The organism is Rothia mucilaginosa, assembly GCF_901875305.1.
Lineage (GTDB): Bacteria > Actinomycetota > Actinomycetes > Actinomycetales > Micrococcaceae > Rothia.
Map to the genome: position 1 here is coordinate 1 of NZ_CABFLY010000005.1, position 57671 is coordinate 57671.

The 57671-nt window shown below is 63.1% G+C and carries 36 protein-coding genes and 1 tRNA gene (1 of these 37 running past the window's edge); 20 read left to right on the forward strand and 17 right to left on the reverse strand.

Translation table 11 applies throughout. The annotated features are described in order from the left end of the window. Nucleotides 1–208 precede the first annotated feature (208 nt). Entirely contained in the window at nucleotides 209–586 is a 378-nt protein-coding gene (locus JX292_RS06640; protein WP_204862809.1) for a twin-arginine translocase TatA/TatE family subunit, read from the forward strand. A 74-nt stretch (nucleotides 587–660) separates the two neighbouring features. On the opposite strand, the gene JX292_RS06645 is transcribed toward JX292_RS06640, so the two are convergent. Genes JX292_RS06645 through JX292_RS06655 form a run of 3 tightly spaced genes read right to left on the reverse strand, consistent with a single transcriptional unit; the run spans nucleotide 661 to nucleotide 3998 of the window. After that, the gene (locus JX292_RS06645) at nucleotides 661–1863 is read right to left on the reverse strand and encodes a P-loop NTPase (RefSeq protein WP_204862810.1); all 1203 of its coding nucleotides are present in this window, start codon (nucleotides 1861–1863) and stop codon (nucleotides 661–663) included. Then, nucleotides 1850–2677, reverse strand: a complete 828-nt coding sequence (locus JX292_RS06650) for a DUF1003 domain-containing protein (RefSeq protein WP_204862811.1) — start codon at nucleotides 2675–2677, stop codon at nucleotides 1850–1852. Before JX292_RS06650 ends, JX292_RS06645 begins: the two co-directional genes overlap by 14 nt. Beyond that, nucleotides 2670–3998 carry a magnesium transporter MgtE N-terminal domain-containing protein gene (locus tag JX292_RS06655; RefSeq protein WP_204862812.1) on the reverse strand — a complete coding sequence of 443 codons (1329 nt, stop codon included), beginning with the start codon at nucleotides 3996–3998 and terminating at the stop codon, nucleotides 2670–2672. The genes JX292_RS06650 and JX292_RS06655 overlap by 8 nt, the downstream gene beginning before the upstream one ends. Nucleotides 3999–4111: 113 nt before the next feature. Between JX292_RS06655 and JX292_RS06660 the strand changes: the two genes are divergently transcribed. Then, the gene (locus JX292_RS06660; RefSeq protein ID WP_204862814.1) at nucleotides 4112–5122 is read left to right on the forward strand and encodes a hypothetical protein; all 1011 of its coding nucleotides are present in this window, start codon (nucleotides 4112–4114) and stop codon (nucleotides 5120–5122) included. A gap of 160 nt (nucleotides 5123–5282) precedes the next feature. Here the strand turns inward: JX292_RS06660 and JX292_RS06665 are convergent, their stop codons facing one another. After that, nucleotides 5283–6818, reverse strand: coding sequence for an aminopeptidase P family protein (locus JX292_RS06665; RefSeq protein ID WP_204862816.1), 1536 nt, complete (start codon nucleotides 6816–6818; stop codon nucleotides 5283–5285). A gap of 170 nt (nucleotides 6819–6988) precedes the next feature. Here JX292_RS06665 and JX292_RS06670 point away from each other — a divergent pair, with 170 nt between their 5' ends. Continuing rightward, on the forward strand, nucleotides 6989–7957 hold the full coding sequence (locus JX292_RS06670) for a PHP domain-containing protein (protein WP_204862818.1): 969 nt from the start codon (nucleotides 6989–6991) through the stop codon (nucleotides 7955–7957). A 192-nt stretch (nucleotides 7958–8149) separates the two neighbouring features. Here the strand turns inward: JX292_RS06670 and JX292_RS06675 are convergent, their stop codons facing one another. From JX292_RS06675 to JX292_RS06690, 4 genes are all read right to left on the reverse strand, one after another. Continuing rightward, nucleotides 8150–9409, reverse strand: a complete 1260-nt coding sequence (locus JX292_RS06675) for a DNA-methyltransferase (RefSeq protein ID WP_204862820.1) — start codon at nucleotides 9407–9409, stop codon at nucleotides 8150–8152. A 2-nt stretch (nucleotides 9410–9411) separates the two neighbouring features. After that, nucleotides 9412–11070 (reverse strand): DEAD/DEAH box helicase, encoded by a 1659-nt coding sequence (locus JX292_RS06680; RefSeq protein ID WP_204862822.1) that lies wholly within the window; start codon nucleotides 11068–11070, stop codon nucleotides 9412–9414. Between the two features lie 562 nt (nucleotides 11071–11632). Next, nucleotides 11633–11860, reverse strand: coding sequence for a DUF3107 domain-containing protein (locus JX292_RS06685; RefSeq protein WP_204862824.1), 228 nt, complete (start codon nucleotides 11858–11860; stop codon nucleotides 11633–11635). A 325-nt stretch (nucleotides 11861–12185) separates the two neighbouring features. After that, on the reverse strand, nucleotides 12186–13448 hold the full coding sequence (locus JX292_RS06690) for a glutamyl-tRNA reductase (protein ID WP_204862826.1): 1263 nt from the start codon (nucleotides 13446–13448) through the stop codon (nucleotides 12186–12188). 416 nt (nucleotides 13449–13864) lie between these two features. Between JX292_RS06690 and hemE the strand changes: the two genes are divergently transcribed. From hemE to hemB, 7 genes are all read left to right on the forward strand, one after another. Continuing rightward, nucleotides 13865–15040 (forward strand): uroporphyrinogen decarboxylase, encoded by a 1176-nt coding sequence (gene hemE, locus JX292_RS06695; RefSeq protein ID WP_204862828.1) that lies wholly within the window; start codon nucleotides 13865–13867, stop codon nucleotides 15038–15040. Nucleotides 15041–15133: 93 nt separating this feature from the next. Further along, the gene (gene hemG / locus JX292_RS06700) at nucleotides 15134–16723 is read left to right on the forward strand and encodes a protoporphyrinogen oxidase (protein ID WP_204862830.1); all 1590 of its coding nucleotides are present in this window, start codon (nucleotides 15134–15136) and stop codon (nucleotides 16721–16723) included. A 151-nt stretch (nucleotides 16724–16874) separates the two neighbouring features. Beyond that, complete coding sequence (hemQ, locus tag JX292_RS06705; RefSeq protein ID WP_204862833.1) at nucleotides 16875–17681, forward strand: hydrogen peroxide-dependent heme synthase; 807 nt, start codon at nucleotides 16875–16877, stop codon at nucleotides 17679–17681. Between the two features lie 209 nt (nucleotides 17682–17890). After that, nucleotides 17891–19219 carry a ferrochelatase gene (locus JX292_RS06710; protein ID WP_430538714.1) on the forward strand — a complete coding sequence of 443 codons (1329 nt, stop codon included), beginning with the start codon at nucleotides 17891–17893 and terminating at the stop codon, nucleotides 19217–19219. Between the two features lie 12 nt (nucleotides 19220–19231). Continuing rightward, nucleotides 19232–20365, forward strand: a complete 1134-nt coding sequence (locus tag JX292_RS06715; protein WP_204862842.1) for a hydroxymethylbilane synthase — start codon at nucleotides 19232–19234, stop codon at nucleotides 20363–20365. A gap of 2 nt (nucleotides 20366–20367) precedes the next feature. Then, nucleotides 20368–21252: a uroporphyrinogen-III synthase gene (locus tag JX292_RS06720; protein WP_204862845.1), complete on the forward strand. Its 885-nt coding sequence runs from the start codon at nucleotides 20368–20370 to the stop codon at nucleotides 21250–21252. Nucleotides 21253–21301: 49 nt separating this feature from the next. Continuing rightward, complete coding sequence (hemB, locus tag JX292_RS06725) at nucleotides 21302–22303, forward strand: porphobilinogen synthase (protein ID WP_204862847.1); 1002 nt, start codon at nucleotides 21302–21304, stop codon at nucleotides 22301–22303. 169 nt (nucleotides 22304–22472) lie between these two features. Here the strand turns inward: hemB and JX292_RS06730 are convergent, their stop codons facing one another. The 6 genes from JX292_RS06730 to JX292_RS06755 form a co-directional block, all read right to left on the reverse strand. Then, entirely contained in the window at nucleotides 22473–23720 is a 1248-nt protein-coding gene (locus JX292_RS06730) for a DUF4238 domain-containing protein (RefSeq protein ID WP_204862848.1), read from the reverse strand. A gap of 148 nt (nucleotides 23721–23868) precedes the next feature. Continuing rightward, nucleotides 23869–24519 carry a hypothetical protein gene (locus JX292_RS06735; RefSeq protein WP_239653679.1) on the reverse strand — a complete coding sequence of 217 codons (651 nt, stop codon included), beginning with the start codon at nucleotides 24517–24519 and terminating at the stop codon, nucleotides 23869–23871. A 154-nt stretch (nucleotides 24520–24673) separates the two neighbouring features. Beyond that, entirely contained in the window at nucleotides 24674–25852 is a 1179-nt protein-coding gene (locus JX292_RS06740) for a sugar dehydrogenase (protein ID WP_204862853.1), read from the reverse strand. A gap of 29 nt (nucleotides 25853–25881) precedes the next feature. Further along, nucleotides 25882–27222: a glutamate-1-semialdehyde 2,1-aminomutase gene (hemL, locus tag JX292_RS06745; RefSeq protein WP_204862859.1), complete on the reverse strand. Its 1341-nt coding sequence runs from the start codon at nucleotides 27220–27222 to the stop codon at nucleotides 25882–25884. Nucleotides 27223–27449: 227 nt separating this feature from the next. Then, on the reverse strand, nucleotides 27450–28829 hold the full coding sequence (locus JX292_RS06750; protein ID WP_204862861.1) for a threonine/serine ThrE exporter family protein: 1380 nt from the start codon (nucleotides 28827–28829) through the stop codon (nucleotides 27450–27452). Between the two features lie 101 nt (nucleotides 28830–28930). Then, nucleotides 28931–29626: a 3'-5' exonuclease gene (locus JX292_RS06755; RefSeq protein ID WP_204862863.1), complete on the reverse strand. Its 696-nt coding sequence runs from the start codon at nucleotides 29624–29626 to the stop codon at nucleotides 28931–28933. A 206-nt stretch (nucleotides 29627–29832) separates the two neighbouring features. On the opposite strand from JX292_RS06755, the gene JX292_RS06760 reads away from it, so the two are divergent. Beyond that, complete coding sequence (locus JX292_RS06760; RefSeq protein ID WP_204862865.1) at nucleotides 29833–33642, forward strand: ATP-dependent DNA helicase; 3810 nt, start codon at nucleotides 29833–29835, stop codon at nucleotides 33640–33642. A 102-nt stretch (nucleotides 33643–33744) separates the two neighbouring features. Continuing rightward, complete coding sequence (locus tag JX292_RS06765; RefSeq protein WP_204862867.1) at nucleotides 33745–38328, forward strand: ATP-dependent helicase; 4584 nt, start codon at nucleotides 33745–33747, stop codon at nucleotides 38326–38328. Between the two features lie 989 nt (nucleotides 38329–39317). Here the strand turns inward: JX292_RS06765 and JX292_RS06770 are convergent. Continuing rightward, a complete protein-coding gene (locus JX292_RS06770; RefSeq protein WP_204862870.1) occupies nucleotides 39318–40331 on the reverse strand; it encodes a phosphotransferase in 1014 nt (337 codons plus the stop codon). 420 nt (nucleotides 40332–40751) lie between these two features. Between JX292_RS06770 and JX292_RS06775 the strand changes: the two genes are divergently transcribed. Together JX292_RS06775 and JX292_RS06780 are read left to right on the forward strand one after the other, a co-directional pair. After that, nucleotides 40752–42701, forward strand: coding sequence for an ATP-dependent helicase (locus JX292_RS06775; protein WP_239653680.1), 1950 nt, complete (start codon nucleotides 40752–40754; stop codon nucleotides 42699–42701). Next, nucleotides 42685–43317 carry a M48 metallopeptidase family protein gene (locus JX292_RS06780; protein ID WP_204862871.1) on the forward strand — a complete coding sequence of 211 codons (633 nt, stop codon included), beginning with the start codon at nucleotides 42685–42687 and terminating at the stop codon, nucleotides 43315–43317. The genes JX292_RS06775 and JX292_RS06780 overlap by 17 nt, the downstream gene beginning before the upstream one ends. 145 nt (nucleotides 43318–43462) lie before the next feature. Here the strand turns inward: JX292_RS06780 and JX292_RS06785 are convergent, their stop codons facing one another. Further along, nucleotides 43463–44926, reverse strand: coding sequence for a zinc-dependent metalloprotease (locus tag JX292_RS06785; RefSeq protein WP_204862875.1), 1464 nt, complete (start codon nucleotides 44924–44926; stop codon nucleotides 43463–43465). A 212-nt stretch (nucleotides 44927–45138) separates the two neighbouring features. Between JX292_RS06785 and JX292_RS06790 the strand changes: the two genes are divergently transcribed. The 5 genes from JX292_RS06790 to JX292_RS06810 all read left to right on the forward strand — a co-directional run bounded on the left by JX292_RS06790 (nucleotide 45139) and on the right by JX292_RS06810 (nucleotide 52659). Then, nucleotides 45139–46362, forward strand: coding sequence for a YlbL family protein (locus tag JX292_RS06790; protein WP_204862877.1), 1224 nt, complete (start codon nucleotides 45139–45141; stop codon nucleotides 46360–46362). Nucleotides 46363–46592: 230 nt separating this feature from the next. Beyond that, the gene (locus JX292_RS06795; RefSeq protein WP_204862885.1) at nucleotides 46593–49715 is read left to right on the forward strand and encodes a UPF0182 family protein; all 3123 of its coding nucleotides are present in this window, start codon (nucleotides 46593–46595) and stop codon (nucleotides 49713–49715) included. 296 nt (nucleotides 49716–50011) lie between these two features. Continuing rightward, nucleotides 50012–50088: transfer RNA gene (locus JX292_RS06800), tRNA-Met, on the forward strand. A gap of 643 nt (nucleotides 50089–50731) precedes the next feature. Next, entirely contained in the window at nucleotides 50732–51967 is a 1236-nt protein-coding gene (locus JX292_RS06805) for an IS256 family transposase (protein WP_204862887.1), read from the forward strand. A gap of 98 nt (nucleotides 51968–52065) precedes the next feature. After that, nucleotides 52066–52659: a protoglobin domain-containing protein gene (locus JX292_RS06810; protein WP_005505324.1), complete on the forward strand. Its 594-nt coding sequence runs from the start codon at nucleotides 52066–52068 to the stop codon at nucleotides 52657–52659. A gap of 575 nt (nucleotides 52660–53234) precedes the next feature. Here the strand turns inward: JX292_RS06810 and JX292_RS06815 are convergent. After that, a complete protein-coding gene (locus JX292_RS06815) occupies nucleotides 53235–53858 on the reverse strand; it encodes a cytochrome C oxidase subunit IV (protein WP_204862889.1) in 624 nt (207 codons plus the stop codon). A 1862-nt stretch (nucleotides 53859–55720) separates the two neighbouring features. On the opposite strand from JX292_RS06815, the gene JX292_RS06820 reads away from it, so the two are divergent. Continuing rightward, on the forward strand, nucleotides 55721–57671 hold the 5' portion of the coding sequence (locus JX292_RS06820) for an S-layer homology domain-containing protein (protein ID WP_204862890.1). It continues 452 nt past the right edge of the window; the window shows 1951 of its 2403 coding nt (coding positions 1–1951); it begins with the start codon at nucleotides 55721–55723; its stop codon lies off the right edge, out of view.

The window sequence follows — 57671 nt, forward strand, 5'->3', positions numbered from 1 at the left end:
CCGGCGGTGGGGATTATCCGCCGTAAACCGAATACTGTTTTGTGAGACCGCCGGGGTGCTGCCGGCGGTCTTTTGCGCTCTTAGCCGAGGGCGCAATGCTTTCGGCGGGGCATTACCTCGCGCATCCCGCAAGTCCAGAGCTTAAAGACACGTTCGGATGGGCCCTTTTGGTCGGCGGCACCGGCCCGGAGCTGATAATCTATATTCTGTGTTTGGTATTAGTGGCACCGAGTTTATTATTCTGGCCATCATCACGTTTGTGGTGATTGGCCCCGAACGCATGCCCGAATACGCCCGTCAGATTCGTGAATTCGTCAAGACTGTACGCCGTATGGCCTTTGACGCTAAGGACGACTTTAAGGAAGCCCTGGGCGAGACGGGTCTGGAAGATATTAACTGGCGCCAGTACGACCCCCGCCAGTACGATCCGCGCGTGATTGTGAAGCAGGCATTCGCGGAGGATGACGCCGAGCGTGAGCGTGAGGCGAAGGCCCGCGAAGAGGCGCTGCTGAAGGAAAAGGAGAAGGCTGAGAGCCGTGCTCTTCCGCGAGGCGCATACGCCCCCTTCGACGTGGACGCCACCTAAGATTTTGAAACGAAAGAACCCCGCACCGGTGATGGCGCGGGGTTCTTTCTGTATCAGCTTTTAGAAGCTTGATCCTAGACGAAGAGCGGCAGGCTCTGCCCGGCCCTCGACTCGCCAGAATGCAGAAGCTGCGAGGCGATGGACTGGATCTCCTTAGCCGTCGCTGAGTCGGGACGACCCCACACGACGGGCATGCCCTCGTCGCCGCCGGTGCGCAGGCTCACGTCCAGGGGAACCGAGCCAAGTAGCGGGACGGGGTAGGAGAGCGCCTCGGTGAGACGGTCCGCGAGCACCTGCCCGCCTCCGGAACCGAACATGTCGAGCACGGTGCCGTCGGGCAGGGTCATGGCGGCCATGTTCTCGACCACGCCCACGACCTTCTGGCCGGTCTGCAGGCTCAGGGTTCCGGCGCGTTCGGCCACATCTACGGCGGCGTGCTGCGGGGTGGAGATGAGCACGAGCTCCGCATTGGGTAGCAGCTGCGCCATGGAGATGGCGATGTCGCCGGTGCCGGGCGGCAGATCCAGCAGCAGCACGTCCAGGGCGCCGAAGTGCACGTCCATGATGAACTGCTCCAGCGCGCGGTGCAACATGGGGCCGCGCCACGCCACCGGCTCGTTACCCTTGAGGAACATGCCGATAGAAATCACGCGAATAAAACCGCCACCGACCTGCGCATCGCCCCAGCGGCGGGCGGGGGCGGGAACATCCACGGTCGGCGGAAGAATCAGGTCATCCAGGCGCGTGGGGGCGTCAGTGATGCCGAGCAGGCCCGGAATCGAGAAGCCGTGCACGTCCGCGTCGATAATGCCCACCGAAAGCCCGCGCGAGGCGAAAGCCGCCGCGAGGTTGACCGTCATGGAGGACTTGCCCACGCCGCCCTTACCGGACACCACACCGAACACGCGGGTCAGCGAGCCGGGTGCGGTGAACGGGTTGGTGCGCTCGGGCTTGAGCATCGAACGCAGGGCAGAGCGCTGCTGCGGGTTCATCGCGCCCACCTGCAGTTGTACGCGCTCGATGCCCTCCACGGTAGTGGCGGCCTCGCGCACCTGCTGCTCGATGGTGTTCTTCAGCGGGCAACCCTCGATGGTGAGCAACACCTTCACTTCGGCCCAGTGGCGGCTGGGAATCGGCTCGCCCCGCTCATCCAGTTCGGGATGCACGAGTGCGGTTTCGACCATGCCAAGCTCCGTAATGGGGCGGCGCAGCTCGGGATCCTCCACTCGGGCAAGGGCCGCGTAGAGTGCATCCTGCAGCGGGTTATCGGCGCTCACGGGCGCCTCCCTCCGGGGTAGCGTCCGAGATCTTGGCCGGGCTTTCCGCCTTCCGTTCGCCCGAGTTCTCAGCGTGCGCGGAGTCCTCGTTCTCGGCTTCCGCGCCCTCAACGCCGTCGGAGGCATCGATATCGTCGATGGCCTCCTCCAGGTCCTCAATGTCCTCGCTGATGTCCTGCAGCTGTTCGGCGTGGCGCTCCTGCTCCTGCGCAATGTTCTGCAGTTCCTCAAGAATGTCGCGCAACTCGCTACGGACGAAGTCACGGGTCGCAACCTCACGCAGAGCAATACGTAGCGAAGCGATCTCGCGGGTCAGGTACTGGGTCTCCTCCAGGTTCTGCTGATCGCGCTTGCGGTCCTCGGAAGCCATCACACGGTCGCGGTCATCCTGACGGTTCTGCGCGAGTAGCAGCAGGGGAGCGGCGTATGAAGCCTGCAGGGACAGCATCAGGGTCAGCAGGGTGAAGTTCAGGCTACGCGGGTCGAACTGCATCTCCTCCGGCGCGAGGGAGTTCCAGGCCAGCCACACGCCACAGAAGATGGTCATCCACATCAAAAATTGCGGGGTACCCATGTAGCGTGCGAACGCCTCGGTCATGCGGCCGAAAGAGTCCGGGTTGGGGCTGGAAAATAGCCTCGGCTTGCGGGTGCCGGGGGTGCTCAGCTGGGAGTCGCTACGCTGCGGGCGGGCATCGCTGCGCTCGCGGTTGCGTTCAGCGTATTTTTTCTCCAGACGGTCTTTGAGAATGCGCGCCTTATCGATGCGGGGGTTCTCTTCGGTACGGTTTGCGTCGCGGCGGTTAGCATCACCCAAAGCGTCGTCCTACCTTTCGTACGGGAGTTCCATCATCGTTAGTTCGCCAGTCTTCGGGCAGGAGAGCATCGAGCACGTCGTCGATGGTCACTGCGCCTACTAGGCGGTGCGAATCGTTCACAATGGGAACGATGGTCAGGTCGTAGGTTGCGAGCACGCGAGCTAGCTGTTCGAGGCTGGCCTGGTCAGAGACCGGCTCGGTGTCAGTATCAAGGATGTGACCGATAGGCTCGCTCGGCGGCACACGCAACAGCTTCTGCATGTGCACCAGGCCCAGGTATTTACCCGTCGGTGTTTCCAGGGGCGGGCGGGTCACCATGACGGCAGCCGCCATCGCCGGAGGAATCTCCTCAGCGCGGATGTTAGCGAGCGCCTCGGCGACGGTCGCCTCGGGGGATAGGATAATCGGCACGGGGTTCATGAGCGAACCGGCGGTACCCTCGTCGTATTCAAGCAGTCGACGCACGTCGTCCGCCTCGTCGGGCTCCATGAGCTCCAGTAGCTTCTCACGCTGGGCGTCGTCGAGTTCGATAAGCAGGTCGGCCGCGTCGTCCGGTTCCATCTCTTCGAGCACCTGCGCTGCACGCTCGTCGTCCAGGTGTGAAAGAATCTGCACCTGGTCCTCGGCGGGCAACTCCTGCAGAACGTCTGCGAGGCGCTCGTCCTGCAACTCGGCGGCGATTTCGACCATGCGTTTATCGCTCATCTCGTGGATGGCGTCCGCAAGGTCGGCGGGCTTGGAGTTTTCGTGGTTGGCCACGAACGCGGTGGCCGCCTGCGGCTCCACGTCGGTCGAGAGCAGAGCCTCGTCCCAGTCGACGATGAGAGTTTCTTTGGACCGGCGGCGCCAGGTGCTGGAGCCGGAGTTGACGCGGGAGACAAACAGTTCAGTGACCCCCCAGTCGCCATTGCGGCGCTGTTCAATGGCGACGTCCTCAATGACGGCGTCACCGCTGCCGTCGAGCAGACGCACGCGACGGTCGAAAAGCTCACCAACGATGAGGGTCTCAGAGTTACGCTGTTCGAAGCGGCGCAAGTTCACCAGGCCGGTCGAAATAATCTGTGAAGCGTCGATACTGCGCACACGAGTCATGGGCATGAACACGCGTTTCTTGCCGAGCACCTCAACGATGATGCCGACAACAATAGGTTCGGTGCCCTTGGCGGGGCGGGCACCCGCAATGGATGCGCCCAGGCCGCGTTTGAGCACGACGACGTCGCGGAGACGGCCGAGGCGGTCACCGAAGGGGTCAAAAACATCGAGGCCCAAAAGGCGGGCAATGTAAATCTTGCTGGGGGCGCTGAACTTAGAATTGCTCACCCCTCTAGGGTACGCTCCACCGCCTGGAATCGCACTTTGAGCGTTCTCGTTCTCAACGGTGCACGCTGAGAAGCCCAGCGGCTGAGTTCTTGCAGGCCGGTACAATTAAAACCATGACTTCTCAGTTGCCGAATCTGCCCAATACCCCGCCCTCATCGTTCATGGCCTCGCGCCTGGCACAGGCTAACGGCCACCCCATGCCGAGCGGCGAGCCGGTCGCCTCCTTCGTGCGTCACGACGACGCGCTGTCCGCTTTTGACGTGCTGAGCGAGCAGCAGTTCCCGGTGACGGCGCTGTATCTGGTCAACGACGGCATCCGTCAGGTGGAGTACCCGGTGCAGACCGGCTACGGCCGCGCCCTGCTGGTATCCGCCATCCAGGGCGTCATGATCGGCCTGCTGTACTCGATGTTTGTGGCGGCCGGCGGCACGAACTTTATGACCGCGGCACTCTCAACGGTGCCGATTTCTGTGGCTATTTTTGTGCTGTGGCGCGTGTTCGACCTGCGCCGCGGCCGTGGGGTGCGCTACCCCATGCGCACCGAGGCGATTCCCTCCCGCACCGTGCTGTACGCTCTGCCGGAGTACGCTCAGGATGCGCGGCGCGTGCTGGGTGCGCACCCTCGCTTCTCGGCAGCGGTTGCGGCTGCACGTGCGGCGACAGCCCCGCAGGATTCTCAGGTGCGTGCCGCTCAGAGCACCGTCTCGATGAATGGCGCGCCGGTTCCGACCGGTGCCCCGAAGGCGCCGTCCTATCGTTCGCAGGCCGGTAGCCAACCCGCCCCGAACCAGAACCTGCCCGAGCGCGATACTACCGCGCAGAACGCGGTGGCCCAGAGCGCGGCGCAGAACATGCCGGCGCCCACCCAGCCCACGCAGACCGTTCCGACCGCCCAAATCCAATCCGCTCAGTCTGCCCAGACCCAGCCCGCCGCCCAAGAGCTGGCAAGCACCGCACAGGCAAACGCGCAGACGGATGCACAGAAGCGCCCGGCTCAGCGCTTCGGCCTGCGCGTGGACGACCCGGAGGAATACGCCAAACTGATTCAGCCCAAGCCGCAGCGTCCCACCCCGCGCCCGCAGGGCCTACATGATAAGAACCAGCCCACTCAGGACTCCGAATAACCTCAACCTGCAACACGGTAGCCGCCCCTAGCCGTGGGAAACAGGCAGAGAAGACGGCAATATAGAAGACACGCGGAAGCCCCTCACCGATTCACTCGGTGAGGGGCTTTCCTCATGCATAGACAACCGGTACTAACCGGTACATCCGGCGGGGATGGGGTTACGCCTCCTTGGAGAGCTTAGCCATCCACTCCTCAATGCCCTCGACGGTGCGGGGCAGAGCAGCGGAGAGGTTCACGTTGCCGTCCTCGGTGCAGAGCACATCGTCCTCCAGGCGGATGCCGATGCCGCGGTACTCCTCGGGAACAGACAGGTCCTCGTCCTTGAAGTACAGTGCCGGCTCAATGGTGAAGACCATGCCCGGCTCCAGCTCAGCCCACATGTACAGCTCAGCCTTAGCCTGTGCGCAGTCGTGCACGTCCAGGCCCAGGTGGTGGCTGGTGCCGTGCGGCATCCAGCGGCGGTGCTGACCGCCCTCAACGGTGAGCGAAACATCGGCGGAAACCGGCAGCAGGCCCCACTCTTCCAGGCGGTGCGCCAGAACGTTCATGGCGGCCTCGTGGATTTCGTAGAACTTGGTGCCCGGCTTAGCCTCAGCGAACGCGGCGTCAGCGGCGTCCAGCACAGCGTTGTAGACCTTCGCCTGAACCTCGGTGAACTTACCGTTCACGGGGAAGGTACGGGTCACGTCTGCGGTGTACAGGGTGTCGTCCTCAACACCTGCGTCCAGCAGCAGCAGCTTGCCGTCGTCCACGGTGCCGTTGTTACGAATCCAGTGCAGGATAGTTGCGTTGTTACCGCAAGCTGCGATGGTGTCATAGCCTAGGTCGTTACCGTCGGTACGTGCCACGGAGAAGAACGCGGTCTCAACCACGCGCTCGCCACGGTGGTGCTCCTTAGCCTTCGGCAGCTCGCGCACAACCTCCTCGAAGCCCTTGACGGTCATAGCAACCGAACGCTTCAGGTTCTCAACCTCAAGCTCGTCCTTAATCAGACGAGCCTCAGAAAGAGCCACAGCCAGCTCGGAGTCCAGCTTGTCAGCCTGCTCCAGCTCCACGCCGGTGTTGTAGCGGGATGTGTCAACGAGAGCATCAACAGCCGGGTCAACGTTGCGGACCAGGCGGATGTTTACGCCACCCAGGCCCTGGTTGCCGGCGTTCTTGGTGATGGCCACCTCAAGCTCGGACAGGTCGCGGGTGCGGATGCCGAAACGCTCCGAGAACTCCTTCAGAGTCGGGCGGGGGCCAACCCAGAACTCGCCGTAGCGTGCATCTGCGTAGAACTCGGTGGTGTCGCGGCCAGCCAGCGGGCGGAAGTACAGGGTCACCTCGTGGTTAGAACCGTTGTCGCCGGTACCCTCTTCGACGGGCTCAAAAATCAGCACGGCATCCGGCTCATGGTCGATACCCAAACCGGTCTGGTGCGCAAACGCCGAGTGCGGGCGGAAACGGTAATCGCAGTCGTTCGAACGGACCTTCAGAGGGCCTGCGGGCAGAACCAGGCGCTCGCCGGGGAATGCCTTAGAAATCTTGGCGCGGCGCTCGGCTGCGTAATCGGCTACGCGCTCGCGGGTGTAGCCACTGTCCTCGGCCTTGGCCCAGTCCTTAGCGATGAATTCAGTAAACGCAGGTGCTTTGGGGGTGCTGCGGTGATCAGTCTTCTGAGCTTCGGTGCTCTTCTTATTGTTCTCAGTCATGCCTTAATCATATCGCCTTCGCCACAGGCGGGCGTATATTCGGGTGACCTTGACTAAATAGGCGATGGGCCGCCGCTAATGTTGGTAGGGTTGAATCAGAAGAGTAGATGACATGCCTTAAACCCCGCTGAGGTGGCAACGAACTAGCAGGGGCGGGGAGGGAGAGAATTATGGCGCAGACAGAACATCGAAACAGCAAACGGCAGAGTAGCGAACAGCAGGCACCGCAGCCCGCTGAATCGGGCGCGCCTGAAAACCTGAACCCTGCTGGGCGGTATGACCTGCATATTCACTCCGCTATCTCAGACGGCACCCAAAGCCTTGAAGAGCTGGTGCCGCTCATCGCCCACACCGGGCTGGCCGGATTCGCTCTGACCGATCACGACACTGCCTCCGGATGGGAACAGGCCGCACGCCTGGCTAAGGAGCACGACCTGGACTTTCTGCCCGGCGCCGAGTTCTCCTGCCGCTACCGCTACACCGACGACGAAGGCCACTCCCGCACAAAGACGATTCACCTGCTGGCCTACGGCTTCGACCCGGTGCACTCAGAGCTTGCCCACCGTGTGGAGGAAATTCGTCTCAGCCGCGAGGGCCGCGCCCGCGCCATCCTCGAGCGTCTGGCCGCCGACTACCCACTGACCTGGGACGACGTGCTCGCCCAGGTGGGGGAGGGCAACGCTGCCGTGGGCCGCCCGCACATTGCCGATGCGCTGGTTGCCGCCGGAATCGTGCAGGACCGCACCGAAGCCTTCAACCGCTTGCTCTACACGGGCAGCCCCTACTACGTGCCCCAGCAGGCCCTGGACCCGGTGGAGGCGGTGCGCCTGGTCCGCGAGGCCGGCGGCGTGCCGGTCATCGCGCACCCCATGAGCACGATGCGCGGCCCCGCGTTGAGCTTGGAGTACCTGGGCAAGCTGGTGGATGCGGGCCTGGCCGGCGTGGAGGTGTATCACCGCGAAAACTCCGAGGAAGACCGGGCGCGCCTGCTGAAGTTTATCGAGGAGTGCCGCGCGGCGGGCACCGACCTGCTGGTGACGGGTTCGAGTGATTATCACGGCGCGGGCAAGCCGAACCTACTGGGTGAGAATACGACGGATGCGGCGACGGTGGCGCGTATCCGTGAACAAATCGCGTAGGGCACCCGACGGGCCGCACCTATTCACGCCTATTCAGCGAACGCACGAAGGGGCGGGACGGAATCTCCTGAGATTCCGTCCCGCCCCTTTTCGCATACGGGTTGCGCCTCTGGCGGCGCGGTTAAGCCGGCCCGAATTACCGGGCAGGTCGAACGAGCTAAGCCGGCCTGAAAAGTAGAACCGGACGCGCGGCTACAGGCTCTCGCGGGAGGCTCGGTGCTGCAGCACCTCCTCGGCCGTGGAGGCGGCCGCCTCCGCAGCCCGCGCTGCGCGAGCCTTCGCACGTGCCTGACGCTGACGCTGACGGCGCAGCTCGTTCCGCCCATCGATGCGCATCTTCCGATCCACCGCATCCATCGAGGCGTGACGCACGAACTCGCATGAGGCGCCCTCCACCCGGCGGGTCGTCTCAGTCAGCGTCTCCAGCACCGCCTTGAGCGCGTGGCGGCTCGCCGCCGTCAGCGCGTCGCGGCTCGTGCCGCCGCGCACACCCACCGTGCGCTTGGGTGTAAACAGCACGCTTGCCCCGCGGGGCACGCCACGGTACGCCTCGAAAGAGACCGGGTCCACGTTCAGGCGCTTCGCCATGACCTCAATCGCCGGCGGATTCTGGTCCACGCACACGAACTTGCGGCCCAGCTGAGCCGCCGCCGCGCCCGTCGACCCCGAACCCGCGAAGAAATCCAGCACCCAATCGCCCGGGCGGGAGCTTGCCGCAATCATGCGGCGCAGCAGGCCGGTGGGCTTCTGCGTGGGATAACCCGTCTTCTCCTTACCCGTCGGCGACACAATCGTATGCCACCACACGTCCGTGGGGAGCTTGCCTCGCGAGGCCTTCTCCTCGGTCACCAGGCCGGGGGCCATGTACGGTTCACGGTCCACCTCGGCGGTGTTGAAGTAGTAGCTGCGGTGGTCCTTCGCGTACACGAGGATGTTGTCGTGCTTGGTCGGCCAGCGGCGCGTGGACTTCGCGCCGTAGTCGTACGCCCAAATCAGCTCGTTAATGAAGTTCTCACGCCCAAAAATCATGTCGCACATGATTTTTACGTAGTGCACTTCGCGCCAATCCAGGTGCAGATACAGGGTGCCGTCCTGCGCGAGCAGACGGTGCGCCTGCTCAATGCGCGGGGCCAGGAACGCCCAGTAGTCCTCGAAGGAGTCATTGTAACTCGCCAGGGTCTGCAGGGTGCTGGAGTAGTTCTTGCCCTTAAACCCGGTGCGGTCGCCCTTCTCGGAGGCCTCCGAGCTCAGCGTGCGGCGCGTCTGCTTCTTGCCTGTGTTGAAGGGCGGGTCAATGTAGATGACCGTGAACGCGCCGTCAGGCAGCTCGCGCAGGTAGTGCAGGTTATCGGCCTGCACAACCAGGGACGGGCCCTGCGGGTCGAACGCGGAGGCGCCACCCGGCTCGGCGGGGGAGGGCACGGCGGGTGCCGATGATGCTGAGATACCCAACCCTAGGCCTCAGTACCGGGGCGCTCGGCACCGGAACGTTCGGAGGAACGGCGGCGGGTGCGGCGGCGCGGCTGACGCTCAGTGGACTTACCCTCCACCGGCTGACCCTCAACGCGGCGGGTACGGCGACGCTGGCGGGGCGCACGCTCGGTGCGGGGCACCTCGGACTCAGAACCCGAACGATCGGAGGAACGCTCTGCCGAACGCTCAGAGCGGCGGCGGCCCTCGGAACGGCCGCCCTTCTCGCCATCTCGGGAACGGCCACCGCGGCGGCCACCCTTCTCACCGTCGCGGGAACGGCCACCGCGTCCACGGGAATCGCGGCGGGAACCGCGACCGTCACGGCTTTCACGTTCCTCGCGGGCGTTAGCGAAGAACTCGTCGCCCATGCCCTCGGCCACGCGCTCCTCGCGGGGCAGGCGGCCCTTCGTGCCAAGCGGAATGTTCAGGTCGTAGAAGAGATGCTCAGAGGAGGAGTAGGTCTCCACGGGCTCGGGCACGCCCAGCTCGAGGGCGTCGTTAATGACCTTCCAGCGGGGCAGATCGTCCCAGTCCACCAGGGTGACCGCGGTACCTTCGTTGCCCGCGCGGCCTGTGCGGCCGGTACGGTGCAGGTAGGTCTTCTCGTCCTCGGGCACGCGGTGGTTAATCACGTGGGTCACGTCGTCGACGTCGATACCGCGGGCGGCCACGTCGGTGGCGACCAGGATGTCGACCTTGCCGGTGCGGAACGCCTTCAGCGCCTGCTCGCGGGCCACCTGGTTCAGGTCGCCGTGCAGGGGAGCGGCTGCGAAACCGCGGTTGACGAGCTCCTCGGCCACGCGGGCGGCGTCACGCTTGGTCTTTGTGAAGATGACGGTGCGACCGCGACCGGTGGCGCGCAGGATGCGGCCAATCATCTCGTCCTTGTCAAGATGGTGGGCGCGGTAGACAACCTGGCGAATCGACGCCTTGGTCTTCGAAGCGTCCTCAGGGTCGGCGGCGCTAATACGCATGGGCTTGGTCATGTACTGACGCGCCATGGCAATCACAGGGCCGGGCATGGTGGCGGAGAACAGCATGCTCTGACGCTTCTCGGGCAGGTAGCTGAGAATCTTCTCCACGGAAGGCTGGAAGCCCAAATCCAGCATCTCATCGGCCTCGTCAAGAACCACAATCTTGACCTGCTTGAGGTTCAGGAAACCCTGCTTGTGCAGGTCGATGATGCGGCCGGGGGTGCCCACAGCCACTTCCAGGCCGCGGCGCAGCAACTCGGCCTGCGGCTCAATCGGCACACCACCGTAGAGGGTAGCGACGCGGGCGTTGCGCAGTTTAGCGGCAATTGCCAGGTCGTCGCCCACCTGAATGGCGAGCTCGCGGGTGGGAACCAGAATCAGGGCCTGAGGTGCGCCAGGGTGCTCCAGGTCGGCCCAGCCCTCGTCGTCACGGCCAACCACGCGCTGGATGGTGGGCAGGCCGAAGCCGAGGGTCTTACCGGTACCGGTCTTCGCCTGGCCGATAATGTCCTGGCCGGACAGGGCCACGGGAAGGGTGAGTTCCTGAATGGGGAAGGGGGAGGTGATGCCCACCTCGGCGAGGGCATCGCTAATGTCCTGGCGCACGCCGAAGTCCGCGAAGGACTTAGGGCGCTGGGCGGTTTCCTGCGTATTCGTATCAGTCACTGGACCGTCTTTCTACCCCGCGCGCGGGGTGTGTCGTCTCCCCGAAGGGGTAGAGGCCAGTGCCAGCGGGGCTGTGCAGTGGCCGGTCGATATCGAAAGCCGGCCGCGGGAAATTCTAATGCGGGAAATTCTGCCGAGAACGCCGCGCGTGGGTCGCTCCGGCGGGTGAGCCGGTGCGGTGGTGCGTGCTCGCCGCCCGGCGTAGAAAGTGCTGGGGTTCGGGGCCGCGCTACGGCGTAATACTCGGGGTACAGGGTGGGTACGACCGGTCATTCACTTAACCCCTCAATATTAACCCGAATCGCTCCGGAACGCACCATCGAGAGGCTGTGGTGTGCGCCCCTGTCGTGGCTGTTACAGCGGGAACGCCGTGGGGGCGGGGGCATACGTGCATCGCCAAAACTGGAAGGTGAGCGAAGCATCCTCAAGACCGCTAGCGCAGGGTGGAGAGTAGGGCGGAAACCGGAACCACATGTGGCCTTCATGGATGCGCAACGCCCCGCCACTCCGCGGGAAACGCGGAGGGCGGGGCGTGCCGAATTATAGGGTTACGAAGCAGCGATTAAGCGCCGATACCGAAGCCCACGTGACGCTTAGCGTCGCTACCGAGCTCGACGTAGCTAATCTGGCCGCCGGGAATCAGGGTGGTGTTGCCCTTGTCATCCATGACTTCCAGAATCGAGCCGTTCTCGATGGCCTTGGTGACCTTCTCGGTGAGAATTTCCTGAGCTTCGCTGGTTTCGATAACGATTTCGCGGGTGTTATGGCGAACGCCAATCTTAATTTCCATGGTTCTCCTTGCGTACGTTCTCAGGGGGCTCGCCGCCAGCCAACCATGGTTAGGGGAGAGCCTCCACCTTGTTCTGTTTGCACCTCCTATTTTAGCGCTCGGGTGCCCCCGCGGTGTGGATTGTTGCGGATGTATTGCCTTAGGTTAAGAGCGCCGGGTTGAAACTAACGGCAGAAACCAGTACCCGAGCAGAAGCCAGCGGCAGAAACCGCGGGGGAGGGCGGAGAAGGACACACGGCGGATATGGAAAAAGCCCGGTTGATACAGCCTGCCTCTGTGTAGCCTGCATCGACCGGGCCCTACCAAGAGCTATAGAGCCAATCGCCTAATCGTCCTCAACCTGAATACCGTACAGAACCTCCAGGGCGTGCACATACTCATCCGTGCGGCCCTGAGCCGCCAGCATCTTCGCACGCACCGTCGGAGTGTGCAGCAGAGACTTCACCATGCGGCGCATCGCGATTTCCAGCTGCTCGGCGGCCGCACCGCACCCGAACTGGTTACGGGTCTTCTCCAGCTCAGAGTCGAGCACCGCCATCGTGTGCGAGCGCAGAGCCACAATGGCCGAGTCAATCGCGCGGGCGCGCTGGCGCGACAGGAAGGCAGCCAGCTCGGACTCCACGATGCGCAACGCGGTGGCTACGGCCTCCTCGGTCTCCTCCGGGGCTGCCAGACGCACCGACTCAAGGGTAATCAGTTCGACGTTCGGCAGGTCAGCCACCGAAGGGTCGAAATCGCGCGAGAGGGCCAAATCGAGAATCGTGTGGTGGCCGGCAGGAATCTGCTCGGGCTGAAGCGGCGCGGAACCACCCGAGCAGCCGATAATCAGGTCGGACTCAGCCATGGCTTGCGTCATGCCACCCTCAGGCACCGCAAAAACATCGCGTTTGGCGGCGAATTCGGGGGCGCGTCCGGAGCGGGAGTTCACCCAGATGTCGGTGCAGCCGCGGTCGCGCAGGGCAGCAATTGTGGCGCCCGCGTAGGCGCCGGTACCGAACACCAGGGCACGGCGGGTAGGCCAATCTTTCTCGGTCACCTCGTCGGCTAAATCCAGAGCCACGGAGACAATAGAGCGTCCCTGGGAGCCCAGGAGGGTGTGCTGGCCGACCTGACGAGCCGTGTGCGCGGCGTGCTCGAAGAGCTGAACCAGCTCGCCGGGCAGAGGACGCTCATCCTGCTGTGCCTTCTCCTGCGCGGAGGCGAGGGCACGGCGTACCTGGCCGGCAATCTCGCGCTCGCCCACGACGGCGGACTCCAGGCCGGAGGCGACCGTCAGTAGGTGGCGGACGGCGTCCTCTCCCTCGTACAGGTCGAAGCTGTCGGCAACGAGTGCGGGATCCAGTCCGGAGCGGCCGGAGATGCTGGAGGTAATCATGTCGCGGACGGTGGGCAGGTGCGCGGCAATGGGGAGCTGGACGTACATTTCGAGACGATTGCAGGTAGCCAGGACCACCGAACCGGTTACGCCCAGCTGGCGGGCGTCGTCGCTAGAGAGAACGTCAGGTATGCCAGAGGCACCGGCGCTCAGGGCAGCGACGGTGGTCAAATCTACTGTGTGGTGCGATGCCACAAATGCATAAGTACTCACTAGTGACTAATCATAACCGCCGGGGGTGACGGGCTGTAAAGCGCGCATAGCCTAAGTGGCTTCATAAAGCGTGATGGTGGTGGGGTGTGGGCGGGGAATAACGGGGAGCAAGCACTCTCTAAGGGGCTCAAAAAATAGGCATGAAAGATAAGGAAAATAAGCGTGGGTCGCTCCGGGGTGTATCGTTCGATGAATAAATAATCACTTCGGCGGGCTTCTTGATGCTTCACAGGATGCGCTATAGGCTCCCCACTAGGGGTTTTATTCTTAAAAGTGTGTGAGTACCCCCGCTGTGCCCCCGTAAAATTATGGGACAGATAAGGCGAACCTGAGCCGTAACATAGTGAAGCATGGGAGAAGCTAAGCATGACAAAGTGTCATAAAAACCCCTAACAAAACCTGTCACACTAGACACTATGAGCGAAAACCAGCAGCACACACCTTCGGCCGAAAGCTCTGCACCCTCGCAGACCCTGCCCGCGCACCCCACCGACGCACAGCGTCCCCTGCTCACCGACGAACAACTCGCGCACCTGCCCGCACAGCACCCCCTGCGCGCAGGCACCGCCGCATCCTCGCCCATGCTTCAGGCCCTCACCGGCCGTCCCTCAAGCCACCGCCCCGTCTGGTTCATGCGCCAGGCAGGACGTTCCCTGCCCGAATACCGCCGAGTGCGCGAGGGCATCCCCATGCTGGAGGCCTGCCTCACCCCCGAGCTGGCCGCGGAAATCACCGTTCAGCCCGTCCGCCGCCACAAGGTCGACGCCGGCATCTTCTTCTCCGACATCGTCATCCCCATGAAGCTCGCAGGCGTCAACGTGGACATCGTGCCCGGTAAGGGCCCGGTCCTCGACCGCCCCGTACGCACCCTCGAGGATGTGCGCGCCCTACCCGAGCTGAGCGAAAGCGCCCTGGACCCCATCCGCGAAGCCATCGCCGCAACCATCGAAATGCTCGGCGACACCCCGCTCATCGGCTTTGCCGGCGCCCCCTTCACCGTGGCCGCCTACATGGTCGAGGGCGGCCCCTCCCGCGACCACCTGCGCCCGCGCACCATGATGCACGCCGACCCCGCCGCCTGGCACGAGCTGGCCTCCTGGGCCGCCCGCACCGCCGGCCAGTTCCTGCGCGCGCAGATTGAGGCGGGCGCCTCCGCCGTGCAGCTCTTCGACTCCTGGGCAGGATCCCTCGGTGAAAGTGACTACCGCCGCTACGTGCAGCAGCACTCCGCCGAGACCCTCGAGGCGGTGCGCGAGTATGGCGTGCCGCGTATCCACTTCGGCACCGGCACCGCCGCGCTGCTGCCCGCAATGCACGAGGCCGGCGCGGACGTCATCGGCGTGGACTACCGCTTGCCGCTCTCCGCTGCAAACACCCTGCTCAACGGCGCTGTACCCCTGCAGGGCAACATTGACCCGGCCCTGCTCGCCGCGGGCCCCGAAAGCCTCTACGCACACGTGGACGACGTGCTCGCCGAAGGCTCAGCCGCCCCCTCGCACGTGGTGAACCTCGGCCACGGCGTACCCCCGACCACCGACCCGCAGGTCCTCACCGACCTGGTCCGATACATTCACGAGAAGACCACGAACTAGGGCGACGAACTCGCGGGGTCGGCGTAGAATCGGCACCGTGGGAATACCACCTCGACCACCGGCCACCAGCTGACAGACAAAGGAGAACCAACCATGGGGAATCACGATAACCAGGCGCACCGATACACCGCGCAGGGGCAGTCCTCCACCGCACGTCTGGCGGCACGAGCGGCCCACCGCGCCAACGAGAAGGCACCCACCGCCATCGTCATCGGCGGTGGCCCCTCCGGCCTGATTGCGGCCCGCCGCCTCGCCGCAGCCGGACTGCGCGTGACCCTGCTCGAGCAGCGCCCCCACCTCGGTGGTGCCGTCGGCGCACACGAGGTCGGCGGCCTGCTGCTGGACTCCGGCGCCGAATCCTTCGCGACCCGTAGCCCCATCGTGCGCGAACTCGTCGAGGAGCTCGGCCTGGGCGACCAGATTGTTACCCCGCACTCCTACGGCTCCTGGCTGTACCTGCCGCAGGGCGCCCGCCGCACCCCCAGCACCGGCATCATGGGTATTCCCGGCAACGTGAGCGATAAGTCGCTGATCCCCGTTATCGGTAAGAGCGGCCTGCGCCGCGCCCAGCTGGACCGTCTCCTGCCCGCCTCCGTGGGCGAGAAGGCGAAGACCCTGGGCGAGCTCGTGCGCCTGCGCATGGGCCAGAAGGTGCTCGACAACCTGGTCGCACCCGTGGTCTCGGGCGTGTACTCGAGCCACCCCGACAACCTGGATGTGGACGCCACCATCCCCGGCCTGCGCGCGGCCCTGCGCAAGCACGGCTCCCTCTCGGCAGCCGCGGCCGCCTTCCGCTCGGCGGCCCCCGCCGGCTCGCAGGTTGCGGGCATCGTGGGCGGCATGAACCAGCTCTCCGAGCGTCTCGTGGAGGAGCTCTACGAGGCCGGTGTGCGCATCGTGACCAACTTTGACGTCATCGCCGTGGACCGCGACGAATCCACCGGCCAGTGGTTCATCATCCAGCGCCACACCACCGACGGCGAAAACACGCCCCTCTACGCCGACTACCTGGTGCTCGCCACCGACGGCCCGACCGTGGCCCGACTCATCGGCCCGCACGTCTCCACCGCGCTGCCCGCCGTGGAACCCGGCCCCGAGGTCGCCCTCGTGACCCTCGTCGTGGATGCCCCGGCCCTCAACCAGCACCCCCGCGGCACCGGCCTGCTCGTCTCGGAACAGGCCACCGCCGTGCGTGCCAAGGCCCTGACCCACGCGACCGCCAAGTGGCAGTGGGTGGCCGACGAAGCCGGCCCCAACCGACACGTGGTGCGCCTGTCCTACGGCCGCGGCGGCGAGGATTCCTGCTTCTCCGAGGTCGCCCTGGCCGACGAGCAGCTCATCACCCTGGCACTGCGCGACGCAAGCCGCATGATGGACGTGCCGCTCACCCGCGACAACCTGGTGGATGCGGACGTCGTGCGCTGGCGCGGCGTTCTGCCCGCCTCCACGCCGGGTCACCGTAAGCGCGTGCAGGAGTTCCGCGAGCGCGCCAGTGAGCTGGGCACGCTCAGCACCGTCGGTTCCTGGGCCGCCGGCTCGGGCCTCGTGGTCACGGTACGCGACACCTACGAGCAGATGGACCGCCTCATCACCCATGCCGCCCAGAACTGGGAAGGCGTGAAGGCCCCCGAACCCATGCAGGATGTGGCGGCCGCCCCCGGCGCCAAGCCCAAGGGCGCGTAGCATCCCTTTAAAGACTTCCCACACCTGTGGGATGCCTCCTACCGCGTTCAGCGGGAAGAGCGCAGAATATTCACCAATCAACCGGTGCGCGGCTACGGAAGCCTCGCACCACGAACAGCGGGTTACCGCTGAGGAAAGGAAGAGAAGAACCATGTCGCACCCCCATGCAGCACAGGGTGGCCACGGTCACGGCGGCTACACCCACCCCGGTCAGGGTTACGGTGGCGCGCCCAAGGGCTACGCTGTTCAGCACTCCGCAGCCGACGAGAACCGTCGCGGCCGTGAAGAGGGCGAAACCCTGCACTACGCCCTGTACACCGTGTTCGCACGCTCCGGCGCACGCCCGGCAGAGGCTAACACCGACGAGGCTCGCGCCGAGTTCGAGCAGGTTGTGGAGCAGCTGGCCGCCGAGGGCGTGACTCTGCGCGGCATCTACGACGTCTCCGCGATGCGCGACAACGCCGACATCATGATTTGGACCCACGGCCAGAACCCCGAGAAGCTGCAGGCCGCCGTACGCAAGATTCGCCGCACCGCACTGTTCTCCGGCACCACCATCGTCTGGTCCACCATGGGTGTTCACCGCGAGGCCGAGTTCACCCGCAACCACGCACCCGCCTACGTACGCGGCAAGGCCCCCGAGGCGTGGGTCTGCGTGTACCCCTTCGTGCGCTCCTACGACTGGTACTACATGAACCCCGAGCGTCGCGCCGAGATGCTGAAGAACCACGGCATGAAGGCCATCGACTTCCCGCAGGTTCTGGCCAACACCGTCGCATCGTTCGGCCTGAACGACTACGAGTGGGTCCTGGCTCTCGAAGCACCTGTGCTGGTTGACCTGGTCGACCTGATGCGCCACTTCCGCAACACCGAGGCTCGCCTGCACGTTCGTGAAGACACCCCCTTCTACACCGGTCGTCGCATCGGTGCCGACGAAGTAGCCGAGGTTCTGGCGTGAGCCAACAGCCTCACGGCGCTACCCGCGGATGCGGTTGCTCCCACCCCGGTTCGTCTAGCGCGGTAGAGGCCGCCGCCGAGAACACCTCGGCAGTGTCCTCCGCCGCGTCCGTGGCCGGGGTGGCGGCGCGTCCCGCGCGTTTCGCCCCCGCACACACAAACCCCTCGGGCGAGGGTGTTCTGAACGGTTCCCTCCTGCCCGATGACGTCATCCCTAATCGCACCGACCCCGCTAACACGGCCTCCAACGGCCCGGCGCGGCTGACCGAGCAGACCCTGGGGGAGTACCGCAGCGAGCGGACCATCATCCGCGTTCGCGCCGAGGAACCCCGCCCCTACGACCTGGTGATTCTCTCCTCCTTCGGCGGCCCCGAGGGCCAGGAGGACGTCATCCCCTTCCTTCGCAACGTGACCGCCGGCCGCGGTATCCCGGATGAGCGCCTCGAAGAGGTCGCCACCCACTACCGCGCCAACGGCGGCGTCTCGCCCATTAACGGGCAGAACCGCGCCCTGCTTGCCGCCCTGCAGCAGGCGCTGGCCGAGCGCGGCCCGCACATCCCAATCACCTGGGCGAACCGCAACTGGAAGCCCTACGTGAAGGACGTGCTCGCCGAAGCCTACGAGAACGGTCACCGTAACGTGCTCGTGCTGGCCACCAGCGCCTACCCGGGCTATTCGAGCTGCCGCCAGTACCGTGAGGACTACGGCATTGCATTGCAGCATCTGGGCCTGGAGGGCTGCATGCACGTGGGCAAGATCCGCCAGTTCTTCGACGTGCCCGGCTTCGCCCGCGCCTTCGCCGACGGTCTGAAGGACGGCCTCGCCACGGTGCGCGAACAGCTTGCCGCACGCGATAGCGGTTCGCTCAACCCACGCCTGCGCATCATGTTCTGCACCCACTCGGTGCCGACCTCCGCGGCGAATGAGGCAGGCCCGCGCGGTGTGAACTACGAGGGCGGTTCCGCCTACGTGGAGAAGCACCTGCAGGTAGCCCGTGCCGTGCTTTCGCTCGTGCGTGATGAGGCTCCGCAGCTTCTGCAGAACGTCGAATGGGAGTTGGTGTACCAGTCCCGTTCCGGCCCGCCGTCCATGCCGTGGCTGGAACCGGACGTCAACGACGCCCTGGAGGCGCTACCCACCCCCGCCAACCCGGCGGAGGACGGCGAAGCCCCCGTGGAAGGCGTCGTGCTGGTGCCCCTCGGCTTCGTCTCCGACCACATGGAAGTCAAGTGGGATCTGGACACCGAGGCACTGGATACCTGCGAGCGCCTGGGCGTGGTTGCCGTGCGCACCCCCACCCCCGGCACGCATCCGGCGTACGTGGAGTCTCTGCGCCGCCTCATCGAGGAGCGCGTGGAGAACGGCGTTCCCGCCGATTTGCGCCCCGAACGTGAGAGCGTGTGCGCCCCGAGCGCAAGCGGCCAGTACGGCTGGTTCGACGAGTGCGAGCCGGGCTGCTGCAAGCCTGGCCGTGGCGCGGAGAAGCCCGTCGTCGCCGAATATTGCACCGGATGCACCAACCGGTCCGAGGAAGACTAGAGCAGGAGAGAAATGAGCCACAGCGAGTACATTCTGGGCACCCGAGGCTCCGCGCTCGCGCTCACCCAGAGTCGTCTGGCGGCCGAATCCGTCACCGAGCTCTACGCCGAGCATCAGCGTCACCTGGGCGTTGATCCCGCCGAAAACGTGAGCTTTGAGCTACGCACCGTCAAGACCGAAGGCGACGTGCTCACCGGCCCGCTGGCCACCCTGGGCGGCACCGGCGTATTTGCCGCCGCCCTGCGCCAGCGTCTGCTGGACGGTGCCGACGCCCCCGCCGAGCAGCGCGTGGACATGGCCGTTCATTCCCTGAAGGACCTGCCCTCCGCGCCCTGCCCCGGCCTGGTCGTCGCCGCAACCCTCAAGCGTGAGGACCCGCGCGATGCCCTCGTAGCCCGTGACGGCCTGACTGTCGACACCTTGCCGGAGGGCTCCCGCGTGGGCACCGGCTCGCCGCGCCGCGCCGCCCAGCTGCGCGCCCTGCGACCCGACCTTGAGATTGTGGATATCCGCGGTAACGTGGGCACCCGCATCGGCCGCGTGAAGGGCCTCGAGGAGCATTCCGGCAAGCAGGTCGTCCTCCGTCAGAACGCCGAGACCGATGAGCACGCCGACCGCGGCGTGGGCACCGAACGCCTGGGCGACTGCGACGCCGTGGTGCTGGCCGTCTCGGGCCTCAAGCGCCTGGGCAAGGAACACCTGATTACCGAGTACCTGGACCCCAGCCGCATGCTACCGGCCCCCGGCCAGGGAGCCCTGGCCCTGGAGGTGCGCGAGAGCGAGTTCGGCAACCCCGACCCCGCCGTGCTCGACGACGCCGAGCTGGCCCGGCCGACCCGTTCCCTGGGCCGCGCGCTGATTGCCTCGAACCACTACGAGACGCGCCTGGCTGTCAGCGCCGAGCGCGCCCTGCTACGCCGCCTGGAGGCCGGATGCGCCGCCCCCATCGGCGCCTTCGCCGAAATCGTTGAGGGTGACCTGGTGCTCAGTGCCGTGGTGGCCTCCCCGGACGGCACCGACCTGCTGCGTCATACCTCCGCGACCTCCGAGTTGGATGTGCCCGGCGCCGAGCGTCTGGGCGTGCGCGTGGCCGAGGACCTGTTGCAGATGGGTGCCGCCGCCCTGGCTGGCCTGGACGTCAAATAACCATGAACGAGGAGCAACGCCCCGCCGAACGGGGGGCCACGGTTATGCTGACCCGCTCGGCGGCTCAGGGCGCGGCCTTTGCGCGCGCCCTCGCTGAGGAATGTGCGCAGAACAGCGTGGGGGAGTGCCGGGTACTCTTCGCACCGCTACAGCAGGCACGCACCGTGCCCTCCACCGAGGAGTTACGCGGTATTCTCGCGCTCCTGGAGTCCGGATCTTACGCCTGGGTGAGCTTCACGAGCGCCAACACCGTGCGCGCCTGCGCCGAGCTCTGGGGCGAGGACTTCGCCCGCGCGGTTCACGCCGGGGGAGTGCGCATCGCCTGCGTGGGTGCGGCGACCGCCCGCGCCGTGTGCGCCCAGCTCGGACTGGATGCGGATTTTCAGCCGAGCGTTCAGAGCGCCGCCGGCATGCTGGCCGAGTTCGAAGGGCCTGCGGCCTGTCCCGTCTCAACCGATTCAGTCGCAACCGAACCCGCCGCCGTGCTGGTTCTGGAGGGCTCTAACGCCCGCCCGACCCTACGCGAAGGCCTCAAAAACCTGGGCTGGTCGGTGACCTCGCGTGTGCTCTACGACATGGTTCCCGCCGAGCAGGTGGAGCCCGGCGAGCTGAGCCTTGCCGCCGCCCGCGCACTCGTGCAGGGGAACGCCGTAGATGCCCCCGACCCGGAAACCCCCGCGCCGGATGTGCTGGTGGTGACCGCCCCCTCCCGCCTGCACGCCCTACTCGACGGCGCACCCGTGATAGCACCCGAAGCCGTGCCGCCGGTGGTGGCGATTGGGGCGAGTACCGCCTCCGCATGCCGCGCCCTGAACCTGCGCTACGTGCAGGCGGATTCGCCCTCCCCGCAGGATTTGGCGCGCGCCGCCGCAGTATCCCTCATCTAGGCGCCCCACAGCTAAGACCACATTTCTATCGAAGTTTTCAGGAGAGATCATGAACCTCACCCGCCGTCCCCGCCGCCTGCGCACCACCGCAGCCATGCGCTCCCTTGTCGCTGAGACCACCCTGCGCCCCTCGCAGCTGATTCAGGTGTTCTTCGTTCGCGACGGCATCACCGAGCCGCAGCCGATTCGTTCGATGCCCGGCCAGTATCAGCACACCCTGGAGAGCATCATCCCCGCCGTGCGCGAGGCCTACGAGGCGGGCATCCGCTGCATCGACCTGTTCGGTATTCCCCTCGACGAGGATAAGGACGAGATTGGTTCGACCGCCTGGGATCCGCAGGGCATTCTGAACTGCGCGATTGCCGTGTGCCGCGAGGAGTTCGGCGACGACCTGGTGGTCATGGCCGACACCTGCCTGGACGAGTTCACGAGCCACGGCCACTGCGGTGTGCTGGTCGATGACGGCCACGGCACGCTTGTGGTGGATAACGACCAGACCGTGGAGCTGTACTGCAAGATGGCGGTTTCACAGGCTCGCGCGGGTGCGCACACCGTTTCGCCCTCGGGCATGATGGACGGCCAGATTGCGGCCATGCGCGCAGCCCTGGACGAGGCCGGTTTCGAGGACGTGTCGATTATGGCCTACTCGGCAAAGTACGCTTCGGCGTTCTTCGGCCCGTTCCGCGACGCGGTGGAGTCGACGTTCAAGGGCGACCGCAAGACCTACCAGCAGGACCCGGCCAACCGCCGCGAGTCGCTGCTGGAGGTGCGCGCTGACCTGGAGGAGGGCGCGGACATGGTCATGGTGAAGCCTGCCGGTAGCTACCTGGATATCGTGCGCGAGGTGGCGGAGTTTTCGCCGGTGCCGGTTGCGGCGTACCAGGTGTCGGGCGAGTACGCGATGATTGAGGCGGCTGCGGCGAACGGCTGGATTAACCGTAAGGCCGTGGTACTGGAGTCGCTGCGTTCGATTCACCGCGCCGGTGCGGACGTTATCCTGACCTACTACGGTACGGAGGCGGCAGGCTGGCTCCGCGAGCTGGACGCCTAACCCCTCCGCATACAAGACTATAAACTGGTTTATTGTAATTATTAAGTATTATGATTGTGGGTCTTCCTAAATATTCTAGGGAGACCCACAATCATTTATCTACATCGTAGTATGATGTATTTGAGATAATTATTTTATTGGGTAATTTATTTTTAGGTAGTTATACTTTCTACTCCTGCGGAGCCCATAAGTAGCAACCATTGAATTTGTAGGGTGATTTGAATCTCTCTGTTTCAGGGGGGTAGTTTTCGATAAAGGAATCATAAAATGTATCGTACCTAGGCCTCGAGAAGTAACTTATGTTGATATAGTATCTTCCATCTTTGAGGTTGCAATCGATATGCCCGTCTTCGACTTGAATTATTTGTTTATATCCTGTAAGTGGTATATCTTTCTTGATATTCGCAATGATTTCATCCATTAGAATCTTATTTCCTGAGATGTTTTTTGGAAATGAAAGAAACCAAAGGGCTTCGTTATGAATAAAATCCTTGTCTTCAAGAATTACTTCTTGATTTTTTTGCAGGGAATCTTCATTGCTTGCTACGACCCACTCCAGGGCGCTTCCCATAAGGAGCTTATTAATCTCTTCTGTAACGGATACCTCACCTTTACCCTTGGGGCATGAGTCGCAGTCAATGTACCGGATTGGGATATACCCCTGTCGCCCTGAAGGTGTATCTTTGTATATTGCGGTTGGGATGATTTGTCGAGGGGTCATTTTTACCGCAATGTTATTGCTTAAAGGAACTAGATATGAAGGGGGATTGATTTCGCAGCGTTTGTCATTCTTGTAGTACTCTCCATACCACTCTGTTTCTTTTTCCCAAGTGTAATCCTTGCGGAACATATCTTCGGAAGCTCTTAGATATGCCATGCCTAGGTCTGGGAGGATGAAACTGGATTTAGAAGTGTATAGAACATCGATTGAATATAGGGAGAAAACCCTTCGGCATTCAAGTCGAATTGTTGTTCTAAGCATGGCAACTAAATCTTTTGCGGATTGTTTAAAATTTCCTTCATCTTCCTGGCTTGGAGACAACAAGGCTTCAAAACGATTCTCATAGTTCTGTCTAAACCCTGGACTGCGAACCCACAAGTCTGCCACATATGGGATAAGAACTTTTTCCCATAAATTAATGGAAAGCGGTTTCTTTTGAGTGAAAATCTCCAAGAGTTTAGGTAAGCTACCTTCATACTCGTCCCACAAATCATCGACAGCGCGACCGAAGGATGAGTCATACTCTCCCTTCACATATCCAATAGTTTCTGCCCTTTGGCGGTGGGGGGAAGTCATTCCTTCTCTGCGTAGATAGTACACTTTTCTTTTTCGAGGGGAACCATCCTGGCTATCTGAGAAAGAACCAATGATAGAGGCGGGTACAGTGTGGTCTTTTAAGTTAGTATTCTTAGTCATAAATTCTCTCCTATGAGAATCATTGTAATGAGAACTTTCATCTCTTAGTCTATCACGTATACATAAAAATCTAGTCAAGGATGATGAACCAACGTGGGAATTCATATGTGATGTGCTGTATATATCCGGTTCTCTAGAGGATTCTTTGCTATTTTTTGGGTTCTTCGCTGACTGGCTTGTACCCGAGGGAGGTGCACACGATGTTGCCGTTGGTGAAGTATTCCGCGAGCTTCTCACGGTCGGCGGGGGAGCGCAGGTCCGCCCCGCGTTCCTGCTCCAGGTAGAACGCAACCTGGGAGGTTAGGCAGACGACGCGCTCATCGTGCACCGCCACAATGTGCCTGCGCAGCCACGGCATGCGCTGAGCGAGGTTCGGCGGGATTCTGGACGGCACCTTGATTTCTATCTGCCATTGCGACGGCTCGTAGAAGGTCGGCTTGATCTGTTCGGGGTTCTTCGGGAAGACGCAGAACTCCTCAATATCGGGGTATCTGTACTTCTTCGCGGGCAGGAAAAGCCGCCCAACGTAGAACGAATCGGGGTCGAACAGCAGGTACCGCCTCCTGCAGTACCACCGAGTCGCAAAGGTTATCGCGGCGACAATCCCCAACATGATGGACGCGTCGCGGCGGGACATCGGACGGACACCCAGAATGGTCCAGCCAATGAGCGCGTAGAAGAAAACGCAGAAGGCTAGGAACAGCACAAAGTGGGTTTCAAAATAGAACTGGTTTCTTTTCCAGACTCGTCTGGCTCGGGGAGGAACGTCCTCCAGCGTTGCTGAAGCGTTGAGCTTCATGAGTTGTCCTCTCTACGGGGTATCGGTGATGGTGCGTCTACGGTGCTCAGAAGCCACATGTGTTTCGAAAAGCCACGTCTTTGGTGGCTTCTCGAAACACATGTGGCTTCTCGCGGTATAGGAACGGTATAAGAACGGTAGAAGAGCAGTCCGCTTACTTGTACTGCGTCTTCTGGAAGGATGCGCGGCGCGCTGCCTCCTCCGCGTGCTTCCCGGCGGGAATGTAACCCAGGGTCGTACAAATTGCGCGGCCATCCAGGAAGTACCGGGCCAGCTTCTCGCGGTCGGCGGGGGAGTCGAGCCGAGCCCAGTCCCCCTGCTCCAACTTGAACGCGAGCTGCGCAATCAGGCAGTCAATATTCGGGTCGTTCAGCGGGAAGGTGCGCTTGCTGCCGTTGGGGAGCATCACCTCCACCTTCCACTGCGCGGGATCCTTCGTATCCGTCTTAATTGCGTCCGGGTTGTTCGGGAGCACCCGGAACGCCCTGAGCGTCGAGTACTCGCGGGTCTTCGCCGGCAACAACACGCGGCCGGTCACGAAGGAATCGGGGTTGAACAGAATATAGCTGCGCACCTGTACCCACCCGGTCAGGAGTGCGAGCACCGCACCGATTCCCAGGAGCATCGAGGCGTGGCCAACGTAGGGGAGGTCGAAATCCTCCACCTCCAGCCCCGAAAGCGAGTACAGGAAGTACAGCAGAGACAGCGCCGCCAGGATCTGCAGAACCCAGAACCCGACGCGGTCCAGGTGAACCGGGCCGATACCGGGAACCGCACCCTTCACACGGAACGGTGCACTCAGCCGACCCAGGGTCGCAGAGTAGATGCGGGGCATGCCCAGCGTGCGCTCATCGGCGCTGAAGCCGCGGGCCGTACGCCAGCTGCGGCGGCCCCAACGGGCGCCCGCATACACCATGAGGAACGGCAGGGCCAGCGCCGGTAGCAGGATACCGTCGTAGGCCATGTCCCAGTACAGCGTAAAGGTGGACACCATCACCATCCACGCCCACAGGTACATCAGCACGTGCACCCAGCCGCCCACGATGCCACTACCGGAGATGCTCTCCAGCTGCTTCTTCGCCCGCTTCGTCACCCAGCCCTTCTGGGACGAGGAGAGCGGCAAACCATTCCTGGCCATATCCTCAACGCGAATCTTCGCGCCCTCAACGGGATCTCCCTTGACCGCCACGAAAAGCTCCTGCGCCTTGGCGGCGGGAATATTCACCGGGTAGGCGATATCCACCAGCAAGCAGGCGAAGGTGTACGCCATGAAGGCAATCAGCCAGACGTCACGCACCGGCTCCAGGGGAATTCCCAGTGCAGACAAATCCATGGGTTTCTCCTCTCGCTGTTCGCCCGCGTCTAGGCGGATGCGGCCGCAGCGGCCGCGGCAGGCAGGGCCGAGATGATGCGGTCCATCGCCTCATCGTCGTGGGCGGCAGAGACGAACCAGGCCTCGAACGCGCTCGGCGGCAGGTACACGCCGGACTCCAGCATCGAGTGGAAGAACGCGGTGTAGCGGTCGGTGGCCGAAGCCTTGACGTCCGCGTAGTTGTGCACGCCCTTCTCGGAAGTGCCGAAGGCCACCGAGAAGAGGTTACCGGCGTTCTGGATGGAGTGATCCACACCCGCGGCGGTGAACGCCTCGGTCAGAGCCTGACGCAGCTGGGCGCTGCGGGCATCCAGGGTCTTGTAGACCTGCTCGTCGGCCAGGGTCAGGGTCTTGATGCCTGCGGCCACCGACAGCGGGTTACCCGAGAGGGTACCGGCCTGGTAGACCGGGCCGACCGGGGCCAGGTACTCCATGATGCGGCGCTTACCGGCCAGGGCCGCGATGGGCATGCCACCACCGATAACCTTGCCGAAGGTGAAAATATCGGGAACCCAGCCGCCGTCCTCGGGGGCAGCGTAACCCCAGTAACCGGCCGAGGAGACACGGAAACCGGTCAGCACCTCGTCAAAAATGACGAGCGCGCCGTTGGCGTGGGCAATCTCGTGCAGGCCGCGGTTGAAGCCGGGCTCGGGGGCGACCACGCCCATGTTGCAGGGGGCCGCCTCGGTAATGACGGCGGCAATCTGACCCTCGTGGGTTTCGAAGGCCTCGCGCACGGCGTCCAGGTCGTTGTAGGGCAGCACGATGGTCTCGGCGGCGGTTGCGGCAGTCACGCCAGCAGAACCGGGCAACGCCAAAGTAGCCACACCCGAACCAGCCTCGGAGAGCAGCGCATCCACGTGACCGTGGTAGCAGCCGGCAAACTTAATGATCTTGTCGCGGCCGGTCACACCGCGCGCCAGACGAATCGCAGTCATGGTCGCCTCGGTACCCGTGGACACCATGCGCACCTGCTCAATTGCGCCGGGAATCACCGCGTTAATACGGTTGACCACCAGCTCAGCCTCCGGCGCGCTCGCCGCACCGAAGGACAGGCCGCGTGCGGCGGCCTGCTGGACGGCCTCCACGACCTGCGGGTGCACGTGGCCCAGAATCGACGGGCCCCAGGAGCAGACCAGGTCAACGTACTCGTTGCCGTCCGCGTCGTATAGGTAGGGGCCCTTAGCCTTCGCGGCGAAGGCGGGGGTGCCGCCCACGGAGTTGAAGGCGCGCACCGGGGAGTTCACGCCGCCGGGAATCACCGCGCGGGAACGCTCGAATAGCTTCTCGCTGGCTTCGTGGTGTAGCGGGTGGGTGGGGGAGGGAGTCATCGTATCGGTGCCTTTCAAACGAGACGGCAAACTAAAGAATTACAGGGGACGATGCGCGATAAGGCGGCAGAGCCCGCGCGCCACTAACGTCCCGTACCCTAACCATCATAGGTGTTTCAGGTAAACCGTAGATGACAAGCATCTGAACGTACCGAAAGGTGACGACAAAACACGTCTGACGAGCGGGGCAATGGACGGGGAATGTAACGGGCCAGCGCATGGCCACACTAGCGCAGGTGCCGGTCGGTATCCAGACGGTTCAGCACCTGAGTGTCCTGATCAAACAGCCAGTTCTTATCAAAGAGCAGACGCACAAACGCCAGGCCCATACCCAACGCCATGAAAATCAGCAGGGACTGCACAAAACCGCTCGCCGCCGAATACATGTCGCCGCTAGCAAAATGCGACATCGAACGGTAGAACGGAACACCCGGGACCATCGTCACCACCGCCGGAACCGACAGAGAAATACGCGTGTACTTACGCTGGTGCAGCGGCGCCACAATCTCAGCCAAAATACCCACACCAAACACGGCAATCGTCGCCGCCATATGCGCGGGCATGCCCGCCTCCACCATATGAATACGGACGGGGTTCGCCACCGCAGCAATCACGCCACCCCACACACACGCCACCGGGGAAGCAGCAAAAAGCATCGCGAAGCCAGCCGCCGCAACACCCGAGGAAAGCACCTGCAGAACCAAATACAGGGTCGGGTCAAGGTTAAGAGGCGCAGGAGCCGTCAACGGCAGGTGGAACAGCGAACCCAAAACCCACACTGCAAACGACGCACTCAGCAACAACAAACCCACATAGGTTAGACGCGAAATACCCGCCAAAAAGTCCATGCGGGAAATATCGAGCATGCCCGTCACCATGGGGAAGCCCGGCACCAGAAACAGGATTGATGAGATAAAACCAACCATGTGGTGCGAGCTGACGAGACCAGTCGCAACCAGCAGGTGCACCAACGCAATATACAGGCCAGCCCCCAGGAAGCCGCACGCCATCCACGTTGCCAAATGGCTCACCCCGCGCTTGAGCAGGGTCGAACGCAAAAACTGGCCGGCACCGGCCGCAACGAACACGACCGAGCACTCCACCAGACCGCCACGGTTCAAAAATGCGAACCCGGCACAGGCCACAGCAGAAGCCCAGGACAGCATCCAGCGGGTGTAGAGCGGCTTAGCTGAGTCAATACGGTCCAGCTCGGCGTTCGCCTCCGCCGGGGTGATTTTTTCAGGAAGCTCAGAAATGAACTTGCCCAGCTGATCGATCTTGTGGGCGTTAATGCCCATGGTGCGCTGCTCGGCCACCTCGGTGCGGAAGTTACCGTCGGTGTACGAAGAGGTGGAAATCTCGGTGAAGGTCACCTGCGCGTGATGCTCCTTCAATCCCACAGCCTTCGCCAGGCGCGACATGGACGCCTTAATGCGGTACGCGCTCGCACCCGACTTCATCAGGATGCGGCCCAGGCGGAGCACCACCTGCGACTGCGCGACCAGGTGCTCGTGCGCGAGGCGGCTCGACCCGAGGTAGATGCTTCGGGTGTTCGTGTCGTAGTACTGTTCTGTGGAATCTGAGGGGTTGCTGGGCTGATGATCCATTAAAAACTCCGTGGCGCGCCGTCGTATGTGTAGTGGGGTTCGTGTACGTCCTTCACTAGGATAGGCGAGATACCACGGAGGTGGTAGCGGCGGGGCGCCCCTTACCGGCGGACGGGCCAGCGGCCGTCAATGACCTCGGATTCCTTGCCCGGCTGCGTGCGCAACCACGCCTGGAAGCTTGCCGCCTGCTCGGCCGCCCACTGCACCTGCTGTTCGTGCAGCTGGTGGGCGTCCACGTCGAGGACCTGCGGGAACTGTTCGGTGAGCTTGACGAGCAGGCGCTCTGCGGCCAGGGCATCATCGGCGGAGGTGTGCGCATTCTCTAGGGAGACACCGTACTCGGCGGCCAGCACCTCGAGGGTGCGCTTGCCGCGCTTGCGGGGAATTACGTGCTTGTGCAGAACGTACGGGTCAAGCACCGCGCCGGGCGGCAGCTCACCGTTTGCGATGCCGTAGCGCAGCATCTCGTGGTGGAGCACCGAGAAGTCATAGGCGGCGTTGAACGCGATGATGGGCACGCCGTCGAGGTTGAGCGCGCCGATTGCGCCGGCAAGCTCCCACACGACCTCGCGGGCGGGGCGGCCGTGCTCGCGGGCGTACTCGGTGGTGATGCCGTGCACGGCGGCGGCACCGGCGGGGATTTCAACGCCGGGGTCAGCCAGCCACTCGCCGCGGCGCACCACATTACCCTGAGGGTCCAGCAGGATCAGGGAAGCAGTCACGATGCGGGCGGTGGTGACGTCCACACCGGTGGTCTCAAGGTCAAAGGTGGCGCGCAGGCCGTTCATCCAGGTCATGCTATAAGACTAACCCAGCGGCGAAGAAGGCGCGCGCCGGTTCGTTACGCGCGCACGCGGTATAGATACGGATGCGGGAGGGAACGAACCGCCACAGGGTCCTAGACAGGGAACAGGGAGGGGCGGGGAGAGAAGAGAACACCCAAAGTCGGCCCCGAATGACGGGCGGCGGGGCGGACCCGCCGCCCACCCGATAGACTGAAGCCATGACAACTCAACTGCTCACCGGCATCCCCGGCACAGGCAAGACCCATCACCTCACCCAACGCGCCCTGCGCTACCTCACCGACGGGCTCGACCCCGCCCGCCTGCTCATCCTCGCACCCACCCGCACCGCCGCGACCCGCATGCGAGACGCCATCGCCGCCGCCAGCGACCGCAGCCTCTCCGTAGCACCCACCCGCGCCTGGGCAGCCTACGCCTTCGACCTGCTCAAACGCGCCCAAACCCGCGGGCTCCTCACCGGCGTCGAAGGCAACCTCAAACTCCTCTCCGGCCCCGAACAAGACGTCATCATCGGCGAACTACTCGCCAACCACGCCGCCGGCATCGCCCCCGGCCCCGCCTGGCCCGACACCCTCCGCGAAGCCCTACCCACCCGCGGCTTCCGCCACGAAATCCGCGACTTCTTCGACCGCATGGCAGAATACGACCTCACCGCCGAAGACGTCCAAGCCCTCGCCCGCGACTACAACCGACCCATCTGGGCCGCCCTCGCCCAACTACACACCGAATACCGCGCCGTGCGAGCCCTCCGCGCCAAAAACGCCTACGACCCGGCAGTACTCATCAACGACGCCTGCCGCCTGCTACTGCGCAACCCCGAATTCCTCGCCGAAGAACGCCGCCGCTACGACCTCATCCTCATCGACGACGTGCAGGAACTCAGCCCCTCCACCTACCGCCTGCTACGCCTCATCGCCGCCGAAGAGCCGCCCGCAGACGCCGCCGCACTGGCCGCAGAACACCCAGAGGTCTTCGCCGCCGCCCCCGAAGTCATCATGACCTACAGCGACGAAGCCGTCGTCCAAGGCTTCCGCGGCGCACGCCCCGACCTGGTGCGCACGCTACCCGAAAGCTTCCCGCACCTGGCCGAACGCACCCTAACCACCTCCTACCGTCTGCCCGCACTCATGATGCCGCTTGTGGCAGATATTCGCCGCCGCCTGCCGCGCTACAGCCGCTACGTGCCCGCCGCAGAGACGGACGGGCAGAAGACCCCCGCAACCTTCGGACGCATCAACACCACCCCCGCCGATGAAGCCCTCACTTGGGGCGCCGTGGACGAGCCGCTACTACACCTGGGCGCCGACGGCAAAATCCTCGACCCCGCGCATTACCGCACCGCACCCGCCGGCGTGTATAAGTATGCGCTCGCCAGCACTCAGGACGAGGCGAACCTGCTCGCCCAGCTGCTACTCGAAGACCGCATCTACGGCAACCGCCCCTACCGCGAGAGCGCCATCATCGTGCGCAACGGCGCGGACGTGGCGCGCATCCGCCGGGTGCTCTCGGCCAGCGGTATTCCCTCACGCACCTCCGCCGCCCTCGTGCCGGTGCGCGACGAACCCGCCGTGCGCCCCTTCCTCGACGCGCTCAGCCTGCTCGTCTACGCCCGCAAGCGCGGCGAGAAAGCCCTCAACCCCGCCGTCACCGGCGCAGGCTACGAGGCCCTGAGCCCCGACGAGGCCGAAGAAATCATGCGCAAGAGCCTCGACGACGTTATCGCCGAAGAAAACCGTTCCAACCCCCTCAACGGGGCGAACAGCGCCATCACCCTGCTCACCTCGCGGCTCGGCGGCGCATCCAGCATGGACGTGCGGCGACTCCGCCAGCAGCTACGATCCGTCGAACTGCAGACCGGCGGCCACCGCCCCAGCGACGACCTGCTCCTGGGCGCACTGCTCCACCCCGAAACCCTGCCCGCCGAGGGCGTGGGGCGCGCCGCGCACCGCATCGCCGCCGTGCTCTCCGCCGGACGTAAAGCACTCGCCCGCCCCGACTCCACCAGCACCGAAGTGCTCTGGGCACTCTGGGAAGCTAGCGGCCTCGAAAAAACCTGGGTCGCCCAGTCGCGCGGCGCGGGCCCCGAAGCCGACGCCGCCCACCGCAACCTCGACGCCATGATTGGCCTCTTTGAAGCCGCCAGCCGATTCGACGAGCAGATGCGCGGCGCCGGGGCCGAACAATTCCTCGACTTCATCGACGCGCAAGACCTACCCATGGACACCCTCGCCGCCCGCGGCGTACGCCAGGACGCGGTGGAAATCCTCACCCCCGCCCTGGCCGCAGGCCAATCCTGGCGCACCGTATATGTATGCGGCCTGCAAGAGGGCAGCTGGCCCAACACCACCGTACGCGGCTCCCTGCTGGGCACCGGCGACCTGATCGACATCTGCGACGCCAGGATGCGCCAGCCCGCCCCCGCTAACCCCGACGCACAGGCAGAAGGGCAGCAGGTGCCGCCCGCGCGCATCCGTAGCTACCCCGAGCGCGTGCGCGACACCCGCCACGACGAGCTGCGCATGTTCGCCGTTGCCGCGACCCGAGCCAGCACCCGCCTGGTGCTAACCGCCGTGCGCAACGAGGACGAAGCCCCCGGCGAGTTCTTCGACTTCGTGGTGCCCACCGACGCCGAGAACGAGTCGCCCGAGGTACCCATCACCCGCGTGCGCCGCCCCGCCACCCTGCGCTCGCTCGTGGCGGAGCTGCGCCGCACCCTCGTGGAGGATGCGCTCACCGCCATGAGCGCCGAGGACGCCGAGCTGAAGAACGCGGCCGGCTCGCCGCGACCCGAAGCCCACGCGCCCGACGCCCCCAACACCGCAGAGGATGCGCTGAACCCGGAAGCCGCCCTGAACCCCGAGGCTGCGGCCTTCCGCTTCGACGCCGCATCGCGCACCCTGGCCCGCCTGGCCCGCGTGCAGGCGCCCGGTGCATCCCCCGAGCAATGGTGGGGCCTGCTGCCGCTGTCGAGCACTGAACCGTTCTTCGCCCGCCCCGCCCACAACACGCCGGAAAACGACACCGACGGAAACGCCCCCGACGAGGGGCGACGCACCATTGCGCTCTCGCCCTCGCGCCTGGAAACCATCCACAACTCCCCGCTGGACTGGCTGGTATCCGCCGCCCGCGCCGAGGCCCAGACCGACCTGTCCCGCTCCCTCGGCACGCTCGTGCACGCCATCGCCGAGGAGTACCCGACCGGCACCCTCGAAGAGCTCCAAACCGCCCTCGACAAGCGCATTAGCTCCCTCGGCGTGCCCGCCCGAAGGGAGGACGAGAGCGAAGAAGAATACCGCGAACGCGTGCCCTGGGAAGCCTACGCCCTCTACGAGCGGGCCAAGCGCATGATTCTGCGCCTGAGCTACTACTACCGCCTGCACATGGGTGATGCCGGCTGGCAGAACCTCGGTGTTGAGGGCTCCTTCGCGGTGCGCGTGCCCGTACCCTTCGACCCGCGGGGAGAAGTTGGCGAGCTGGATGCCCTGCTCACCGGCCGCGTGGACCGCCTCGAAGGTACCGCCCCGGCCGAAGACGGCACCCACCGCTACGCCATTGTTGATCTGAAAACCGGCAAATCCAAGCCAGACGGTAAAACCATGCAAACCCACCCGCAGCTGGCCGCTTACCAAATCGCGGTGGAGGCCGGTGCGGGCGAACAACTGGAAGAGCGTTACCGTGCCGAAGCCGCCGCCCTAGAAGCAGGCGAACCGCTACCGGATGCCCGCCCGCAGGAGCTGGAGTACACCGGCTACACGGGTCGTTCCGGAGGCGCGGCGCTCGTGCAGCTGGGCGTCTCGGACGTGAACGATGACAGCAAGGCCCGCCTGCAGGTTCAGCCCGCGCTGGAGGATAACGACGAATGGGCCGTGGACCTGGTGCAACGTGCCGCCGAGCTTATCGCCGGCGCGCAGGTGCAGACCCGCCACCGCGAAGGCACCCACGGGCACGGGTGCCGTCTGCCCGAGCTCTGCCCGATATGCACCCGCGGCCGCCAGGTGACTCAGCCCTAACGCGGCGCGCACCCGACCGACCACTGACCGCGCACGCCGGTACCCCGGCACCGGTACGACACGAACCATTCACTCACCCTCAACGACGAAAGATGAGGACCCATGATCAACCCCACCACCGCCTCCGGGCAGTCGCTCACCCCCGCCCAGTGGTGCGAGCGCAACACCTGGCAATTCGCCGACGGCACGCTCCTGGCCGACCTGCCCGCAGGAGCAACCCCCGCGGGCGGCTACCGTAGCGCCCTCGACATCGCCGCGATGCTCAACGGCCCCGACGGCAAGAAGCCCACACCCGAACAGATCCGCATGATTGAGGCCGGCCCCGCCCCGACCCTCGTCATCGCCGGCGCCGGTTCGGGTAAGACCGCAACCATGGTCGACCGCGTAATCTGGCTGGTCGACAACGGCTTCGTGCGCCCCGAGGAAGTGCTCGGCGTGACCTTCACCCGCAAGGCTGCGACCGAGCTACGCAACCGCATGCGCGCCGGCCTGAACACCCTGCGCCGTAGCCGCCGCCTCGAACCGACCGAGGAGGAGCTGCGCGAGGGCATCGCGGACCCGACCGTGCTGACCTATCACTCCTACGCGAACAACCTCGTCAAGGAGTATGGCCTGCGCCTGGGCGTGGAGCAGGACGCGCAGATGCTCGGCGACGCGCAAAAATGGCAGCTGGCCGCGCAGATTGTGCAGTACTGGGAGGGTGAGCTGCCGCAGGATCAGGGCGGTGTACCCCTCTCAGCGGCCACCATGATTAACCAGCTGCTACAGCTTTCTGACGAGTGCGCCGAGCACCTGCGCGAGCCGCAGGAGGTCATCGACTTCTGCACCGAGCAGCTGGCCGCCTACGCCGCGGTGCCCGATTCTCGCCGCCCCGTCAAGAAAGAACGAGACATCCAGAAGGTTCAGCGACTCCTGCGTAACCGCCGGGTGTACGCGCAGATGGCGCAGAGCTACGCCCGCGTGAAGGCGCGCATGCAGGTGCTGGACTTCGGCGACCTCATGCGCCTGGCCGCGCGCATCGCCGAGGGCGACCCCGCGATTCGCGAGGGGGAGCGCGCCCGCTTCAAGGTGGTTCTGCTGGATGAGTTCCAGGACACCTCCCACGCGCAGATGCGCCTATTCTCCTCGATTTACGGGGCCGATGAGGCGGCCGGTATTCCCGCGCACCCCGTGATGGCGGTGGGCGACCCGAAACAGTCGATTTACGGCTTCCGCGGCGCCTCCGACGGCCAGATGTTCAGCTTCTACCGTCACTTCCCGACCCCGCACGCGCAGCCGCTCTTCCTGTCCGTGGCGTGGCGTAACGACATCTCAATTCTGAACGCTGCGAACCACGTGGCCGAAAAGCTCAAGGACGTTCCCGAGTGGGTGCGTGCGGTGCGCGGCGATATCAGTGCCGATCAGGTGCCCGACCTGCGCCCGCGTTGCGTTCTGGCCGGGGAGGAAGGCACGCCCGCCTTCGAGGAGGCCGCCTCCGGGATGACCGGTCGCGTGGAGATGACCTACTACGACTCCGATCGCGCGGAGGCCGCGGGCATCGCCGAGCGGATTGCCGGGATGCGCGCCGAGGCCGTGCGCGAGTACGAACGGGCCTATGCGGCACACCGCGGCGGCGACGGCTCGGTGCGTCCATGCCTGAAGATGCCCGAGGTCGCCGTGCTGGCCCGCTCCCACGGCCAGCTGGACACGATTCGCGAGGAGTGCGAGCGCCTGAACATTCCGGTGCAGCAGGTGGGCCTGGGCGGCCTGCTCTCTCAGCCGGAGGTCGTCGATCTGGTTTCGGCGCTGCGCGTGCTGGCTGACCCGAACCGTTCGGATGCGCTGGCCCGCCTGCTCACGGGCGCCCGCTGGCGTTTGGGCGGTGCCGACCTGCTGGCGCTGGGGGATTGGGCGCAATCGCTGGTTCGAGAGCGTGAGCGGGCCCTGCGGGAGCAGATGGCCCTGCGCCTGCTCGAGGAAGCAGAGGAAGCAGAGGACGGCGCTTCCGAGGGCATCAGCCGAGGTGCCCGCGGCCGCCTGACCGCCGAGCATCTGCGCGCCGCCCAGGAACAGCTGGACGAGGTGCTCAAGGGCGCGGTGGATGACTCCTCGGGGTACGTCTCGCTCATCGAGGCGGTCGAGAACCTGCCGCAGGACGGCCCGGACGGCGAACCCCTCTACGGCGAACACTACCGCGGCCGCCGCTTCTCCCCGACGGCCTTGGAGCGCCTGCGCGCCTTCGCCGAGCAGATGCGCGTGCTCCGCGCGGGCCTGAGCGACGACCTGGGCAACCTGCTCTATGAGATTGAACGCACGATGCTCCTGGACATCGAGCTGGCGGTCCGCCCGGGCACCGACCCGCTGGTGGCGCGCGCAAACCTGGATGCCTTCCACGAGGTGGCCGCCGCCTACGGAATGTCGGCCCCGCGCATCAACGCCATGATTTACGCGGGCACCGACGGCGTGAGCGCGGAGGAGGGGGAGCCGGGCGCTCGCCGCTTTATGCTCTCCTCGGGCGGCGTGAGCTACGTGATGGGCTTCCTCGCCTGGCTGGAACGCGCGGACGACGAGGAGAAGGGCCTGGAGCTGGGCTCCATCGACCCAGATCCGAACGCCGTTCAGCTAATGACGATGCACGCCTCCAAGGGCCTGGAATGGGACCGCGTTTTCCTGCCGGGCCTGTGCGGCACCGTTGGCGGCGCGCAGACCCCGAACCTCTGGCAGATCACGGCCAACGTGGCCCTGCCCTGGCCCCTGCGCGGCGATAGCGAGTACCTGCCCTCAATCCTGGAGCGCCTCGACGAAATCGCGGAGTTCGAGGAAGCCAAGGAGCTCGAGGAATACCTGGAGGAACACAAGGGGGACGCCGGCGAGCACGCCGGCATGGAGGACCGCCGCCTCATGTACGTGGCGATGACCCGTGCCCGCAACCTGCTGGCTGTGAGTGCCTTCCGCTGGAAGAGCACCGCGAAGACCCCGCAGCCGGTCCAGCCCTTCTGGATGGAACTGCTGTGGACCCTGGCCGAAAGCTACCAGCGGTACGCCGAGGACACGGTGGCGTTCCCCTGGACCGCCCCGCAGCTGGTCGGCATGGGCCTGGTCTTCGTCGTGTCTGACCCCTCGGATGACGGCAAGAAGAAGCCGACTGACAACGTGACCCCCTGGGTCGAATTCATCGCCGGCACGGGCTATCGCCTCAAGGAACCGGTGACCCTGGCGCAGGGCACGGTGCTGAGCCCCGAGGGCCTGCCCGACCCCGACGAGGCGGGCGAGGACACATACGCCTGGGCCCTGGCGGGGGCGATGATTCCCGCCCTGATGCGCGAGGTGCAGCTCTCGCCGTTGCCGATGCGTGTGCGCACTGTACAGGAGAATTGCGAGCGCCTGGATCTGCCTGTGCCCGAGTGGTTGGCCGAGCTGGCCGCCGAGGAGGAGGAGCGCGCCTCCCGGCCCCCTCGGCCCGGCTATTCACCCGTGATGGCCGGGGCCCTGCCCATCGAGACGGGCGGCTGCTTCAGCGCGCACACCTACGAGAGCATAAACCCGCACCTGGGTGCGGTGCTGACCGCCATGTGGCCCTTCGACCCGCTGGAACGCCCCGTGATTTGGCGCTGGCGCTCCGAGGAGGACCTGAACGAGGGCACCGAGGCGATTCTGCGCCACGGACGCCACGAGGAGCTGAACCGCGAGATTGCCATTAACTCCACGAGCCGCCGCGAGGCGGTGGAACGTGCCGCCTTGGCCGTTGAAACCGCGGTCGCCGAGCTGGAGGCGCAGCTTGCCGCCGGCGCTGATCTCGCCGCTGCAGAGCCCACCGAGGCCGTTCCCGAGGCCCTGCGCCGTCGCGCCCAGGATTGGGAGCGCGAGGCTGATTTGCTCATGCGCCTGGCCGAGCACACCGAGCCTGTGCTGGCTGAGCAACTGCCCGGCCACCTCTCGGCTTCCACGTTCATTCGCCTGAGCGAGGATCCGCAGGGCACGGTGCACGAGCTGTTGCGCCCGGTGCCGCAGCGTCCCTCGCGTGCGGCGACCATCGGCACGGAGGGGCACGCCCTCATCGAAGATTACTTCGGGGTGGTACCGAGCGCCGATCCATTGGAGGCCCCGGAGGCCGAGGATACGCTGGGCGTGTCCCTGCCCGGCGCGGTGGAGGTAGCGGGAGAAACAGCGGCGGAGGAAGCGTCGGGGGAGGAACACCCCGAGTACCTCGAATCTGCCGAGGACATTCCGCAGGATGCCCTCTTCGACGAGCTGTCCTTCGCCGAAGAGAGCGAGCAGGATTCCTCCGTACGCTCGCTCTGGGAGCGCTTCGCGGCGAGCGAGTGGGGCTCTCCCGAATGGAAGGAACGCATCTGGGCCGTGGAGTACCCGGTTGAGACCCATGTGGAGGGCGTGAGCCTGCGCGGCCGCATCGACGCCGTGTTCCGCACCGAGGACGGGGACGGCGAACGCTGGATTCTGGTGGACTGGAAGACCGGCCGCCGCCCGAAGGCCGCGGACATGCAGGCGCGCCGCTTCCAGCTGGGCCTGTACCGCATCGCGTTCTCCCGCATCATGGGGGTTGACCCGGAGCGCATTAGCACGGTGTTCGTTTACCTGGGCGGCAAGCGCGTAGAGGAAGTGTGGGACGAGCAGATTCGCGGCGGCCTGCCATCGGAGGCGCAGCTGGCCGCGGTGATTCGCAAGGCCCGCGCGGGTGAGGGTTAGGTACTCTGCCGCCACCAGCCCGGCGTAAATCTCTCCGCGTCAATAGCGCGCCGCCAATAGCCTATGCGGATGCGACAAAGCCCGAGCCGCCCCCTTCGCGGGGTTGGCTCGGGCTTGTGCTCACTCTCGGATAGCAGAAGCTGGATAGCAGAAAACGCCTCTCCGCTCTACTGCATTAGGGTGGGGAGGCGTTCTCAGCCGCTGAAGAACTATAAAGGTACCTCGTGCCCTTGCACGCTCGGCTCATCCGCAGACAACTGCCGCCGTAGCGACCTCACTCACGCTGTCTGGGGTCCGGGGGGTTCGCGTGCGTCTTTACTCTCAAACACAACCTCGAAAGTACCTCTATAGAATTCTGCCATCGGTGATTGGTTGCGCGGTGCATGAATCCGGCTCGGGGTGTGACATGACCGGTCACGGTCCCCGTCCAATCGTTCCCCCTCAATACCGCTGCCACGGTATCGGCGCTGGTCAGGACGCTTTTGGGGGCTGTGCTCATTCTCTGTGGAAGGGCACAGGAAAAGTATTCCAGGACTTGGTAAAAAAGTCTATGCGTAAATTTTTTGCGCTAAAATGCACGTTTTTGAGCATCTTTCAAGGTTAAATTGAGGCCGTGTGGTCTCGCAATCTGAGTATTTGGATTATGTGGGATTTTATGGTCAAACTCTGCATGAAGAAGTGTGTTCCGTGCATAAATCACACCTTCAACTCTCACTCTTAATTGCAGTTTTTCGTGCACATCGATGCAGAACCGGTGCTCAAAATGTGTCGGAAAATACTCTAAAAAAATGTGGCGGGAACGTCTTAAATCCTTCGGAAAAGCGCTCCATTAGTACGTTTATGGCCCCCGGGGTCTGCACGAGGCAGTCTCCCGGGGGCCATAAATCTTAAAAACTCAGGTGGTATATCGGCTCGGTGTCGCCCGCTGGTGGCTCATGCATCCGTTGCCTAATAATGGGTCGCTCAGTAACGGTCGCCCAATAACGGACCTAGCTCTCCTGGTCCTGCGGGCCGCTCATGAGCGGAGGAGTGTCCTCCTGACCGAGCAGTTCGCCCGAAGAACGCAAATCATCCTGAATGTCCAGGAGCATCGACACCGCGTGGGTTGCACCGTCCTTATCATCGGTCTCGACCGTGTGGGTGAGCCACTGGGCAATTGCGAACTCGGCATAGAAGTTCGCGCGCTGCGCCAGGTACGCGTCGGGTAGCTGCGGCATCTGCTGACGGTACACCTCCACGGCCTCGTCGGTGAAGGCGATATCTTCGCATGAGTACAGCCACGCGAAGTCCTGCGCGGGGTCGCCCACGTGCACGTCGGACCAGCCTGTCACCTCGACGATGCGCGCCTGGGAGGGGGTCACTTCCAGCACCAGGTTCTCGGCTCCCATATCGCCGTGCACCACGCGCGGGCGGAACTGCCACATGGGGCCGGGGGAGAGGACCGCCTGCCAGTGCGCGAGCAGGTCGGCGGGCACTTTGCCGGTGGCGGCGGCGCGCTCGAGCTCGGCAATTTTGCGGCGACGAATCTGCTCCGAAGAGTAAGAAGGCAGGTCGGCCTCGTAGATGATGTCCTCGGGCATCACGTGCAGGGTGGCAATATCCTTGGCGATGATTGCGGCCAGGGAGGTGCGCCCCTGCGCGACCTCGCGGCGGCTCAGCTCGGCGAGCTGGTCTACGTCGTAGACGGAGCCGGGGATGTGCGTGTACACGAACACGTTGCCGCCGGCATACGGCACGATACCGGCCACCGTGGGCACAGCGAAGGGCAGGTGGGCGCGCAGGCCGGGGCTGAAGGATTGCAGGATGAGGTGCTCGGCCTCCAGCTGCATGCTGGCATCGGGGCGGCGCGGGGCGCGCACACGCCAGCGGCGACCGGCCGAGTCGGCAATGATGGCCGAGTCGAAGTCGCCGCTATCTTCGCGGACCGCTTCGGCGCCGACGGGGTAGATTCCGGGCACTCCGGCAGAGACGATGGCTGCAAGCTGAAGGGGAGATAAAGTCACGGGTTAAGGTTACCAAACCATCATGTGCACCCCGGACCTTTCACCGTATGTTTATGCTGACTAGTGAAGAAAGTTTTGGGCGATGCGCGGGCCGCCGGCGTGCGGAACCCCCGGGGAGCGCATCACCACGCATTTGGTCGCCCGCGCGTGGTCGTCCGCGAGTAGCCGCTGCCGCGGATTCCCTGCGGGTCTCTACAGTTCCTCGCGGGCGGTGCGCCGAGGGCGGTTCCCCGCGGCGAACGGGAGCGCTTGCGGTGAACGGGCCATCGCCCGGGGCGGCCAGATACCCGGCAGGGAATACAATGGAAGACCGGGCAATAGCGGCGCCGACCTTCCCAGCCCCGCACCGTACATCCCGTACGGCCCGCCCACAGAATCAGCACGAATCCAACAGTCCGCGCCGAGCCCCGATGGAGAACGATGACCGCACTACCCCCGCAGCCGCAGCACGCACTCTCCGCTGACGACATCCTCGCGGGCCTCGACCCCGACCAGCGTGCGGTCGCCACCGAGCTCGACGGACCCATGCGCGTGCTGGCCGGCGCCGGCACCGGCAAGACCCGCGCGATCACGCACCGCATCGCCTACGGCATCGCAATCGGGCGCTACCAGGGCCCACGAGTGCTTGCCCTGACCTTCACCCTGCGCGCGGCCGAAGAGATGCGCACCCGCCTTCAGCGGCTCGGCGCGTTCGGCGTGCAAGCGCGCACCTTCCACTCGGCGGCGCTACGCCAGCTCACCTACTTCTGGCCGCAGGTCGTGGGTGGCACCTTCCCCTCCATCGTGCAGAACAAGGCGGCGCTCATCACGGAGGCCGCGAACCGTCTGCGCATCAGCACCGACCGTTCCCTGCTGCGTGATTTGGCGTCCGTCATCGAGTGGGCGAAGGTTCAGCTACTCACCCCCGACACCCTCATGCAACGCCTGAGCGAGAAGCAGCTACCCTCGGCGATTACCCCGCAGAACATGCAACGCATCTTCCAAGCCTACGAAGACCTCAAGGACGAACGTAACCTCATCGACTTCGAGGACGTGCTACTGCTGACCATCGCCATGCTCGAGGAGGACGAGAAGCTCGCCACGACCGTGCGCCAACAGTACCGGCACTTCGTGGTGGACGAGTACCAGGACGTCTCCCCGCTACAGCAGCGCCTGCTGGATGTGTGGCTTGGCGGCCGCGACGACATCTGCGTGGTGGGCGATGCCTCCCAGACGATTTATTCCTTCACCGGCGCGACCAGCCGCTACCTGCTGGAGTTCCCGCGACGCTACCGCGGGGCGCACACGGTTAAACTGACCCGCGACTACCGCTCCCACTCGCAGGTGGTGGAGCTCGCGAACCGCCTGTTGGCCGCCCGCCGCCCGCACCCCGATTCGAGCCCGCACTCCTGGGCGCCGCCGCTGGAACTGATGTCTCAGCGCGGCCCCGGCGTGGACGTGGAGTGGTTCGGCTACGCGGATGACGAGCAGGAAGCCGCCGGCATCGCCGAGGATATCCGCGACCTCATCGACAAGGAGGGGGTGGCCCCCGCCGAGATTGCGGTGCTCTTCCGCACGAACGCCCAATCGGCGGCGATTGAGTCGGCACTGTCCGCCGCCCACATCCCGTACCAGCTGCGCGGCGCGGAGCGCTTCTTCGAACGCCCCGAGGTCAAGCAGGCCATGCTCGCCCTGCGCGGCTCAGCCAAGTCCACCGACGGCACCGAGGACGTCACCCGCTACACCCGCGACGTGCTCGGCGGCCTCGGCTACAAGGAGGAGGGCCCCCTCTCGGGAGGCGCCACCCGCCAGAAGTGGGAATCCCTCGCCGCACTCGTGCACATGGTCGACATGATGGCGCAGAACCGTCAGGAGCAGCTGAAGGAGCACCGCGCCAACCCGCGCCCTGGTGTGCCCGAGCCGCTGCCGCTGACCATGCACGAGGTCGTGGCGACCCTGAACCACCGTAGCGAGTTCAACGAGGCCCCGCAGATGAACGGCGTAACCCTCGCCTCCCTGCACGCGGCCAAGGGCCTGGAGTGGGATGCCGTGTTCCTGTGCGGCCTCAACGAGGGCCTCATGCCCATTACCTTCGCGACCACCCCGGATGAGGTGGACGAGGAGCGCCGCCTGCTGTACGTGGGCATCACACGCGCCCGCAAGTACCTGTGGCTGACCTGGACCATGACCCGCACCGTGGGCGGCAGAGGTCAGCGTAAGCGCTCGCGTTTCCTGGACGACATTGACCCGGCCAAGCGCCGCCGCCCCGCCGCAAACGGCTACTCGAGCGGCTACGGAGGAGCGGCCCGCGGCGCGCGCGGGAACCACTCGTACGGGAACCGCTCGCAGGGCCGTCACCAGAAGGGAGAGGACTATGGCTCAGCGTTTTAAACGAGAGATTCTGCCGGCCACGGCGGATCGCCCGCAGATTGAGCTGGTCCGCTCGGCCCGCCGCACCCGCACCATCAGCATGCAGCGCGACGGCGTGGACGAGCACGGCTACCCCGCGTACCGCCTGCTCATTCCCGCCGCGAGCACGAGCGAGGAGATAGACGAGCATATTGCTCGCCTGCTGCCGCGTATTCAGCGTCGCGCCGCCCGCCGTGAGCGCGCCGCGCAGCTGAATGTCACCGACGAGTACCTGCACGAGCGGGCCAGCCTGCTGGTGCACGCCTACCTGCCGGAGCTGGAGGGCACCGAACAGTTCAAACGGCTCTCGATTCGCTGGGTGAGCAACCAGCGTCAGCGCTGGGGCTCGGCGACCTACGCCACCGCGCAGATCCGCATCTCCTCGGAGCTGCAGGGCGTGCCGGAGTATGTGCTGGATTCGGTGATTCACCACGAGCTTTGCCACCTGCTACAGCCGAATCATTCGGCGGCGTTCCGTACTCTGGAGGCCCGCTACCCGCAGCTGGAGCGTGCCCGCGCCTTCCTGGACGGGTACGCGATGGGGCGCTCGCGGGCCGAAGGCTCGCGCGGCGAGCGCGGCGAAAACAGCGCCGGCTAGGGCTTTTTCCGAAAACTAATAAGCAAAAAACAAACCGGCAGAACCAGCCGGAAATACTCGAGCGGGGGTGGCTTGTGCGTTCACAAGCCACCCCCGCTCGAGGTTTCAGTATTATTTTGCCGGTCTACCGGGGTAGTCCCCGCGGTTACTTCTCTTCGGGAGCCTCGCCGAAGCCGCCGTCCAGCAGCTTCTGCAGCTCGGATTCGAAGTCCACGTCGTCCAGGCTGATTTCGTTCATGCGCGCGTCGTAGGCGGTGAAGTCTTCCAGCTCGGCGGGAGTGGGCAGAGTCTCCGGGGTGTCCCAGAGGCCGTCGCGAGCCTCGATACCGTGGGTGCTTTCGTACCAGCGCCAGAACTGCTGGGCCTCACGCACTAGGCGCGGGCGCAGCTGCAGGCCAACCAGGTTCTCGAAAACCTGCTCGCTGGGGCCACCGTCGATGCGGCGGCGGGCCATGATTTCGGTCAGCTGCGGCGCCTTGGGCAGATTGCGGGTAGCGTCTTCGGTTACGACGGACACCCATCCCTCGATGAGGGCCAGCAGACCCTCGAGGCGCTGGACGGCCAGCTCCTGGTCCTCGGTGCGCTGGGGGCTGAACATGCCGCCTTCAAAGGCTTCCTGGACGGCCTCGGGGTTGCTCATGTCCACCTGGGAGGCGGCGTCCTGCATACGGTTCATGTCTACGCGAATACCGCGGGCAAAGCGGGCCACGAGCTGAACCAGGTCTTCGCGCAGCCAGGGGTTGGCCTTGTGCAGGCGAATCAGCGCGGCCTCGCGAACGGCCAGGTAGAGCAGAACCTCCTGAGGTGGCACCTCGATGTCGTCCGCGAGCTGCTGGTAGCCGTTGGGCAGTAGTGCGGAGTGGCCGGGGGCGAGGGGGAAACCCACGTCGGTGGAGGAGTACACCTCACCGGCGAGCTTCGCGAGGGCCTGGGCCATTTGCGCGCCAAAGATCATGGAACCGATATTGTTCAGGAACCCGCTGTTGAAGATGGCGGCGATTTCTTCGGGCAGCTCATCTGTTGGGCCGGGCATGACCATGGCGTGGGTGACTTCGGCGGCGACGGGTTCGACCATTTCGCGCCAGGAGTCGAAGGACTGCTCAACCCATTCGGCCTTGGACCAGGCCTGCACGGGCAGGTTGTGGCGCTCGATGGAGGTGACCGCATCCAGCCACAGGTCGGCCAGGTTGGCGGCGTCTTCGACGGCACGCTTCAGGTTTTCGGGAACCGCCGGGTCTTCGCCCATGGAGGCGAGCATCTGGCGGGTCTGGTTCTTGACGGTGGTCCAGTTCACACCGCTGGGGCTGGACTCGTCAGAGGCGCCGGCAAACATGGCCTGCACCTGCGAAAACATGCCCTGTAGCATGGTGGGGTCAAAGCTGATACCCATATTTTTGAGGTCTTCGGGATCGATGTTAATGCCGAAGGGATTCTGCCCGCCCTCACCGAAGAGCGCGCCGAAGGGATTCTGTGCGTGAGAGGAGGTACCCTTGCCGCCCTGGTTGGTTGCCCCTGCGGCGGGGTCGAAGCCCTGCTCCTGCATCTTCTTCAGGAATTCTTCGAGGGGGTCACGCTCGTTGGAGGCATCGCCGTGGTGGTGATCAGACATCTGAAACCTTTCCTAATCCGAAGGTGGGCACAGCCGGCCCGCTCGCTGTCCAGCCTACCGATTTTTGCTGTAAATTTCCCGCGCTGGCACCTTGGATACGCCTTAATCAGCTGAGGGCTCACAAGCGAATCTTCCCTCGGTTTAACCCGGGCCGCGGGATTGACCTAGACAAGGTATGTTGATGAGGGCGTTCATCCGGTAGTCTAGAAGCTATGACTAAGCCCACTTCACAGTCCGAATCTGAGAAGTCTTCAGCGAAGGCTTCTGGCGAGTTCTCGGCCCGTCGCCGTAAGCGTGGATTGCGTAGCCACGAACGTCGCCTCACCCTGCGTTCCGTGAGTGCCGTGGCGACCTGCGCGTTGCTGGCCGGTGCGTTTGTTCTGCCCAGCTCGTATGTGAAGGAAGGGCCCGGCCCGCTTTTTGATGTGCTTGGCACCTATCAGGATCGTCCGGTGATTGAGGTGTCGGGCGCTCCCACGTATAAGACGTACGGCAAGCTCAACATGACCACGGTGTCGGTGTCGGGTGGCCCGTACACGGAGCTGTCCGGTGCGGAGGCTTTTTACGGGTGGCTGGCTTTTGACGGTAACCGTAGCCTTGTGGTGCCCACCGATGCCCTGTACCCGCACGTGAGCCATGAGACGGCCACGGCCGAGACCGGTGCGCAGATGGCCGATTCGCAGACACAGGCGAAGGTTGCGGCCATGCGGTACCTGAAGATGCAGGTGACTGAGAAGGTTCTGGTGAACACGACCGTGGAGGGTTCGCCCGCGGTGGGTGTGCTGGAGAGCGGCGACCGCCTCCTGAAGGTGGGGGATAAGCAGATTACTACTCTCAAGGACGTATCGCAGGCGGTGAACGCTTCGAATGGTTCGCCGATTCAGGTGACGGTTGAGCGTGACGGTCAGCAGCGTTCGGTGACGCTGAACCCGGTGCGTTCGGCTGAGGGTGACCGCTGGGTCGTGGGCATCAGCCTGAAGCAGAGTTATGACCTGCCGGCGCAGGTACAGTACAACCTGGACGGTGTGGGCGGCCCGAGCGCGGGCCTGATGCTGGCCCTCGGAACGCTGGATAAGCTGAGCGAGGGTAGCCTGCTGGCTGATGAGGATGCCGGCGGCGACCCGTACCGTAGCTATGTGTCGGGTACCGGCACGATTGATGCGAACGGTAAGGTGGGTGCGATTGGCGGCATTAAGTACAAGATTTTGGCAACGGGCCGCTACGGTGCGCGCTATTTCCTGGCCCCCAAGGAGAATTGCGATTCGGTCCTGAAGATGCAGGAGCAGGACCCGTCGATGCTCAACTACTATCATGCCGGTCAGGTGAGTGGCACGATGGTGGTGATTCCGGTGTCGACGCTGGATGAGGCGGTACAGGTCGTGAACGCCATTAAATCTGGTACTCCTGATGATTCACTACCGCGTTGCGGATCCTAATACTCAACCCTAACGAACGTGGGTGCTTCCTCTCGGGAGGCTTTAGGCCCCGGCTCACTTGAGTCGGGGCCTTTGATGTGCCCGGTTGCCGTCCAGCGACCGGTTGCGTGTGTGCGCATAGTGGGATAGCGGGGGGAGCGGCCTTCCCACTGACGTCATGTCAACGTTCGTTCCTCGAACCTCTGTAATACTTAACGTAAAGAACATTTTGGAATGATGAGCGAGGAATTGTGTCTGAGTCGACCGATAAGACCCCACGCCCACAGAAGAAGGATCGAGCAAAGAAGCGTCGTAGCCCTCTACTGATGACGATTGTGGTTGTTGCGGTTCTGATTGCCGCATTTGTGGGACTGTCCCAGGTGTATACGGACTGGCTGTGGTTTGATCAGCTGGGCTATAGCACCGTTTTTACCACCCAGATTCTTGTGAAGGCCGTGGTGTTTGTGGTGGCCGCCCTTGTGGTGGCTGTGCCGCTGTGGGCTTCCATGACCTACGCGGTTCGCCATGCGGATGTTCTGCCCGCCACGCGTGAGCAGAATGCGAAGGATGAGGCTGGCCCGAACCAGAGCGTACCGACGAGTGCTTCGGACGCGACCGAGCAGATGCTTCGTGATGTGCTCGGCCAGCAGCGTGCCGAGGATAGCATGCGCCGTTACCACGAGAGCGTGGATAAGGTGCGTAAGCTCCTGCTGATTGCGGTTCCGCTGCTGCTGGGGCTGTTTATTGCTTCGGCAACGATGTCGCAGTGGAGCACGGTTGCTCTTTTCTTCAACCAGCAGTCTTTCGGCAAGACCGACCCGGAGTTCGGCCTGGACTATGGCTTCTTCGTGTTTGTGCTGCCCTTCCTGCGTGTGGTGGTGTCGCTGGTGACTTCCGCTGTGGCGCTCGCCGCGGTGGCTGGCCTGTTCATGCACTATTTCTACGGCGGCATTAAGGTGCAGCCGGGTGGCGTGACTACGACTCACGCTTTCCGCCGCCATGCGGCCGTGCTTGCCGTCGTGTTTGTTTTGACTCGTGCGGTGAGTTTCTGGCTGGACCGTTACTCGTCCACCCAGCAGCAGGCCGGACGCTGGGCCGGTGCCATGTACACGGACGTGAACGCATCCATTCCCGTGAGCGCCATCTTGGCGGTTTCGGCGTTGCTGGTGTCGTTCATGTTCATTGCTGCCGCGGTGAAGAATCACTGGCGTCTGCCGCTGATTAGCACCGCAATGCTGGCGGTCGTATCGCTGGTGGCAGGTGGCCTGTACCCGTGGGTTGTGCAGCGTTTTCAGGTGGTTCCGAATGAGCAGGGTGCGCAGTCGCAGTTCATTCAGCGCAATATTGATGCGACCCGCTACGCCTATGGCCTGGACAAGATTGAGACCACCCCGTACGACGCGACCATTGATACTCGCGCCGGTGCCCTGAGCTCTTCGAGCGCAACCATCGCGAATATTCGTCTGTTGGATCCGAATGTGGTTTCCTCCGCCTTTGCGCAGATGCAGCAGTTCCGCCCATACTACCGCTTCGAGTCGCAGCTGTCGGTGGATCGCTACACCGTGGGTAACACTACGCAGGACACCGTACTGGCGGCCCGCGAGCTGAACCCCACGCAGACGAACGGTGATTCTTGGTACAACCGCCACGTGGTGTACACCCACGGCTACGGCGTGATTGCCGCGTACGGTAACCAGGTGGATTCGGCGGGTAACCCCAAGTTCTTGCAGTCCGGCATTAAGGCGACCGGTACCCTGAGTGAGGATTACGAGCCGCGTATTTACTTTGGCATGAGCTCGCCGGAGTACTCGATTGTGGGCGGTAAGGGCGATACCCTGGAGCTGGACCGTCCGCTCTCTGCTGACGAGACGAAAGCCTCCGACGCGAAGTACACTTTCGCCGGTTATGGTGGTCCTCGCGTCGATTCTCTGCTGGCCCGCCTGTCCTATGCGATTAAGTTCCAGTCTTCCGACATTCTGCTCTCGGATGCGGTGCGTGACGGTTCACAGATTCTGTACGAACGTAACCCGCTGGATCGTGTGCGTAAGGTGGCCCCGTACCTGACGGTGGATTCCAAACCGTACCCTGCGATTGTGAATAACCGCGTGCAGTGGATTGTGGACGCCTACACGACGAGCGACCAGTTCCCGTACGCGCAGGGCAGTTCGCAGGACTCTGCCACCGCGGCGGGGGCTCAGCGTTCGAAGTCGGTGAACTACATCCGCAACTCTGTGAAGGCCACCGTGGATGCCTATGACGGCTCGGTGACCCTGTACGCGTGGGATGAGGATGACCCGGTGCTCAAGGCTTGGCAGAGCGTTTTCCCGGGCACGGTGAAGAGCTACCACGAGATGAACGCTTCGCTCATGAGCCACGTGCGTTACCCGACCGATATGTTCAACATTCAGCGCAGCATGCTGAATAAGTATCACGTGACGAACGCTCACAGCTTCTACGCCGGTGATGACGTGTGGTCGATTCCGAATGACCCGACCAATGATCGGAACCAGCCGATTTCGCCGTACTACCTGTCCTTGCAGATGCCCGGGGATTCTCGCGCTCACTTCTCGTTGACGACGACGTTCATTCCGCAGCAGAGCGATTCGAACTCGCGTAACGTGATGTACGGCTTCTTGGCCGCTAACGGCGATGCCGGAACCGGTAAGGACGGCGAGCGTAGCGCCGACTACGGCAAGCTGCGTCTGCTGGAGCTACCGCGTTCCTCGGTGGTTCCCGGCCCGGGCCAGGCTCAGAACATCTTCAACTCTGATGCTGAGGTGTCGAACCAGCTGAACCTGCTGCGCCGCGGTTCGTCTGAGGTTATTAACGGCAATATGCTGACTCTGCCGGTGGGCGGCGGCATGTTGTACGTTCAGCCGGTGTATGTGCAGTCCAGCGGTGATGCGAAGTACCCGCGTCTGCAGCGTGTGCTGGTGAGCTTCGGTGATAAGGTCGGCTTCGCTCCGACCCTGGAGGAGGCCCTGAACCAGGTGTTCGGGGGTTCTTCGGGTGCTAAGCTGGACGGCTCGGCCACGGCTTCGCCGGCTCCCTCAGCGAACGCTACGCCGAGTGCTGGTTCTTCTTCGAGTTCCTCGTCGTCTTCGGGTTCGAATGATTCTGAGCTGAAGCAGGCTCTGAATGACGCTTCGAAGGCTATGAGCGATAGCGACGCCGCGATGAAGAAGGGCGACTGGGCCGCCTATGGTGAGGCCCAGAAGCGTCTGGAGGCGGCTGTGAAGAAGGCCCTGGCGGCCGAGGAAGTGCAGAGCAAGGGTTCGGCAACCCCGAACGCTTCGGCTTCTGCGGCTCCGAGTGCAACTGCTAGCGCTTCTGCGAGCGCTAAGCCCAGTGCCAGCGCTTCGGCTTCTCGTTAGGGAACCTGAGTTGGCGGGGGAGTAGCGCCTACTAGGTGTGGAGCCTACTAGGTGCTTGGGCTTGCGGGGGCTGATGTTCTCGCTCTAAGCTCCGAGCCTGCGCCCGGTGTGGTTCACGCTGGGGTTATCTCTCGCTGTTTCTTCTGGCGTGTTCTATGGGAATGGGGCGGAAGCTGTATGCTTCCGCCCCATTCTTGTGCGTTCTGCTCCCACGAATCCTATTTTGTGTGCTTGGTTACAAATCATGCTTTTGGCTTGCGTGCTCCTCTGTGGGCCGGTATAGTTGTATGAGTCGCCGCGGGGTGGAGCAGTTCGGTAGCTCGCCGGGCTCATAACCCGGAGGTCGCAGGTTCAAATCCTGTCCCCGCAACCAGAAAAACCCGGTATCTCAACGAAAAGTCGCTGAGATACCGGGTTTTGTTTTGCCCTGACGAGACCGAATCCCTATGTTATTCCCTACCTTTCAGCCAAACTCAGGCCCGTCGTCGAGGTGGGGGGAGGGGGGACTATCACCCAACATCGAGGACTATCATCCAACGCCCCTTCGGGGCGTATGACTATCTTCGCTCGTGCATGATCTCGTGGGAGGGAGGTTGCAGAGGAGGATTTTCACCGCCTAATCGGCGTTGATACCGGCTGTTTACCGCCTGAAAATGCAAAAGCGGTATAGCATTTTCCCTCGTATCTCAACCGAATCCCAACCCTTTACCGCCTTCACCGCCTAAAACCGAAAACTTTTATATATACACACGCATATGTAGGAAGATGAACACTCGCGTGTACACTTTTTAGAAATTAGGCGGTAGAGGCGGCAACACACCATGTTTTGACTGATATACCAACGTTTTCGATATACCGCTTAGCCTCAAACAGGCGGTAACTAAGCGGTGAAAGAGTAGCGTCCCGCATAGTGGTGTAACCGTGGGTGGTCGGCCCGTTTGATATGGGTGCGGTCACCGTGTGATCCTTCGAGAAAGCTCTCTACTTCTGACTCGAAACGATTTGGAGGCACAACGATGACCGCTCCTCATATTATCGACCCTGCTGGCCTGCTTGGCGAGGCGTTGTCCCAGGCATCCCCAGATTTGATGCGTTCCCTGCTCCAGCACGTGATCAACGCGTTGCTCTCAGCGGACGCTGACACCGTGTGCGGGGCCCAGTGGGGCCAACAAGACCCGCAGCGCCAGGCCCAGCGCAATGGGTATCGCCACCGGCCCTTGGACACCAGGGTCGGCACCATTGACGTGGCGATCCCCAAGCTACGCTCAGGCACCTACTTTCCAGAGTGGTTGCTTCAACGCCGCAAACGCTCCGAAAACGCCTTGATCACAGTGGTCGCTGACTGCTACCTAGCAGGAGTGTCTACACGCCGCATGGACAAGCTCGTCAAAACCCTGGGGATCACAGGACTGTCCAAGTCCCAGGTCTCACGCATGGCAGCCGACCTGGACGAGCACGTGGATCAGTTCCGCAACCGGCCCCTCCACGATGCCGGGCCTTTCACGTTCGTCGCCGCTGATGCGCTCACCATGAAAGTGCGCGAAGGAGGACGCGTCGTCTCGTGCGCGGTTCTGGTTGCCACCGGAGTCAACAATGACGGACACCGCGAAGTACTGGGGGTGCGCGTATCCACCAGCGAGACCGCTCCAGCCTGGAAGGAGTTCTTCTCTGACCTGGTCGCCCGAGGCCTGACCGGCGTGCGCCTGGTCACCAGTGACGCCCATCTGGGCCTGGTTGAAGCCATCGCCGCCAACCTGCCCGGAGCCACTTGGCAACGATGCCGCACCCACTACGCCGCTAATCTCATGTCGGTCACCCCCAAAGCACTATGGCCCGCTGTCAAAGCGATGCTGCACTCGGTGTATGACCAGCCCGACGCGGCATCGGTCAACGCTCAATACGACCGGCTCTTGGACTACGTCCACGACAAGCTCCCCGCCGTGTGTGACCACCTCGATCAAGCCAGGGCAGACGTCCTCGCGTTCGCCTCCTTCCCAACCGGGGTATGGACCCAGATCTGGTCCAACAACCCCAATGAACGCCTCAACCGCGAAATCCGCCGACGCACCGACACCGTGGGAATCTTCCCCAACCGCCACGCAATCATCCGCCTCGTCGGAGCCGTCCTAGCCGAACAAAACGACGAATGGGCCGAAGGCCGACGCTACCTCAGCCTCGACATCCTCACCAAATCACGACTCACACCACAACCCACCCAACAGGAGGACACCCCACTCCAACTCAGCGCATAACCCAACCCGAAGGACACAAAACGATTACACCACTCCACAGGACTTGACCTGAGCAAGAGCACGTTCTACAATTGACGCATAAGTTCATGGAGGTTCGCATGACCGCTTACGACCACTCGTCGGGGTACACCTACGGTACCGATGCCGTCCCCACGTCTCCGCTCACACTCGAGGATCTACGCCAGATTGAGGCCGCCGCGCACGTCCAGCCCGGTGACGCAGAGCTGCTCGCGCGAGCAGAACCCATCCTGGCGCCGCATGCCATGGAAATGGTCGACACGTGGCGCGGGATTTTGGCTCAAAAGACCTACCTGGCAGCACATTCCGCGCATCCGGATGGACAGCCGAACCCCGAGTACGCGCAGGCGTCAAAGCCCCGATTCGCCCAGTGGATCATCGACATGTGCACGCGCGAGCGGGATCAGGCGTGGTTGGACTACCAGTACCTGATCGGAGCTCGACACATGACCGCGGCGAAGAACGCGGCGGATGGGGCGGACTCGACGCCATTCGTGCCTCTGCGCTACGTGCTCGCCTTCATCGCGCCGACTGTGGAGGTCGGGCACCGTCTCCTGGCGGAGGGCTTCGAGGGCGCAGAACTGGACGCTGTCCGTGACGCGTGGACTCGCGCTGTGACTGTCGCCGTGACAGTGTGGGCGTATGCCTACCGCGATCACCCCGAGCAATTCTGATCCGGCGCTCGCCACCTACGACTCCCCCATCGGCCGCCTCACGCTTGATAGCGGTGTATTCGTCTTTCGCACTCTCTGACTGCTCTCCCTGGAAGCCTCAGTGGCTTCCAGGGAGAGCTTTCTTTCTGGGTTATAGGACACTACGTGTTGCTGGTTGGGTGACTTTTCGGCTTTCTGGTGCGGGAAAGTCACTCTTTCAGTTGGTCGTGTTTGCCTCGTTCCTGTGAATACTGCATCGTGCTCTGTGTGTGGCTGCCCCATGATCCGTCACGGTAAGAAGTCAACAGGAGGTCCTTTGAAGATCGCGGTGGTAGAAGTCCGCTCATCATCAAGGACCTCGACCTCTACCCACAACCCCCGACCAATACCTGGTCACCCACACTCAACTCGGAAGAGCCGGAAATAGCCTTCGTGATAGCGGAATAAAACGAAGGTGTGGAACTTGCAAGGACCGATCTCAAACTGGGATTCGATAGAACAGTTTAGCAAACGCTGACTTCGCTTTGCCGTCACTTGGAAACCTATCCGTTGGAAGTGCAGCTATCCTCACATACGCTTTTCCAAGTGAAGTATAGCTATGCACGTTTCACCGACGTTAGTAAAAACCCCGAACTTATCGCAGCCAACAGAAACCCGGTAGAAAATATATAGGAGCCAAAGGTGGCGCCTTTTAAAATCCAAGTCGTGGGAACGACAGCAAACAAGATCGGTGAGTTCGCAAAATCACCTGTGCTAATCGGAAGACCTGCCACCACAAAAAAGATGATAACAATCCATGAAACTAATGAAGTAGTCCAAAGCCGAAGCGCAAAACAGGCCAGAGTTAGCACAACCGAAGAGAAAACAAGTACTAAAGCAGTATGACTCGACAGTCGCTCATTAACAAGCTCGCCAATGATAGAGACATAAAGCAGACTCAAACAAAGGTTAACTACTTGTGCGAGAAGCAGCGATTTAGCAATGAACCGGAGCAGAACTTTATCGTGAATACTAAACGAGACGTACGAGGCAGGGACCTTAGCATGCGACAAAGCTAGACCTGCCGTGGCAATTGGGAGCATGATGAGTAACGCGGATTGCGCTACGGCAATGGTATTTCCATAACGGAGAAACAGCAGCGGAAGAACTAGTGCACCGAGATAAGCGATCGTGACCCAACGAATGATTGCAATTTGCTCGATAGAACACAAAGACTTCATTTTCTTACTGCTCCTTTACTTCGAAACCTAGCCACAAGAACATAGGTAATAATTAGGATTGGTACCGGGATAAGCGCAGAGAAACCGAAATTTGATTGCTCCTGGATATCTACGAACGAGATTGCGGTACCATTGAGATTCAGCCCTACGGAGTGGAGGGCGTTTGATATGTATGGGGTAGCATTGTCAGCTAGGTTACCGGGTAGCACTATCCAGAAGTACAGAAGAACACCTGAAATTACCGCGGCAGTCGGAGGTTTTGAGAGACTTTCTAATGTCGAGTAGATCAGAGCAATTAGTATACTTTGGAAGGTAAGAAAGCAAAGCAGGGTTGCTAGCCCAGAGTGCATTTTCGAACCAGACAAAACCATTGTTAGATCGAATAGCAGCACACTAAGTAGGTTTACAAGAACTATTGAAAGTGTTCGACAGATGGTGCGTAGGACGCTAGGCAACCAGGCAATGTATACCTGCTGAGGCAAACCCCCGTAGTGGACCTTGGAAACCCTAGCATCAAGTATAAAGAGTAATGCGAGGGAAATTAGTGGCTGCGTTCCAGTAAAGAAGAAGCTGTATCCCGGAGGTCGCAGGTTCAAATCCTGTCCCCGCAACGGATAACTCCCGATAGCTAAGCTATCGGGAGTTTTTTTATGCCCAGAATCGACTATGCCGCCGGTTTTGGGGCCGCCGGTTTTGGGGCCTTTGACTGGGCGGGTTACTGGCTGTACTGCTCCCTGGTTGTAGAGGCTACTGGCTGTGCCGCTTCCCGACTGTGTGGCTCCTGATGAGGTGGGGCCCCTGATGAGGCGGGGTCGAGTGAGACGACCCCTCATGGGGTGGTTCAGCAGATGACAACCCCTCGTGAGGTTGCTCCTGATTCTGTTGGGTGGGCCGGTTAGGCGGGCATGGGAGCGGGGGAGTGGAACGGGCGTGAGTAATAGCCTTACCCTTCATACTCCCCTGTTGAGCTCAGTAGGGTTGCTGAGCATCGGTCCTGCTGGTGCCCCTTCGGCTCCTTCTGCCTCTATCTTGTTCCGCAGTCCTGCAGCCGCAGATGAGCATCTTGCTGCCCTGTATCTCTGTGCTCGTTGATTGGAAGCGGCGGGCCCTAAATTTCTCTCTCTAGCCCTGCTGAGTTCGTCCTGTTGGGGGGCCGTGTATGAGGGGGGGGCGTTGGGGTCTTGGGGCAGCCCTCGGGAGGGACTGTATTGCCTCCTTGGGGCGACACCCGGAATCGCGTGCTTGGGGGCTAATTAATCCTGAGGGGTTCTCTAAAAGGATGTTTTTACCTCATACCTAAATCAGAATATGCGAGAGGTTCTCTATATTCCTTGTTGAGAAATCAGGTGATTTACCCCGGAATTTCGCGGATTTTGATGCAAAAATAGCCAAAAACCGCAAAAATTCACCTGGAAAGTGATTGTCCTCACGATAAAACTTTAAAGCCTGAAGTCAATGTTTTTGAATAGGGGTCGAAAAACCTTCAAAACCCCCGAAAAATCAAGGTAAAACCCCTCATTCAACCATTGGTTGAACCCATGTCATTTTCTACTTAAACCTTAGAAAAAGTTTAGGCTTAAGGTTAATATTTTGCGAGGGGTCAAAAATGCCCTAAAAAACCGTTAGAAAAGGCTTTTTGACCTGGTAGCTTTGAGTACATGGTCACCGCGGTCCGCCGCTCAGGTCACCGGATTGACCCCGCTCCTTTCCATCGCATGAGGACATCCCCGCCACAAGCACGGGATGGTGATGGACAAGCCAAAGCGGTACCAAAACCACAGGCCGACCGACTACAGACCATCTATCACTCAACCACTGACGGGCGTTCCCGTCCCAGAAACACCAACAACGAGGACAACACCATGGCACTTCGCCCCCGCACCGTTAAGGCAGGCTCTCTTGCGGCTATTGCCGTACCCACCGTGCTTGGTAGCACCCTGCTGTCTCCCGCATCCGCATTCGCTCCCGTCGTGCAAGACATTCCCGGCGCCGCCGCCCAGGGTTCGCTCTTTACCGCGACTGTCCAGCCTACCCTTTCGCAGGTAGCCGTGCAGGTTCGCCAGCAGGCTGAAGCTCCCGCGACCAATCAGGTCCAGCCCATTCAGCAGACCTACACCGCTCAGGCAGCTCAGGCTACCCCCGCCACCTTCCAGTCGGCACAGGCAGCACAGACCGCGCAGGCTGCTCCCGTAGTCACCGAGGCTAAGCCCTCGCTCTCGCAGGTCGCTAACGCTCAGACCGCTCAGGTGGCACAGCCCGCCGTCGCCGGTAGCACCGTTCCGGTAACCCGTAGCAACCAGACTTTCCTGTCCTACACCTCCCCGGCGGGCACCACCTCGCAGTACCACGTGTACGCGGACGGCGTGGACTTCTCCAAGCCCGTTGGCGTGGTCTTCTACTTTGACGGTGACTACTGGCGCAACGATCAGTCCAAGGTCTACGACCCCGCCGGTGAGCTGGCTCAGATGGCTGCCTCCGCCGCGGCTCAGAACATGCTGTTTGTGCCCGTCATCTCCCCGGACACCAACCGTTATGATGCTGGCGTGACCTGGTGGGAAGACATGGAGCGTAACGGCGAGTTCTTCCGTTCCTTCGCGTCTTCCTTCATCGCAGCTAACGGTGTGGACTCCTCCAACGTGTGGACTATGGGCTACTCCGGTGGTGCCGAGTTCATCACCTATGAGCTGAACACCAAGCCCCAGACCTGGCGTAACGGCGGCGGCTCCATCATGGTCGCCGGCGGTGGCCTCGATGAGGGTACCCCCTCCGCAGCGTTGAAGTCCCAGCCCATGTACTGGTACGCCAACGCGAACGACGGTGCCGGTGAGACCTACCCGCAGACCTGGAGCGCCCGCGGCGCCGTGGAGGGCGGTTACGATGCCTACCTGACTGCTGGCTACACCAATGCCTCCGCGACCGTACTCAACGGCTCGGGCCACTTCGACTACAACTTCTCCCAGATCCTGAGCGACTCTCTCGCCAAGAGCAAGAGCACCGCCGCACCCAAGGCTGAGCAGAAGACCGAACAGAAGTCTGAGCAGAAGCAGCAGAACACCCAGCGTGCCCGCACCATGCACTCGGGTACCTACCTGAGCTACACCTCCCCGGCGGGCACCACCTCGCAGTACCACGTGTACGCCAACAACCTGGACTACTCCAAGCCCGTCGGCGTGGTCTTCTACTTCGACGGTGACTACTGGCAGCGTGACGAGTCCAAGGTCTACACCCCCGACGAGGGTATGCTCGCCGCCATGGGTAAGATTGCGAACGCCCGCAACATGGTGTTCGTGCCGGTCATCTCCCCGGATACCAACGCATCCGGCGACGGCATCACCTGGTGGGAAGACATGGACACCAACGGTGAGTTCTTCCGCTCCTTCGCGAAGTCTTTCGTGAGCGAGAACAACCTGGACGCATCCCAGATGTGGACCATGGGCTACTCCGGCGGCGCCGAGTTCATCACCTACGAGCTGACCGATCACAACACCTCCTGGCGTCAGGGCGGCGGCTCTATCATGGTCGCCGGTGGTGACTCTGACGGTTCCGTGGATGCCGACGCAACCACCAAGGGTCTGCCCATGTACTGGTGGGTCGGCGCTAATGACACCTCCGGTAACACCAACCCCGTCACCTGGAGCGCACGAGGCGCCGTCGAGTCCGGTTACAACGCATACCTGAGCGCAGGCTTCTCTGACGCCCGCGTGAAGCTGATTGATGGATTCAGCCACCACGACTACGACCTGCCGCACATCCTGGCCTCCTCCCTGGATTTCGCGGGTAAGACCCCGGCGCTGGGCTACAGTGACCTGTCTG

What these genes read in the sequence shown, in the direction of transcription:
- JX292_RS06685 (WP_204862824.1), bottom strand. Translation starts at nt 11,860, where the DNA reads ATGGAAATTAAGATTGGCGTTCGCCATAACACCCGCGAAATCGTTATC.
- JX292_RS06815 (WP_204862889.1), bottom strand. Translation starts at nt 53,858, where the DNA reads ATGAAGTCTTTGTGTTCTATCGAGCAAATTGCAATCATTCGTTGGGTC.
- JX292_RS06765 (WP_204862867.1), top strand. Translation starts at nt 33,745, where the DNA reads ATGATCAACCCCACCACCGCCTCCGGGCAGTCGCTCACCCCCGCCCAG.
- JX292_RS06755 (WP_204862863.1), bottom strand. Translation starts at nt 29,626, where the DNA reads ATGACCTGGATGAACGGCCTGCGCGCCACCTTTGACCTTGAGACCACC.
- JX292_RS06775 (WP_239653680.1), top strand. Translation starts at nt 40,752, where the DNA reads ATGACCGCACTACCCCCGCAGCCGCAGCACGCACTCTCCGCTGACGAC.
- JX292_RS06750 (WP_204862861.1), bottom strand. Translation starts at nt 28,829, where the DNA reads ATGGATCATCAGCCCAGCAACCCCTCAGATTCCACAGAACAGTACTAC.
- hemQ (WP_204862833.1), top strand. Translation starts at nt 16,875, where the DNA reads ATGTCGCACCCCCATGCAGCACAGGGTGGCCACGGTCACGGCGGCTAC.
- hemL (WP_204862859.1), bottom strand. Translation starts at nt 27,222, where the DNA reads ATGACTCCCTCCCCCACCCACCCGCTACACCACGAAGCCAGCGAGAAG.
- JX292_RS06730 (WP_204862848.1), bottom strand. Translation starts at nt 23,720, where the DNA reads ATGACTAAGAATACTAACTTAAAAGACCACACTGTACCCGCCTCTATC.
- JX292_RS06785 (WP_204862875.1), bottom strand. Translation starts at nt 44,926, where the DNA reads ATGTCTGATCACCACCACGGCGATGCCTCCAACGAGCGTGACCCCCTC.
- hemB (WP_204862847.1), top strand. Translation starts at nt 21,302, where the DNA reads ATGAACCTCACCCGCCGTCCCCGCCGCCTGCGCACCACCGCAGCCATG.
- JX292_RS06790 (WP_204862877.1), top strand. Translation starts at nt 45,139, where the DNA reads ATGACTAAGCCCACTTCACAGTCCGAATCTGAGAAGTCTTCAGCGAAG.
- JX292_RS06780 (WP_204862871.1), top strand. Translation starts at nt 42,685, where the DNA reads ATGGCTCAGCGTTTTAAACGAGAGATTCTGCCGGCCACGGCGGATCGC.
- JX292_RS06735 (WP_239653679.1), bottom strand. Translation starts at nt 24,519, where the DNA reads ATGAAGCTCAACGCTTCAGCAACGCTGGAGGACGTTCCTCCCCGAGCC.
- JX292_RS06805 (WP_204862887.1), top strand. Translation starts at nt 50,732, where the DNA reads ATGACCGCTCCTCATATTATCGACCCTGCTGGCCTGCTTGGCGAGGCG.
- JX292_RS06740 (WP_204862853.1), bottom strand. Translation starts at nt 25,852, where the DNA reads ATGGATTTGTCTGCACTGGGAATTCCCCTGGAGCCGGTGCGTGACGTC.
- hemE (WP_204862828.1), top strand. Translation starts at nt 13,865, where the DNA reads ATGAGCGAAAACCAGCAGCACACACCTTCGGCCGAAAGCTCTGCACCC.
- hemG (WP_204862830.1), top strand. Translation starts at nt 15,134, where the DNA reads ATGGGGAATCACGATAACCAGGCGCACCGATACACCGCGCAGGGGCAG.
- JX292_RS06715 (WP_204862842.1), top strand. Translation starts at nt 19,232, where the DNA reads ATGAGCCACAGCGAGTACATTCTGGGCACCCGAGGCTCCGCGCTCGCG.
- JX292_RS06720 (WP_204862845.1), top strand. Translation starts at nt 20,368, where the DNA reads ATGAACGAGGAGCAACGCCCCGCCGAACGGGGGGCCACGGTTATGCTG.
- JX292_RS06660 (WP_204862814.1), top strand. Translation starts at nt 4,112, where the DNA reads ATGACTTCTCAGTTGCCGAATCTGCCCAATACCCCGCCCTCATCGTTC.
- JX292_RS06665 (WP_204862816.1), bottom strand. Translation starts at nt 6,818, where the DNA reads ATGACTGAGAACAATAAGAAGAGCACCGAAGCTCAGAAGACTGATCAC.
- JX292_RS06810 (WP_005505324.1), top strand. Translation starts at nt 52,066, where the DNA reads ATGACCGCTTACGACCACTCGTCGGGGTACACCTACGGTACCGATGCC.
- JX292_RS06670 (WP_204862818.1), top strand. Translation starts at nt 6,989, where the DNA reads ATGGCGCAGACAGAACATCGAAACAGCAAACGGCAGAGTAGCGAACAG.
- JX292_RS06760 (WP_204862865.1), top strand. Translation starts at nt 29,833, where the DNA reads ATGACAACTCAACTGCTCACCGGCATCCCCGGCACAGGCAAGACCCAT.